Here is a 56,364-nt window from a genome sequence, read left to right as displayed (position 1 = left end):
GCGGGCCGTCATCGACAATGGTTTGGACCACGTCTTGCGTGGCTGGCTCCCGCACCCGAATGGGCTGCTCGGGCTGCTGGGAATCGCCGCGATCGCCGCAATCGCCGCGAACGTCGTCAACAATTTGCCCGCCGTCTTGATGCTCGTTCCCCTCGTCGCATCCGGTGGGCCCGCAGCGGTTCTGGCTGTCCTGCTCGGGGTCAACATCGGCCCCAACCTCACCTACACCGGATCGCTGGCCACCATGCTGTGGCGGCGCGTCTTGCAGCAACACAGGCACGCCAGCAGATTCACCGACTTCACCAAGCTAGGCCTATTGACCACCCCTGCCGCGCTGATCGCGGCTGTCGTCGCACTGTGGGCCTCACTCGCATTGACCGGAATGTAACCATGCCGTCGGGCAGCGGAAGGAACATCGAATGACGTCCACCAGCACACTCTGGCTGTTTCCGCTCATCGCACTCGGCGGCGTGCTCCAGGCCATGGGCGGACCGATGAACAATGCGTTGCGCGTCTCACTGGTCAATCCGTGGCTGGCCACCTTGGTTTCGTTCGGCCTCATCATTCCGGTCTTCCTGGTGATTGCCGCCGTGTTCGTCCGACCCCTTCCGACAGTGGCCGGGTTGAGCGCCATGCCGTGGTGGGCCCCACTGGGCGGGATCGTCGGCTCCCTCGCGGTGGTCGCTGGCTTGTTGTTCATCGGGACCGTGGGAGCGGCCACCTACGCGGCGCTCACGGTCACGGCCAACCTGCTCACCTCCGTTGTCATCGACCATTTCGGCTGGCTCGGAGTGACGCCCCACCCCATCACGCCAACCCGCGGAATCGGCGCTGTTTTGCTGGTTATCGGGGTATTTTTCATCTCCAACGGCTGACACAGGCCGCTCGTGACGCATAGGAGTCCTCGTGCCCGACTATAAGGTGATCGTCGTCGGAACCGACGGATCGGACACGTCGCTACGGGCGGTCGACAAAGCTGCCGAGATCGCCGCGCAGTCGCATGCGCGACTCATCGTGGCGTCGGCGCATTCGGCGTCGACCGGCCACGGACATGACGGTGTCGACCCCGATCAGGCGCATGACGAGAGCTATCGCCAGCAAGGCAACGCGCCGGTCTACGATCTGCTCCAAGATGCTGCGGCCCGCGCGAAGCAAAGGGGCGCAACCGAAGTGACACAGCGAGCCGTGCAAGGTGCTCCAGCCGATGCACTGATCGCGCTGGCTGACGAGGTCGGCGCCGATCTGCTCGTGGTCGGCAGCGTCGGGGTGAATTCGCTTGTCGGGCGGTTGCTGGGCTCGGTGCCGAAAATCATTCAGAAGCGGGCGAATACCGAGGTTCTCGTCGTCGAAACCGACGGCTGAGGAGAAGGTTCCGTCACTGCTCGCATCCCGCGGAGACGAACCTATCGTCCGGCACGGTCACTGGCGGCGGAGTTGGCCACACAGGCGCTCGTAGTGATCGATCATGGTGCTCAGGCTCCATCGAGAACGAGCGTGCTGGGCGACGTCTTGGCGATCAAACCTGGTCGCGACGCAAATAGCTTCCGCCAGAAGCGAATCCACACGCGGTCCCGGATCGACGAGAACACCGCCCGGCCGGGTGACCACCTCGGGCAGCCCACCGCGACGAATTCCGACCACCGGGGTTCCGCACATCTGTGATTCGACCGCGACCAAGCAGAACGGTTCCTCCCATCGCGGCGTTACCAGGGTGGCCGCGCTCGTACCGTAGGCATCGGCGAGTTCGGCACCGCGCAGCGGTCCCAGGTAGCACACGGACGAGCCTAGTTTCGGCCGAATCACGCCCGCGAACCAGTCGGGATCGCTGACCGGTCCCGCGAGCCGCAACTCGCGGTTCGCTTGTGCGGCAACGCTGACCGCTATATCCGCACCTTTGTCCGGCGTCAGCCGACCGACCCACAACAGACCCTCGCCCCCGGCCCCGACGGGAAACTGGTCGGCGTCGACTCCGTTGTAGATGACGTGACTGTCGGCAACCGCGCTCCATTGCGCCCGTAGTGCCTGGCTGACCGAGACGAAGCGGTTATCGCCGCCGGCAAGGCAGACGCCCATTCCGAGCCATGGAGATGGCGGCGTGTGCAACGTCGTCACCATCGGTGTCTTGATGAGCGGACTCAAAGCAAGTGGCAGCTGGTGCAGACTTTCGTTGAGGATGACGTCGATGTCGTTGCGTTGCAGAAGATCTCGCATGGCGGACACGTAAGCAAATTGGTCGTGCAGGGATTTGGTCTCGAGTGAACCCGGATCGGTCGCCGCGAAACCCGGCAGCTCCGGCAAGTCGGGCATCAGGTGTAGGTGATCAGCGAGCGCCGTATCGCTTCCGGGCAGCGCGTAAAGTTCGGTGCGGTGTCCGCGTTGTCGCAATCCGCGAACCAGATCAGCGGTAAAGCGTTCCTGCCCACCGGCAAACGGTTCGCTCACCGGGTGATGCGATGGACCCAGTACTGCCAGGCGCATCACGCATCCCCAGCGGGCAAGGCCGTGAAGCCCCACTCGGCGCAGGGATTTTGACTGCCGCGGCGTGCGACGACACTCATATCAGCTCCGGTGTTGTCGCGCGGTCGACCGCGGTTCTGGCATGACGCCTCGCGACGGGGTGTAGTTACCCGCTAGGTGTCGAATCCAACCCGGCAGCCCAGAGCGCGGGTCGCCAACCAGCCGCACGACGCTTCGCGCGGCTGGTTGGATCAGCGGCTACTACTCGGCGGCGTTTTGCCGTGCCTCCGCGGCCTTTTCGGCGGCTCGAGCCGCATCGGCCTCGGCCTCCTTCTTGGCCACGTCACGCGCGGCGTCGGCCTTGTCCTGCTGGGCACGTCCCTCTTCGCGCAGGTTGTCATCGTCGGTCACAATCCCAGCGACCTCTTTGGCCTTGCCCTTGACGTCCTCGACGATGCCCTTCACGGCCTCTTCGGGTCCACTGTCGCCCATCGCAAATCCTCCCACTCGTGTGCTGAATGAAGCACCGACATTTACCCGGGCTCCGCCGCCGGCAAACGAACTGTGACTCACTCGCGCGCGCATACTCTCGGGCGACGGCCGGCTCATCAGGGTTCGGGCAGCACTCCGGTCGCGGCGACGGTCTCGGCGACCTCGACCAGTTTCTGGTTGACGCGCTGAGACTGTTTCTTGAGTAGAAGAAATGCCTGATCTGCCGTGACGCGGTGGCGTTCCATCAGGATGCCTTTGGCCTGCCCGATGACATCCCGACTGGCCATGGCGCGTCGAAGCTGGTCGGTGCGTTGCGCGTCGGCCAGTGCCAGCGCCGCATGGGTGGCAAACAGCTCGGCCAATCGCCGATCGGTATCGCGGAAGGCGTGTGGCGTTGTTCCGTAGAGGCTCAGCGAGCCCAGGGTCTCCTCGCTCACCCACAGCGGAAGGCACAGCATCGAGTGCACCTCCTTGGCGACGGCCGCGGCGGCGAATCTGGGCCATCGCGAATCTGAATCCATCTCGTCGACGACGACGGTGACCTGGCTGCGCGACGACTCGATGCAGGGCCCTTCCCCGGTGCTTTGTTGGAGTTCGTCGAGTTCGGGGGGTGCGGTTCCAACAGTCGCCTGCGGGGTGAAGCGTCCGTTGCTGTAGAGGTTCAGCCCGGCGTGATCGGCGCTGCGGATCACCGACGTGGCCAATTCGAGGATGGCACGCAGGGTGTCGTCGAGGATCGCTTCGCGAAGGTGTAAAGCGCGGCTGAGCACGCCGAGCGCGTCGAACGCGGAATCGCCGAGCACTTCGAGTTCGTCCAATCCTTGCGACATGGGCTCGTGGTGGCCATCCAGATGGGGCGCCGAGTTGGCGGCAGAACCGGGCATGTCGCGATTCTCGCAGGAGCCATCCGGTGCTGTGGCGGCCCGCTGTCCGTTCAGCGGTTCGCTTGACGCCTGCGTGCGGCTGCGGAGCGTGGCGGCCGACTTCGCATGTGGTCCCGGGCTTTCCCCATCATCCCGGCGAGGTTGCGCACCTCCCGTTCGGACAGCGCGTCGAACAGAAGCTCCCGCACCACGTCGATGTGTCCGGGCATGACCGTCGCGACGAGGGCGCGACCCTTACCGGTGATCGTCACGACGGTCGCGCGCTGGTCGTCAGGCGACGCCGTCCGGGAGATGAGCCCGCGGGTTTCGAGCAGTCCAGCCTGATGGGTCAGACCCGAGCGGCTGTACACCACGCCGTCGGCCAGGTCGGTCATCGTCAGCCGCTCGTGGGTGTGAGCCAGTTTGGCCAGGATCTCGAACTGTACATAGCTCAGGCCGCCGTCGTCGTGCAGCTGTTGGCGCACCGCGTACTCCAGCAGGCTGGCCGCCTCGGTCAGCGCGAAGTAGGCCTGCAGCTGGAGCGGATCGAGAGGCTCGGGCATGGCGACAGCGTAATGCTTCGACATCGAAGGGTCAGGCGGCGTCACGACTGGCAGTCGTATCACCGATAGATTTTCTAGCGACGCTATTGCATTTCGTCTGCCGGCGGGTTAGCGTTGCTAGCATTCACTGGCTACCGCAGGCCGTTTCCGCCCCGCGGCGTCGCAAAAGGAGTGCCGTGTCGTGTTTCAGCTGAGGATTTACACCTTGCGAACGCCGGAAGCCCTCGCGGAATACGCCGCGGTGCACTGGGCTCGGCACGTGACGACCTTCCCGGCCTTCGGTGTCACGACCCACGGGGTCTGGACCCAACACGGCGACCAAGGAAACCGACTCGTGGCCCTGATCGCCTATCCGCCGGGCGCCGACGTCGGCGACGTCACCCGCCGAGTGATGTCGAGCCCGGAGTTCGCCGCCGATATGGCCGGTTTCGACGTCGCCGACATTCTCGACGTCCAGTCGACGCTGCTCGACCCGACTCAGTTCTCACCCATCCGCTGACGAATCCAAGGAGCGTCCACCATGACCACCACCGCGACCATCGGCTACGGCCTCGCCGGACTACTCGCCGCCGCCATCATTTTCATCGGGGCCCGGTTCCTCGTCGCGCCGCGGGTGGCCGCCGCCGGATACGGCGTCCTGCCCGATATCGACCAACCCGGAGTGCGCGCGTACTTGAACGTCAAAGGGATTCGTGACATCACCACGGGCATCGTGGTCATCGTGGTGATGACCGCCCGAACGCCGCAGCTGGTCGGCTGGGTGATGTTGGCGGCGACCATCATTCCGATCGTCGATGCCACCATCGTGCTGCGCAGCGGCGGACCGAAATCAACCGCTTACGGCGTGCACGGCGGAACGGCGGTGGTCATGCTCGTCACCACCGCGCTGCTGCTGGCGTCCTGACCACCAGCCCTGACGTTGTCAGGAGGTCTCCTCGCGGAACGCATTGATGACGGCGTCCACCCGAGGATCGGCGCGCAACTCCTCGAGTGATCGGGGCAGGGGAAGCCGCCAATTCGGATACTCGTCGACGGTGCCCGGCAGGTTCGGTTGGCGAGGCTCGGCGAGCACATCGTAGGGCGAGATGAGCTTCAGCCGGCTCGGGGTGATTGCAAGAAACCGGTGCATGGCGCTGACGATCGTCGCTTCGTCCGGCTCATCGTCGCCAGCCGGCAGCAGGTCGTGGGCCCTCAGGAGAGCGAGCAGCTCGGCGCGTTCCCGCTGCGCCGATTCCTGCTCGGCCGCGACGTCGTCAAGCAATCCGCGGTCGGCGCGGGCCCGCACGTGTTCGGCCCGCAGGAAGCCGGCCGCGGTAGGTAGGTCGTGGGTCGAAATGCTCGCCGCCGCTCGTTGCGGCCACCTGTCGGCCGGCAGCAGCGGCTGGTCGGCGGCAGACTCGTCGCGCACGAACCACGACACCGCGCAGCCGAGCATTTCGTTGTCGGCCAACGCCTGCGTGACCTCCGGCTCGACGGTGCCCAGGTCCTCGCCGATCACGATGGCACCCGCCTGATGAGCGGCCAGCGCCAAGACCGACAGCATCACCTCGGCGTCGTAGTACACATAGGTGCCGCGCTCCGGTCCGTCGCCGGGGGGAATCCACCACAGCCGCCACAGACCCGCCACGTGGTCGATGCGCAATCCGTCGGCATGAGCCAGAACGGCCTCCAACATCTCCCGTAATGCGCCATACCCGGTGGCCGCGAGGCGGTCGGGACGCCACGGCGGCAAACCCCAGTCTTGCCCGCGCGGAGTGAAGTTGTCCGGCGGCGCTCCAACCGTCACCCCGGTCGCGAGGACGTCCGCCAATGCCCACGCATCCGCCCCTTCGGCGTCGACCCCCACTGCGAGGTCATGGATGACGCCGAGCGCCATACCGGCGTCGTGCGCGGCGTCGCGCACCCCCACCAGCTGTTCGGCGCAACGGCGTTGAATCCAGGAGTGAAAAGCGATGCGGGGCCCTAGTTCCCGACGGGCTGCAACCACCGCCGGTCCGGTGGCGTCGCGCAACGATTCGGGCCATTGAGTCCAGCGACCGCCGTGACGCTCGGCCAGCGCGCAATACGTCGCCCAGTCCGAGAGGCCGTTCGACACAGTCGCCGACAGCGAGCCGTCGAGCCCGGACGGCCGTCCTTCGGAACGCCACAGCAACTCCAGGGCTGACCGCTTGGCCGCCCACACGAGGTCGTAGTCGATACGTTCGGTGGTCGGCGAGACGCGCAACGCGTCGACCTCGGCGCGCGTATTGGTATCCGCACGACGATAGGCGTCGAGCTCTTCGATGCGCAGCGCCAACGGATTGGCGAAACGGCGGCTCGACGGCGTGTAGGGCGACGGCTGCACCGGATGGGTGGGGCCCGGGGCGTGCAGCGGATTGAGCAACACGGCGCCGGCCCGGTGTTCGGAGGCGGTCCAGTCGACGAAGTCTCGGAGATCGCCGAGGTCACCCATCCCCCACGAGTGCTGCGAGCGCAGCGCGTAGAGCTGCAGCATCCAGCCCCACGTCGGTGGGGTCGCCGGCAGTTTGGGTGGCGCGGCCACGAGGGTCGCCTGCTGGCCGTCGCGGGTATGCACGCGATACCAGCCCGGCGTGACATCACCGGGAAGTTCGTCGCGCAGTTCTACCTCCCGCCCGTCCTCAGCAACCAGCAGAGCAGCGCCCGGCAGGCGATGAGGTCGTCCGTCTACGCGCACCGAGATGGTGGGTGGCAGTTTGCTAGAACGCGTTTCGGCGACTCGGGCCAGTTCTCGGGCACGATCGACGGCGGTGCCGGCCTCGACGTCCAGCAGCCCGAGCACCTTGATCACCACATCCGCGTCGACCTCGACCATGTCGCGTCGCTCGTTGCGGTACGCCGTCGCCACCCCGTGAGCCTTCGCCAACTCACGCAGGTCGTCGGGGACTGACGAGGCTGTCATGACGTCGATGCAGTCATACGGGGCGGTTGGGTAAGCATCATGCTCACGTACCCAGCGCAGGCCGCTTTCTACCGAAAGTCACGCTGCTGCTGGAAAACCCGCTCGCGGCGGCGCTCAGTGCGGTGCGCTTCCATTGCGCCATTGGTCCCACGGCACCGTCCAGTCACCGCCCTGCGACAACTTCAGCGGGGGGCCGCCGGTGTTGCGAACCTCGACCACGTCACCGGGGACGGAGAAGTCGTAGAACCATTTTGCGTTGTCGCCGTTGAGATTCAGACAGCCGTGAGAGGTGTCGGTGTTGCCTTGTGCCCACACCGTCGTGTCGAGTTGATGGAGATAGATACCGTCGGTGCTGATGCGGGTGCCGTAGTGAATGGTCTCGCGGTACCCGAGCCGAGAATTCTTGGGCAGGCCGAACGTCGACGAGTCCATGACCACCGGATCACCCTTGTCCAACACGGTGTAGACGCCGGGCGGAGTCCAAAAGGACAGTGTGCGTCCATCGACGTCCTGGGTGCCGCCCATTCCCATCGACGTGGGCATCGTGCGAACCAGGTGGTCGTTGTCGAAAACGCTCACGGTCTTGGTTTTGTCGTCCGCGACGGACCGGTGCGCGTCACCGATGGTGAAGGACACCTTGGTGTCCTCCTGCCCGAAAATGCCCCGGCCCAGATCGACGCCGTAGATCTTCGCCTCAGCCGTGACGGTGGTGTGCGGGCGGTAATAGTGCTCGGGTCGCCAGTGTGCGGTCTGGTCGTCGACCCACCGCCACGCGCCGGCAACCGGTGGCGACGTGGTCACCGAGAGGTGTTGTTCTGCGCGGCCGTGATCTTCGATCGGCTCATCGAAGTGTGCGACGACGATCGTGCCGATGCCGTAGGTACCGCCGTCGTGGAGCGTCGCCTCCGACGGGGTGGTGAACGAAACCTTGGTCTGATTGGGCGGCACCAGGGTGGCGAATTGCGAGACCTGGCTTGCCGCAACGCCACCCGAGCCGCGGCTCGCCACCGTCAGTGTGTACGTGCGGCCGTAACCGAGCGGCTCCACCGGATGCCAGACGAGGTGATCGGGAGTCATCACCCCGGCGAGCGGCTTGCCCGCGTCGTTGACCATACGGACATCGGTCAACGTCCCCGACTCCGCCGTCACCGACACCGGTGTCAGCGGATCGACGCCGTGTGCGTGCGCGGCGGGTTGGAAGCTCAATTGCGCCGGTTCGTGGGCGCGCGCGGCGTTGCGCTGCTGGCATTCGGTCGAACATCCTCGGCCCCAGTCGGCCGCAAAGGCTCCGAGTACAGCGGTCGCGATCAGCACGGCGGCCAATACGGGTCGAAACCAGTTGCGCTGCACGAATTCGGCTATTTTCACGCAGCGGGGGATTCCTCTCCGCAACGAGGTTGAAACGCGGTCGGCCCGGACCGGCGCGGCAGCCGCTACGGCAGATGGCGACCGGTCATGAGTCCGTGAGTGACGTCGCGGCGCAACTGCTCGAGCATGGATATGCAATCGGTTGTCAGACAACCACTCTGACGGTGCGGAGCGTCTTGTCGGCGGCATCGGGTACGTTCATTCCCGCGTCTATCCCGCTACGCAGGTAGTCGATCACCGCGTCGTTGAGCCGTTCACCCGGTACGACGGCCGGTATCCCCGGCGGGTATGGGGTGAGCTGTTCGGCGCTGATCCGCCCGGCGGCCGCCTTCAGCTCGATCGTCTCTGTCGGAGCGAAGAACGCGTCCCGGGGAAGTCGCTCAGACTCGAGTTCCAAATCCGCGGGGGCCGGCAAGTCAACCGGCGGCGCGGCGGATACGTCGTATGCGGTGCGTCGCCACGACCGCAATCCCGCGACAAGCCTTCCGACCGTGCTCGTGTCGTCGGCGATCGACAGCGTCGCCAAAATCCGGCGATGATCGCTCATGCCCACGTCGACGAGGCAATGACGACGTAGCCAATCCGCTGCCTGGTAGCCCGACCTGCCAGTGCCGGCGACGTCGATGAGAACCTGCAGGCGATCGAGGTCGTGCGATGCCTCGACGCCCAACAACTCGTCGTCGAGAACTTCGACGTCCGGGATCCGCTCGATCTGCTCGCGCACGGTGTACGCGAGTTCGAGTGCGGCACCCAGTAGTTCGTGCCCCTCCTGCACCATCTGACGCCGCCAGCCGTCCATCGCCGCATACACCATGACGTTCGGACTAGTGGTCATCAGCAGGTCAGCGCATGCCGACAAGTGATCTTGGTCGACGAGGTCACCCTGCTGGTGCAGCACCGAGCCCTGCTCGAAACCCGCGCCCATCTTGTGAACGCTGACGACGCAAAGGTCGGCGCCGGCATTCATGGCCCACGTCGGTAGGTCCGGGTGGAATGGAAGGTGGGCTCCCCACGCCTCGTCGACGATCAGCGGCTTGCCCCGTTCGTGGCAGACCTGCGCGATACCGGACAAATCGGCGCACGTGCCGTAGGGGCTCGGGCTGACGATCAGCGCTCCGGCCGCATCGGGATGGCGTTCCCACTCTTCAGCGACCTGCTGTGGTGAGGGTGGATGGGAGAAGTGTTGTTGGGCATCCCAGCGTGGGGTGATCCATCGCGGCTGCACGCCCGCGAAGATCAATCCGGCGACGATCGATTTGTGGCTGTCGCGACCGACGAGCAGGCTGCCGTCACCGCCGGCAACGGCCATCATCGCGGCTTTGACGGACAACGACGAGCCGCAGGTGGAGAAGAAGCTGTAATCCGCCCCCACGGCGTCGGCCATCAACTCCTCGGCGCGGCTCAAGTAGCCGTGCGTCGACCGGCGATCGTCGAGACCTCCACTGGCCAGTACGTCGTCGCGAAATGGCTGCCGGCCCAGCACATCTAGAAGTCGGGGGTCGGTACCGCGTCCCTGCCGATGACCCGGCGGTGCGAAGCCGTACCGTCCGAGCTCGTGATACTCGGCCAACGCCGTCGGAATCGGCGCTTCGCTATGGTCCATTCGCGTTTGCGACGGCTTCACAGGCGCCGTGCCGTCGTGCTTCACCTGCCGCGGTCCTCCCACTGAAATGGAATTCACCGGACGGCTGGATCTGAGCGCCCCTGACTAGCCGACGAGATACCCCGGGGAAAGTCATCACAAACGACGTCGCCGCGCTCTGCGGCACACACCAGCCAGGAGCTAGCGCGGCAGGTACCGCCGCAAGCGTTTCACCTGGCTCCTGATCGAGGTCGCGATCTCGAAGTGCTCAACCGGGGCGATGCGCGCGACAACGTCGAGGACGACCGCCTCGGGCGCGATCACGACGCGGCCCTTCCGGTTGGCGACCCCGTTGACGATCTCCGCGGCCGCGCGATCCGCCGGATACGTCAGCATTTTGGCGAACGCCGCCTTGCCTGCTTGAACTTCGTCGTCGCTGGCCCCGGCCGCGACGCGGGCGGTTTCGGCGATCCGGGTGCGGATCCCGCCCGGATGGATGGTGGTCACGCCGATCCCGGCGGGCCGCAGCTCGCGCCGCAGCGCCTCGCTGAAGCCCCGCAGCGCGAATTTGCTTGCCGAGTAAGCCGTCTGACCCGGGGGCGCGACCAATCCGAACAGGCTGGAGACGTTGACGATGTGAGCGCCTTCTGGCATCGCCGGTAACAGGCCGCGGGTCAGCGCAACCGGCGCCCGGAAGTTGATCTGCATAACCCAGTCGAATTCCTCTTCGCTCACGTCGGCGAACCGACCGCCCAGCGCGACTCCGGCATTGTTGACCAACAGGTCAACGCGGTCTCGTCGCAAAGCCGCGGTGAGGTCGGAAATCTGAGCGGGATCCGACAGATCGACCACCTCGGTGGTTTGGGAGATGCCGGGGTGGCGGGCGTGGATCTCCTGAGCGACGCCGGCCAACCGGTCACCGTCCCGGTCGACAAGTGCGAGGCGGGCTCCGCGCTCGGCGAGCAGGTAGGCGATCTGCTCTCCCATCCCGCTCGCGGCCCCGGTCACCACCGCCCGCGCGCCGGGGAAATGGAATTTCGGCAGCGATGACATTCGGGCTCCTTGTACGTGAGGTCGTTGAGGCGGCGATCCGAGGCGACCGGATGACGCGGTGACGGCGTTTCTCCCACCACCGCCCAGGGTATGAGACAGCAAGTCTGTCACCACGCCGGATTGTCCGCCTCGAAGTGTCGCCGGTCGCAGAGGGGTCAGCACGTGTACACCGGCCCCGGCAAGAAAGCGGTATGTGGCGCACTACCTGGTAGCGGCCAGCACGATTCCTGGCCACCTGAGCCCGCTCCTCGAACTCGGCAGCGACCTCGCGCGGCGTGGCCACGACGTCTCCTTTCTCGCCGACTCCGAATACCGCGCGCAGATCCGCCGGCGAGGCATGCGTCACGTTCCGCTGCCCCCGGCGGGGTCACCACGCACCGATCGACCGCTGCCGGTCGCGACCGGACTGGTGCAGCGATTCCTCACCGGCCGCCACGACATGTCGGCGGTATTCGTCGCACCGCTGGCGACACAGTGGATCGCCCTGCAGCGGCTGCTCGACAAGCGCCGCGTCGACGCCGTGCTCTGCGATGTCGCATTCACCGGTGTGATGCCGCTGTTGTTGTCGGCGCTGCCACGGCCTGCGGTCGTGGTGTGCGGAGTCAGTCCGCTGATGCTGTCCAGTCCTGACACGCCACCATTTGGAATGGGTTGGCAGCCCGAGCCTTTCATGGACTACCGAATGATGCATCGGGTGGTGGGCGATGTCCTGTTCCGCGGCATCCGGTCGCAGCTGGACGACGCGTTGCGTTCGGTCGGCGCACCGCGGTCGCCGGTCTTCCTCACCGACTGGCCGCTGCTGGCCGACCACGTCGTGCAGCTGTCGATTCCCGGTCTGGAGTATCCACGCCACGACCTGCCGGACACAGTGAGCTTCGCCGGTCCCGTACTCCCGCGAGGCGTGCCGTCTCGCCTGGCGCAGCGGCCGAAGCGGTGCGAGAAGACGGTCGTCCATGTCACCCAAGGCACGTGGGACAACTGTGATCTCGGCGAACTCGTCATTCCCACCGTGCGGGCATTGCACTCCCGGCCCGACGTCGCGATCATCGCCACAACGGGTCAGCCCGGACGGTGCACCTTGCCGATTGCCCTGCCGGGCAACACCTTTGTCTCTGACTATGTGCCGTACGGGAAGTTGCTCCCGGCCGTCGACGTGATGGTCACCAACGGTGGCTTCGGCGGGGTCCACTACGCGCTGGCCCACGGAATACCGCTGGTGATCGCCGGAGCCGCATCCGACAAGCCCGAGGTTGCCGCGCGGGTGGCTTACGCTGGCGCAGGCATCGACCTGCGCACGTCACGACCGAAGGCCCGCGATGTCGCCGATGCGGTCGATCGCGTACTGACCCAACCTCGGTATCGGATCGCGGCCCGCCGCCTACGCGGAGAGATATTGCGCTACAACGCTTTCGAACACGTCGCCCAGACGCTGGCGCAGTGCGGCGTCGGCATCGGCGAATACGTCAGCTGACCGCATCACCGGATCGCGGATCGGCCAGCCACGGCAACGCTTTCTCGAACGCGGCGGCGGCGAAGGGCCAGGTATGACGTCCGGGGAGTGTCGTGACGGCGCATTTGATGCTCCGAACGGCACCGAGGCCGCAAAGGCGCTGCGCCGCTTGGCTGTCCGAGCGCGACGATTCGGGCACGATGAAAAGTCCCGCGCTGTCCCGGTATGAGCCGTGCGCGGCGATGACCGTCGCGGGATCAAAGGTCGCCCACGCCCGCCGGTCGCCCCCGAAGAGACGTTGAACCGTCTGGCCGTCGCTGCCCGTGTTAGGGCGTTCGTCACCGGCAATGTCGACGAACCGGCCGAACAGCTCGGGATGCATGACGGCCAGGTCGACGGCGCAGGTGCCGCCGGATGAGAACCCGGCGACCGCCCAGCGCCGCGGATCCGTGCCGACACCGAAACGGCCGGCGACTTCGGGTACCACATCTCGAGTCAGATGGTCGGCGGCGCGGCCACGAACGCCGTTGACACACTCGGTGTCATTGGTGAACGAGCCGCTGGCGTCGACGAACACCAGCACGGGGGCGTTTCCGCCGTGCGCCGCCGCATAGCTGTCGACCGTCGTCACCGCCTGGCCGGCGCGCACCCAGTCGATCGCGGTGGTGAATTCCCCGCCGATCATCATGACGACCGGTTCGGCGGCGCCGGGGTCGTGGAACCAGGACGGCGGCAGGTACACCCATTCGGCGCGGTGCCGAAAGCCCGACGCTCGATCGCCGGTCTCGGCGGCGACCAGCCGCCCCTCGCGGGGTCGCTCACGGCGGGCACGCATGGCGGCGGCGGCACTCCAGTCGATCTGGTGTGGAAGGGGCTGCCTCAGTAGCTGATCCCGCGCGACAGCCACGGTGGGTAGATAGCCGATCCAACCGTTGACCACCAAGCCGGTGCCGAGCAGACACAACGACGATGCGAGCACCGCGTTGTGGCGCCACCAGCCGCTGCCTCCGCGCCATCCGGTAACTGCAACGGTCACCGCGAATGTGGTCGTGGCAGTCCAGATCCACAACGACCACGGAGCCTCCTCACCGGTGAGGCCCGAGTTCTGCAGTGCCCAGCGGGCGCCCAGCGCCGCCGCCGCGCCGAAAGCCACCGCCATCGCAATTTGCCTTAGTCGACAGCGTTGCCCGAGGACACAGCACAGTGCCGCCACGGCGAACATTTCAAGGCAGACCGGCAGCCAGCCGTTCATCAATGAGGGGGTTGCCGGTGCGGCGGTCACTGCGCACCAGCACTCATAGCGGCGTCTTGCCCATGCCGGCCAACATGCCCCGCCCGGGCACCGGGCAAACGGGTCCCCACCGGTTCTCCGGCACCGCGAGGTTTGAATTCACGCGAGCGCGGTATACGGTCCGTCACTCGCACAAAGGAGACCTGTCGTGGTTATTCACATCATTTGGTTGATCATTCTCGGTCTCATCGTCGGTTTGATCGCACGCGCGATCGTGCCCGGGCGGCAGCCCATGGGCTGGATCGCCACCGCCGCACTGGGCATTGTCGGCTCCTACGTGGGCGGCACCCTGAGCAGCGTTCTGTTTCCGCCGCACCACTTCGACATCCATCCACCGATCAAGCACGCGTTCCTCGGCGCCTTGGTGGGTGCCGTCGTGCTGTTGTGGATCTTCAAACTGGCCACCTCGAGGACGCGCACCCTATAGACCCCCGATGGGAAGCGGGGCTGCGGCTCCACCGCGTTTGAACCCGCTGCCAGCGGGTTATGAGCGTGCGCGGTATTGACGACTCACGGATAGCAAGGGAGTTACACAATGACGAGTAATCGGCGGCTGCTGCTCTTGGGTGGCGCGATCCTTCTCATCGCTGGCGTGATCGGATTGTTCGTTCCCGTCTCGGGGCCCGGTGGGATTGGTTGCGGCAATGCCGTGCATTCCGACCTGTCGGCCGCCCGCGCGCAGGACGACCGTAACATCGGGAATTCGCCCGTCGTGCAGCAAATTCCGATCGCCAACCAGCTCGCCCCGAAGAGTGAGTTCGTCGCGTCGTGCAACTCGGCTCTGGGCACCCGTCGGGCGTGGACCATTCCGCTGACCGTTCTCGGCCTCATCGGCGTCGGTGTCGCCCTCGCGCAGCGACGGAGCGAAGGCCGAGTCGTCTAAGCCGCATCGGCGCGGGTCGACACCGTATCTGCCGCAGCACTATTGCCGCGCGGTCACCGGATCGACGACGGTCCGACTTCCGTCACTGCGGCGGCACGTGACCCGCATCGCGTCCAATTTTTCCAGCAGGGGCACCGCCACCCGGCGGGTGGTGTCGAGCGCCACGCGCGCCTGGCTGACCGAAAACGGTTGCGGCAGGGCAGCGACCACGGCGGAGGCGCGGTCCAGGGCGTCGGGTCCCAGCACGATGCCGTCCGCGATCCTGGTGAGTCGTCCCGCACGAACGGCTGCGGCGAGTTCGCGCGGGCCCAAGTCGAGGTCGGTCAGCTCGTCGGCCTCAGGGGCGCGGAACTGTTCGGCGGCCAACCACCCCTCCACCGTCTGTAGGGCCCGATCGACCCGCGCGGGGAGCCCGGTCCCCGGGGACCTGACCAACCCGTCCGCGATGTCGAGTCCTGTCCCGTCGAGAAGTGGGCCCACCAACTCGACGGCCGGTAATCCGAGTCGTTGGCGCAGTGTTTCCAGCGGCATCCCCGCGGCGATGTCGTGGTCGGCGACCCAGCGGCGGACTGCGTCGACGGCGCACGCTCGGCGGCCGCTCCACCACTCCGGATCGACCACCCAGTCGCCAATGTGGTGGCCGCTGACCGGCAGGCCCATCGCACGCAGATCGTTGGGCCGGGCACAGGTCGGCGGATGAGCCCGGCCGGTGGCCAATTCCGCGGCCCGCGTGCGGGCAGCGCCGCGGCGACGCAGACCCGGCGGCCGGACGTCGAGCACCCGAATCCCCGCCACGATTGCGTGCGCCCCCGGGTCACGGAGCACTCCTGCGTCATCGACCCGCAGCGGCAACGGACGGGACAGTCGCAGTCGCGCCGCGGCTGAACCCAGCGGACGGACCATTACCGGCACCGCCGCAGATCCGATGTGCAAGACCAGCTGTCGGTGGAGCCCATCGACGGATCGCAGTGCGACGTCGATCTCGGTGGTGTCGAACCAGGCACCCGGGGTCCGAAGCGTGTCGCCGCGGCGGATCTGGTGGCGGTCTGCGCCGCGCAGATTGAGCGCCACCCGTGCCACCGCGCTGACCTCGTTTCTCTCCCGACCCAGCGACTGGACGCCCCGCACGGTCAGACGCCGATCGCCGTGTTGCAGCTCGTCACCGACCCGAACGGTGCCGGCGGGCAAGGTACCGGTGATCACCGTGCCCGCGCCCGAAATCGAGAAGCACCGGTCCACCCACAACCGCACGTCGGCGTCGCGGTCGGGAGTCGGCAACCGATCGACCAGCGCCGCCAACTCGGTGCGGACGCGACTCAGGTCGCCCGCCGTCACGACGGCCGGATCGGCCAGCGACGTGGCGGCGAATCGCTGACGGGCCTGCTCGATCGCCGGACCGGGATCGGCGAGGTCGTCCTTGGTGATCACGAGCAGCGCATGACGTACGCCCAGCGCGTCCAGCGCGGCCAAATGCTCGTCGGACTGCGGCATCCAGCCTTCGGTGGCGGCGACGACGAAGACGACGGCGGGCACCGGGCCGACGCCCGCGAGCATGGTGGCGACGAAGCGTTCGTGGCCCGGCACGTCGACGAACGCCAGTTCCCGGCCGTCGATATTGGTCCACGCGAAGCCGAGGTCGATGGTCAGGCCACGACGCTGTTCCTCGGCCAACCGGTCCGGCCACGTCCCCGTGAGCCGTTGCACCAGTGTGGATTTCCCGTGGTCGACATGTCCCGCGGTGGCTACGACGAACATGCCAATACCGCGGTCGCGAGCCGATCATCGTCTTCCGGTGCCACCGTGCGCAGGTCGAGCAGGCAGCGCCCGTCCTCCAACCGCCCGATCACCGGCGGGTTTCCGGCACGCAGCGCGGCGGCGTAAGCCTCGGGGAGACTCAGCCCGGCACTGGGCAGCCGCACCCCTGGCGCGCCGCCACCGCCCACTGCCGCAACGCAGTCCACTGCTTCGGCGATCGGCAGTGTGGCGGCGAGCCGCTCGGCGCGGTCACGCAGCTGCGCTACGTCGACCGTCAGCGCTTGGTGCACCGGTGGCGGCGGTCCGGTCAGGGTGGCCTCCAGAGCGGCCAGCGTGAGTTTGTCCACCCGCAGCGCCCGTGCTGCCGGATTGCGTCGCAGTCGTTCGATCAGCTGAACGTCGCCGAGCAACAGGCCGGCCTGCGGACCACCGAGCAACTTGTCGCCGCTGGCGGTCACCAGATCGGCCCCATCGGTCAGCGTCGTGGCAGCGTCCGGCTCGTCGGGCAGAACCGGATGCGGGCTCAGCAATCCCGAGCCGATATCCACCACAAGGGGGACGTTCCGTGGCCGCAGCACCTCGGCCAACTCCGAAACCGCTACCGCGGAGGTGAAACCGGCGACGTGGAAATTCGACGGGTGCACCTTGAGCACGAAGCCGGTGTCGGGACCGATCGCGTCGGCGTAGTCACGAAGGTGGGTGCGGTTGGTCGTGCCGACCTCCCGAAGCCGCGCACCGGCGGACTGCAACAGCTCCGGGATCCTGAAACCGTCCCCGATCTCGACCAGTTCCCCACGGCTGAGCACGATTTCCTTACCGGCCGCCATCGTCAATGCGGCCAGCAGCAGCGCGGCCGCGTTGTTGTTCACCACGTGCACGCCACCGGCTGCCGGCACCGCCCGGGCCAAGGCCGTCAACGCGCCGCGTCCCCGGCGCCCGCGTCGTCCGGTGTCCAAGTCGAATTCGACGTCGGTCGCTCCGCCGGCGGTCAGCACCGCGTCCAGGGCGGCCTGCGACAACGGGGCCCGGCCGAGGTTGGTGTGCACGACGACACCGGTGGCGTTGAGGACGGGTCGCAGACTGGCCGCGGTCGCCGGAAGCGCGGCGACCGCCTGCTCGGCGACCTGCTCGGGCTCGATCTCACCGGCGCGGGCGCGCTGCTGAGCCGTCGCGATCACCGATTTGACCAGCTCACGCCCCAGGAGCCGCTCAGCGGCGGCCAGGCGCGGCTCGGCGAGCAGCGCGTCGGTGCGTGGGACCCGGCGCCGGTGATCGCTTCCGCCGGGCATGTCAGGCGCCAGGGTGGCGGAGGCGGACGGGAATCGAACCCGCCAACGACAGCGTCTGCCGCTCGACGGTTTTGAAGACCGCGCCGGTCACCAGACCGGACACACCTCCCTGGCCCATGGCAATCATTATGGACGCATGACGACCTACCGGTTGACCCAGTATGCGCACGGCGGCGGCTGCGCTTGCAAAATCCCGCCCGGCGAATTGGAGGAAATGGTGGGCGGACTCCGCGTCGAATCCCCGTCCGGTGCAACGGCGCAATTGCTGGTCGGGCTGGACAGCGGCGACGACGCCGCTGCCGTCCGGCTAGACGGCGACACCGCGTTGCTTGCGACCACGGACTTCTTCACCCCGGTGGTCGACGACGCCTACGACTGGGGCCGGATCGCGGCGGCCAACGCGCTATCCGACATCTACGCGATGGGTGGACGGCCGGTGATGGCGCTGAACCTGCTGGGCTGGCCGCGCGATGTGCTGCCCTTCGAACTCGCGACCGAAACGCTGCGCGGCGGCCTTGACGTGTGCGCCGAAGCCGGTTGCCATCTGGCCGGTGGGCACAGCGTCGACGATCCGGAACCGAAATACGGTCTGGCGGTGACCGGCGTCGCCGACCCGAACCGCTTGTTACGCAACGATTCCGGCCGGGCGGGTGTGCCGTTGTCGCTCACCAAGCCGCTGGGCGTCGGGGTGCTCAACAGTCGGCACAAGGCCACCGGCGAGCGCTTCGACAACGCCATCGAGGCGATGACGACACTGAACGCCGAAGCGTCCGCGTCGGCACTGGCCGCGGGCGTGCAGTGCGCCACCGATGTCACCGGGTTCGGGTTGCTCGGCCACCTGTACAAACTCGCGCGGGCCAGCGGCGTCACCGCGGTGATCGACTCCACGGCGGTGCCCTATCTCGACGGCGCCCGAGAAGCCCTGGCCGCCGGTTACGTCAGCGGCGGCACCCGGCGAAACCTGGACTGGGTGGCCCCCCACGTCGACCTCTCCGGGATCAGCGAAGACGAGGCGTTGTTGCTGGCCGATGCCCAGACTTCCGGGGGGCTGTTGATCGCCGGCGAGATCCCGGGCGCACCGGTGATCGGCGAACTGGTCTCCGCCGGGCCGCACGCAATCGTCGTGCGTTGAGGGCTCCCGCGGCACGCCGCACGACGTAGCCACCGGCATCGGTCTGCACTAACCTCGCGAATATGCCTGCGAAAAAGGGATTGCCCAAGGTTTTCCTCGAATGGCCCGTCATCCGTCAGCTCCGCTCGGACGACAAGTTGGGCCGCGGCTGGGCCGTCACGTCCAAACAGACCCGCGCCGTCGCGCCGCGCACCAGCACGGCCGACCGGGTGGTGCAGAGCATCTGCCCGTACTGCGCTGTCGGCTGCGGGCAGAAGGTATATGTCAAGGACGAGAAGGTCGTCCAGATCGAGGGTGACCCCGACTCGCCCATCTCGCGAGGCCGCCTGTGCCCCAAGGGTTCCGCGAGCGAGCAACTGGTCAACTCACCGGGCCGGCAGGTGACGGTGCTCTACCGCGCGCCGCGGGCCACCGACTGGCAGCCGCTGGAGCTCGACACCGCGATCGACATGATCGCCGACCGATTCCTCGACGCGCGCCGAAACTCCTGGCAGGACATCGACAAGAAGGGCAACCTGCTGCGGCGCACGATGGGTATCGCCGCACTTGGCGGCGCCACCCTGGACAACGAAGAGAACTACCTCATCAAGAAGCTCTTCACCGCCGCGGGCGCAATCCAGATCGAGAACCAAGCGCGTATTTGACACAGCGCAACAGTTCCCGGTCTGGGAGCTTCCTTCGGGCGCGGCGGCGCCACCCAATCACTGCAAGACATGGCGAATGCCGACTGCATCGTCATCCAGGGCTCCAACATGGCCGAATGCCATCCGGTGGGCTTCCAGTGGGTGGAGGAAGCCAGAGCCCGCGGCGCGCGCATCATCCACGTCGACCCGCGGTTCACCCGCACCTCGGCGGTGTCCGACCGCCACATCCCGATCCGGGCCGGCTCCGACGTCGTGCTGCTCGGTGCGCTGATCAACCACATCCTGACCAACGACCTGTGGTTCAACGACTACGTCGTCGCCTACACCAACGCCGCCACGCTGATCAACGAAGACTTCAAGGACACCGAGGATCTCGGCGGCCTGTTCTCCGGGTTCGACCCCGAAACCGGCCAGTACGACACGTCGAGCTGGGCCTACGACGAGCAAGGCAACGGCCACATCGAGTCACCCGGCGGCGGCCACACGCACGGCGCAGACGCCACGGCCAGCGCGGCCGGCCACGAGCAGGGCAGCGGCGGCCCGCCACTCGCGCACGCCCGGGTCAAACGCGACGAGACGCTGCAGCACCCGCGTACGGTGTTCCAGATCCTCAAACGCCATTACTCCCGCTACACCCCGGAGATGGTCAACGATGTCTGCGGCATCAGCCGCGCGGACTTCGACTACCTGGCCCGTTCCATCGTGGAGAACTCCGGGCGTGAGCGCACCACCTGCTTCGCCTACGCCGTGGGCTGGACCCAGCACACCCTGGGCGCCCAATTCATCCGTACCGCAACGATTCTGCAGTTGCTGCTAGGCAACGTCGGCCGCCCGGGTAGCGGAATCATGGCGCTGCGCGGCCACGCCACCATCCAGGGCTCGACGGACATTCCGACGCTGTTCAACCTGCTGCCCGGCTACCTGCCGATGCCGAAGGCGGGCATGCACGACACCTTCGCCGACTACCTCGAGGCGGTCGGATCCAAGAAGCAGAAAGGCTTCTGGGCCAACGCCGACGCCTACGCGGTCAGCCTGCTCAAGGCGTGGTGGGGGGACGCCGCCACGACGGACAACGACTGGGCCTATGACTACCTGCCGCGGTTGACCGGCCCGCACGGTACCTACCAGACCGTGATGTCGATGCTCGACGACGAGGTCGAGGGCTACTTCCTGCTCGGGCAGAACCCCGCGGTCGGCTCAGCGCACGGACGCATGCAGCGACTCGGGATGGCCCACCTCAAGTGGCTGGTGGTGCGCGACCTCAACCTCATCGAGTCGGCCACCTGGTGGAAGGACGGCCCGGAGATCGCCTCGGGCGAGCTGAAGACCGAGGAGATCGACACCGAGGTGTTCTTCCTGCCCGCGGCAACACATGTCGAAAAGGCCGGATCGTTCACGCAGACACAGCGATTGGTGCAGTGGCGACATAAAGCCGTCGAACCGCCGGGACAGTGCCAGAGCGAACTGCAGTTCTTCTTCGAACTGGGCAAACGAATCCGGCAGCGTCTGGCCGGGTCCACCGACGAGCGTGACCGCCCGCTCCTGGACTTGACGTGGGACTACCCCACCGATGAGCACGGCGAGCCCGACGGCGAAGCCGTGCTGGCCGAGATCAACGGCTACCACGTCGGCGGCCCGGACACGCGCCGGCCGCTGACGTCCTACGACGAGATGCGCGCCGACGGGTCGACCGCCGGCGGCTGCTGGATCTACACCGGCGTGTACGCCGACGCCACCAACCAGGCCGCCCGCCGCGTTCCGCACGGCGGTGACTCCCCGAGTCAGCACGAGTGGGGCTGGGCATGGCCGGCCGACCGGCGGATCCTCTACAACCGCGCGTCCGCCGACCCAGACGGCAACCCCTGGAGCGAACGCAAGCGGTTGGTCTGGTGGGACGCCGAGCAGGGCCGCTGGACGGGCGACGACGTGCCCGACTTCGTCGCCGACCGCGCGCCGGGCAGCAGACCCGATCCCGACGTCGGCGGCCCGGACGCCCTGGCCGGCGATGACCCGTTCATCATGCAGGCCGACGGCAAGGGCTGGCTGTTCGCGCCCAAGGGCGTGATCGACGGGCCGCTGCCCACCCACTACGAACCGCAAGAGTCGCCGGTCGCCAACGCCCTGTACCCACAGCAGCGCAATCCGGGTCGAATCACGTTCCCGCGCAAAGACAATCTCAGTGCACCCAGCGCCGGGGAGCCCGGTGTCGAGGTATACCCCTACGTGTTCACCACGTACCGTCTGACGGAGCACCACACCGCCGGCGGCATGAGCCGCTGGTTGCCCTACCTTTCGGAGCTGCAGCCGGAGATGTTCTGCGAAGTCTCACCGGAACTGGCCGCCGAACGCGGGCTCGAGCCCTACGGCTGGGCCACAATCATCTCGCCACGCGCGGCGATCGAGACGCGCGTGCTGGTCACCGAGCGGATGACCCCACTGCGAATCGGCGGCCATACCGTCCATCAAATCGGCCTGCCCTATCACTGGGGTGTGGGCGGCGATGCGGTGGTCAGCGGTGACGCGGCCAACGACCTGCTGGGCGTCACCCTGGACCCCAACGTCCAGATCCAGGAATCCAAGGCGGGGTCGTGCGACATCCGCGCGGGCCGCCGGCCGCAGGGCGAGGAACTGCTGCGGCTGGTGGCCGAGTACCAGTCCCGCGCCGGCGCTACCGCCGAGACCGGGAATGCACGGGTGAGTGACGCCGCCTGGGAAGGAGGACCCGATGGGCCAACTCAGCGGACCGACTGACCCGAGCACCGACGCCGGCTGGACCGAGGCCAAACCCCGCAAGGGCTTCTTCACCGACACCTCGATCTGCATCGGGTGCAAGGCCTGCGAGGTGGCCTGCAAGGAGTGGAACCACAATCCGCGGGACGGCGACCTGCAGCTACTCGGGTCGTCCTACGACAACACCGGCGCGTTGGGCGCCAGCACCTGGCGACACGTCGCATTTATCGAGCAGGGTCGCGACCGCATCGACGAGGCGCGCGAATCCGGCCGCGCGCTCATAGGTTTGGGCATGCCGACGGTCCCCGGCCACGTCGACTCTGACACCACCGTGCCGGACACCCCCGAGTTTCGGTGGCTGATGTCCTCGGACGTGTGCAAGCACTGCACCCACGCCGGCTGCCTGGACGTCTGCCCGACGGGCGCGCTGTTCCGCACCGAGTTCGGCACCGTTGTCGTCCAAGCCGACGTCTGCAACGGTTGCGGCACGTGCGTGGCCGGCTGTCCGTTCGGCGTGGTCGAACGCCGCAGTGACGGCACCTACGCAACCCCGGCGGAGCGCCCCGGGCACCCCGACCGGCCGGACCACAAGTTCGTCACCGGCGTCGCGCAAAAATGCACGCTCTGCTACGACCGCCTGGTCGAAGACCAGACGCCGGCGTGCGCGCAGACCTGCCCAACCACGTCGATCAAGTTCGGCAACCACGACGACCTGGTGGACCAGGCACGGCACCGGGTTGCGGAGTTGCACAGCCAGGGTCGCACCGAGGCAAGGCTTTACGGCGCGAACGAGAACGACGGGGTGGGCGGCACCGGTTCGGTGTTCCTCTTGCTCGACGAGCCAGAGGTTTACGGGCTGCCACCCGATCCGCGGGTCTGCACCGCTGACCTGCCGACCATGTTCAAGCGGGCGGGCATGGCTGCGGCCGGCATGGTCGGAGCGGCCGCGTTGGCGTTCTGGAGGAACCGATGAGCACCTCCGAATTCGACAGCTTCCGACCGCCGGAAGGTAAGCGCCGCCGGCGCGGGGACGGCAAGCGTCGACGTCGCGACGAGTCGCTGATGGTCCCCGACGCCGAATTCACTTCGTACTACGGGCGTCCGGTCGTCAAACCCGCGCCCTGGGGACACGAGGTGGGCGCCTACCTGTTCCTGGGCGGCGTCGCCGGCGGGTCCGCGCTGCTGGCCGTCGGCGCGCAGCTGACCGGCCGAAAGAGGTTGCGGCGCAATACCCGGCTCACCTCGCTGGGTGCGGTATCGCTGGGCGCTGTGGCGTTGGTGATGGACCTCGGCCGTCCGGAGCGCTTCGTCAACATGCTCCGCACGATCAAGCTGACTTCGCCGATGAGCATCGGCTCGTGGATCCTGAGTTTGTTCAGCGTCGGCATCGGTGTCGCCGCGGTCTCCGAAATCGACCGGCTCACCGGTGAGCGAATTCCGTTGGGCCCGTTGCGGACCGTGCTGCGCACGGTCGAGGGTCCGGCCGGCGTGGAGGCAGGCGTCTTCGCGGCGCCGCTGGCCGTCTACACCGCCGTACTGCTCACCGACACCGCGACACCGACGTGGAACGCCGCATACCGGGACCTCCCGTTCGTCTTCGTCAGTTCAGCGAGCCTGGCGGCGTCGGGATTGGCGATGATCACGACACCAGTCGTCGAGGCGGGGCCCGCGCGCACCCTGGCGGTGATGGGGGCCGTCGGCGACGTGATTGCGACACGGGCCATGGAACGGCGGATGGATCCGGTAGCCGCCGAGCCGCTGCACCACGGCGAACCCGGCCGAATGCTGCGCTGGAGCGAAAGGCTGGTCATCGCGGGAGGATTGGGTGCACTACTCGGCGGCCGCAGCCGCGCGCTTGCCGTCGTATCCGGCCTGGCGCTCGCGGCCGCGTCGGCGCTCACCCGGTTCGGCATCTTCGAGGCGGGCAAGGCATCCGCGCGCGACCCTCGCTACACGATGGAGCCGCAGCGACGCCGCCTGGCGGCCCGCCAGGCGGCCGGTATCACCGACGACTCAATCACCACCGCGGGCTGACGGCGGCTTCTCCGACTGGGAGAACCACAACAAGTAGCCCAGCGGCGGGATCACCAACAATCCGGCGAGCACCACAACGATGAGTAGAGCGTCGAGTGTGGCCGGCGCTCCGGCGGCGTCACCGATGCGTTGGTGGTCGACGAGCATCCACGGGTACTGGGCCACACCCCAACCGGCGACGACGGCCACCACCGCGGTCACCGCGGATACCCGCGCGGCACCCAAAGCCTTTCTGCGATAGAGCAACACCATCGTCGTCGCGCCGGCAACCGCGGCGATCAGCAGTAACGGCAGGGCCCGACCGCGCAGGCCTGCGGCCAACGTCGGGGCGTCACGTGAGACGGGATACAAACCGGCGGCGACGATGACGCCCGTCACCGCCCCGACCGACAGGGCGCGCACGCGCAATCGTGCGGCAAGTTCGGGCGTTGACGTTCGCGCGGCCGCAACGGTGAGAAACACCCCGGCTAGGAAGACGGACGTTGCCGCGGCCAGACAACCGCCGACCAACGAAGTTGGATTCAGCCACGATCTCACGGGATCCCCGTAGCCGGCTGCCGGCACCCGGCCCGAGGCGATGGCGCCCGCGACCGTTCCCAGGAAGAACGGGGTGATCAACGACGATCCGGCGAACACCGCTCCGAAGAGCCGGGCCTGGGCGAAGGTCTCGGCGTACTTGCGGAACGCAAAAGTCGAGCCGCGCAACACGATTCCGGCGAGCGCGAGAACCAACGGGGTGAATAAGGTGGTCATCGCCGCCGCGAAGGCCTTCGGGAATCCTGTCCACCACACCACCAACACGTAGATCAGCCAGACATGGTTGGCTTCCCACACCGGGCCGATGCTGTGATCGATCAGGGTCCGAACCCGGGATCCCCCGGGGCCGCCGCCGGCGGTCAAATCGTAGAAACCTGAACCGAAATCGGCCCCACCGAAGACGGCGTAGGCCACTACACCGGTGAACAACGCGGCCGCCACCAGTTCTGCAGCGGTCATCGGGTGCCCTCACCGCGGTCGGCCGACGCTGAATCGACCAGCGCGGCCGGCCCGTAGGGGCTGGGCAACTCCTCGTCGCCAGCCCGCCACCGTCTGGCCATCGATCGCAATACGACGTATGCCGCCACACTCATGCCGAGGTAGATGACCAACACTCCGGCGTAGGTCCACCAGATCGCGCTGTTCCTGGTCACCGCATCGGTGGTGCGTTCCACTTGCCACACCGTCCATGGTTGTCGACCCACTTCGGTTGCTATCCAACCCAACTCGAGTGCGAGGATTGCCAGTGGCCCCGCGATTACCGTGGACCACAGAAACCGGCGATCGCTCAATGGGTCGTGGCCGCGCCGATGTGCGACCCAGAACACGATCGCAATCAACGCCAGCAACAGTCCGATGCCCACCATCGACTGGAAGGACCAGTGCGTCAGATTCACCGGGGGCCAGTCGGCTCTCGGTATCGAGTCGAGACCCGGCACCGCCCCGGTCAAGGTGCCGCGAGCAATCACCGAGCCGACTTTAGGAATAGGGACAGCCCCGCGGACCTGGTCGCCGACGAGGAAACCTCCCAGCCGAAGGGTCGCCGGACCGGGTTCGCTGTGCAGCGCGAGTTCGAAAGCGGCGAGCTTCGAGGTCTGCTTGGCGCCGACCTGTAATCCCAGGACGTGGCCGACCAAGGGTTGAAGCACCGCCGCGACCGAGGCGAACGCGAACGGGACGATGAACCCGAGGCGGTGTTGGGCATCGTCGCGGCCACGCAAGAGCCCCGCGGCGTAGACGCCGGACACCACAAACCCAACGAGCAAGAACGCGCCCAGCCACATGTGCAGGAACTGCAGGTAGGCCAGCGGATTGAACATCGCGGCCCACGGTTGAACATCGACGACCTTCCCGTCGCGTACGACGAACCCGGTCGGGAAATTCATCCATGCATTCGCCGCGACGACGCAGAATGAGCCCACGACACCGGACACCGCCATGGGAATCAGCGTGGCGAGGTGCCAACGAGGGGGCAGTCGATCCCATCCGTACAGGTACAGACCCAAGAAGATCGCCTCGGTGAAAAACGAGAGTCCTTCCAACGCGAACGGCAACCCCAGCACATCACCGAAACGTCCCATCAGGCCGGGCCACAACAGGCCCATTTCGAAGCTGAGCACCGTCCCCGATACGGCACCGATCGCAAACAGGACCGCGGACACCTTCGACCATCGCTTGGCTAGCCGCAGCGCGTTCGGGTCGTCGCGAACGATGCTGCGGCGGTGCATGACGAAGATGATGGTCGGGAAGGCCACCCCGAAACAGGCCAGCACGATATGAAAGCCGAGCGACACCGCCATCTGCTGTCGTGCCGGGAACAGTTCGGCCGGTCCACTCGATGCCAGCACCGCAACCACATCACTGAACGGCATCGTTTCACTATCCCGCACGCGACTTCGATATGCACCGTCCCGGACGGCCGTGCCGGGCCGCTGGTGGTGAATTAGCCTGACGTCCGTGACGGCGCCGCTGAGTGTCAAGACGGTTCGCGAGGGGCGACATGCGGGCACCGTGGCGAGCGCCGCCGTAACGCTCGCCGTGATCGTCCCGGGGTTGCTCTGGGCGAAGTGGGTACCGTATGCGCACAAGGCGGCAACGCTTTTCCGGACTCGGCGCTGGCCCGGGTCAGACATCCTCGCCGTGGGCGGCGTGCACGTAGGCGACCGGCCCAGTTGGCATGCAGCCACGACGTTCTTTCAGGCCTACCTGGCATCGGTCTGGCAGGCGCTGCTGGTCGCCCTGCTCATCAGCGCGTCCGTTCAAGCTTTGACGCCGCGAGCCTGGATGCAGCGGGCGTTGAATCGGAGCGGCCCGCGACGAAGCGCTTTGGCCGGTGGAACGGCCGGGATGCCGTCGATGATGTGCGCGTGTTGTGCTGCACCGGTTGCTGTCACGTTGCGCCGTAGCGGAGTCAATGCGGCTGGTGCGACGGCGTTTTGGCTGGCTAATCCACTGCTCAATCCTGCGGTTCTGATCTTCTTGGTCTGCGTGGCGCCCTGGCAGTGGGCACTGACGAGGTCCGTCGTCGGCGTCGCCGCGGTCATCGGCGTGGCGGCGTTGGTCGAAGTCGCGAGCCGATCCCGGCAAGTGGCCGGCCCGGCACCCGCCGGCGACGGCCGGCCCGACAAGGATTCCCCGGGCGCCGTCCGGAACTGGGTTCGAGCGATGCTGTGGATGGGAACGTTCCTGCTGCCTGAGTATGCGGTATTGGTGTTGCTGCTCGGCGCGTGCCGCGGCTGGCTGCTCAGCATGATGCGACTCGCGCACCACGGATTTCTCGTCGTCGTAATCGCTGCAGTCGTAGGCACTTTGGTTGTCATTCCGACGGCTGGGGAGATCGCCATCCTCCAAACGATGGCCTTGCTAGGCGTTTCTTCGGCCACTCTGGGCGCATTGCTCGTGACTCTTCCAGCGATCAGTATCCCCGGCGCCGCGATGGTCGGCCGAAGCTTTGGTTGGCGGGCGGTCGTCGCCGCAGTCGTCGGGATGATCGGGATGGGTTTGCTCGGTGCCGCCGCCATGGCGTTGCTGCCGTCTCGCTAGCCCGTGTGGATTCCTCACGCCCAGCGAAACGCGCTAAACCTGAATGGGATCCGGACGCGCGCCGACCGGATACACAGGGTGTGTCAGGTGATTCCGCATCGCACTGCGGATGGCGACGATGACGCAACACAGTGCCGGAGCGATCAATGCATAACCGCCCCAGCGAGAGCCTGCCAGCAGTCCGGCTGCCCCGCCCGTCAGGAACAGCAGGAGCGTAAGCGCCAACGTCGCGGCCTTCCACCGGTCGATCCCGATCTTGCGGCTGCGTCCGATCAACAAGCCCAGGTCGGTGATGGTTCCGGTGAAGTGGGTTGTGCGTACTGCCATTTCGCGGAAGCTAGACGTGAGCCCGTTCTGTAATCCCAGCGCAGCCGCCGCGAAAAACGCTTGCAATGCTTGTGTCTCGATTGGGGTGCCGTCGAGGATGTCCCTGACGAAGGTGTCCTCGACCGCGGCGGCGGCCAGGAGCAGCAGACCGGCCTCCCCGAGCAAGACAGCCGCCGGCCGCGCGCCGCTCATGATGATCTCGGCGGGCAGGATTGCACCGGCGGTCAGCGCTCCGAGGAAGAAGCCAGTCAGCACGGCCAGCAGCACGTGACCTTCGTACAGCCACGGGTTTGCTGTTTTCATCCCCAGCTGTGTCGTGACAGCGGTCAGATTGCCGACCGGCAGCGCGAAGATCAGCAGCGCGACGGCGTTGACGAAGCCCGCGTTCAGCGCCAACAGAGTGCTGATCCGGAGTACGAGTCTGCGAGCGAACGGCCGGGAATCGGTGTGGTCGCTGGTCGTGGGCATACGGCGAATTTATCGACTACCGCGCTCGGCGGCATGTTCAGCGATGCGTCGCGCAACCACTCAGCGGCCCATCCGTCGTCGTCACAATCGGCATCACCCCTGCTCAACCGGCTGAGTCACCCCGTCGCACGGCGTGATATTAGCGTTTTCAATGAGTGTTCGACGGGCTTGGTCGCGAGCGATCCATCCAAGGGTGTTGGTCGTGGAATCGGCGGCGCTACAGAAGAACTCGCGGGTCGGACTCAGTTCGACCAGGGATAGGCGAAAAGCGGACCGGTGACACCGTAGGCGAGGAGCCACGCCAGCGCGCACACGACCAGCAGCTGAAGTAGCCAGCTGACAATTCGGATCCGATTCGCCGCCACGAGTTCCACCCGGATGGCGGCGCTGAGGCGGGCAAGGTCACCGGCAGTCAACAACACCTTTCCCGCGCCCACCCGCAACAGGTAGTTGCTCTTCTCATCGGGCCGGTCCACCCGCAGGAGAATCAGCCGATCTCCGTCGGTGTCTTGCAAACCCACGAGGCTGGTGAGCTCGGGCTGTCGCACGGCATTCCCCTAGGCTGGTCGAATTTCCTGCGCTTGGTCGCTCAGGTTACTCGCTCCCGCTCCTGGAGAAAGTCGATTTTCCCGACGTCTTCCGTCCTTTGATATACGCCGCGCGTGGATCAGGCAGTGTGCGGGTTCATCAAGGAGCGTGTCACCCACTCGACTTTCGCCTGCGCTTCCTCGAACGTCATCATCCCGGCGAGCACGGCGCCGAGCGCGCTCGTCAACGCGGCGTTCAGGCCGAAGCTGATGTATGGAATGTCCTCTGCCGGAAGCCCTTCGAGCAAGCGGGCGAACATCTCGGTGTTGGTGCGGTTCATGTGGTCGATCGCCGCTTTGGCTTCGGGTTCGTTTGACGTCATGGTCTGCAGCATCAAGCTGGTCATCTTCGGATTGCGGTGGAACGCGCGCTGCGCGCGTTCGAGGTAGGCGAGGATGTCTGTCAGCGGGGCATTCGCCGTCGAACGGCGGGCCGCCAGCGTGCGTCGGGTCAGCCTCTTCTGCCAGTCTTCGAGCGCTGCGGCCAGCAGGTGCTCCTTCGACCTGAAGTAGCGGTAGACGGTTGCCAACGCGACGCCCGATCGCTGCGCGACGTCGCGCATCTGAACTGCCTCAGCGCCCAGGTCGGCAATCAGTCCGATCACAGCCTCGACGATTTTGGCCCGCCTGGCGAGTTGCCCACTGGTCATATCCGACAGGGACAGGATCTCCGGCTGACTGCTGTCGGCGAGCCGCACGGTGACACCACCTCCCATTCGTCCACCAGAACAACGTTCTCTCTGAGCCCGCATGATACCGGCTTGAAAGTAGCTTTTCCTACCGACCGCCTTGACATAGGTAGAACGGTGTTTCAATAATTGCCGGAGCGGCAGCACCGCTGCGCCCGTCTGATCGGAGGAAGCCATGGCCGGACCCGTCGGCGTGCCGGTGATCGACACGATGATCGGGTTTCCGCACGAGGGCTCGGCGCAGTACGACTTCATCCGTCGGCAAACGAAGGACCGGGAGTCGAAAGAAAGCTTCGACTTCCCGGTCGAGTACATGTTCAAGGACGTGCCCAAGGGGTTACCGACCGACGATCCTGTGTCGCTGGTTTTGCAGCAAATGGACAGATTCGGCATCGAGCGGGCGATGATCGGGGTTACCGAGGACTCGGCGGCGCTGGCACTCAAGACGTTTCCCGACCGCTTCATCCCCTCCGGCGCCATCGCGGACCCGAACGACGTGATGGGGTCGGTGAACGCAATCCGCCGCGACTACGAGCAGTTCGGCATCCGGGCGACGTCGGTGTTTCCGGCGGGAACCTTTCCCCAGGTGGCAATCGACGACCCGAAGATGTATCCGATCTACGCGACCTGCGTAGAACTGGGCATCCCGATATTCGTCTGCGCCGGCATTCCCGGACCACGCGTTCCGTTTGCACCGCAAGAGGTTTCACGGATCGACGTCGTCATGTTCGACTTTCCCGACCTGGTGTTCGTCACGCGGCATGGCTGCGAACCTTGGCAGGACCTCGCCGTCAAGCTCATGTTGAAGTGGCCCAACCTGTATTACTCGACCTCGGCGTTCGCCCCGAAGTACTACCCCAAGGCCATCATTGACTACGCCAACTCGCGTGGCGCGGACAAAATCCTCTATGCCGGTTACTTCCCGATGGGTCTGTCGCTCGAACGGATCTTCAGCGAGCTGCCCCACGTCCCACTCAAAGACGAAGTCTGGCCGAAGTTCTTGCACGGCAATGCTGCACGCATCCTCGGGCTGGAGGATTGACGACCGATGGGCTTGGCGGTAACCGAGGAACAAGAGCAGTTGGTCGATACGGTCGCCCGGTTCGCTGCACGCCATGCGCCGATCGACAAGACGAGAGCGGCATTCGACTCCCTGGCCGCCGGCGAGTTGCCGCCCTGGTGGGAGGAGTTCACTTCACACGGCTTCCTGGCCGTGCATCTCCCCGAGTCGGTCGGCGGCCACGGGGGCACACTCGGCGATCTCGGCTGTGTTGTCGAAGCCGCCGCCGCGACCCTGCTTCCGGGCCCGGTACTCAGCACCGCTATCGCCGCGGCCATTGTGCCGTTGGCCGGCGAGTCGGGGCTGCGCTGGCTCAGCGACGTCGTCTCGGGCGCGCCCGCAGCGGCGTTACTACCCGAGGATTCCGACATCCGGGCCAACCGCGTCAGCGGTGGGTGGCAGCTGACAGGCTCCTCGTCGCCGATATTGGGACTGGTTGCAGCGCAACGAGTCCTGCTTGCGGCGCGCACCAGTGACGGTGAGCGCTGGTTTACCGTGGAACCCGGCGACGGCAGCGACACCACCTTGTCGATCGACCAGCTGCAGGGCACCGACCTCTGCACGGACGTCGGTGTGCTGAACCTCAATCAGCACACCGTCGACGATGATGCGGAACTGTCCGGCATCGCGGTGGAACGTGCTTGCTGCGTCGCGGCGGCGCTCACCGCATGCGCGTCGGCCGGGACGGCACGCCAATGTGTGTCAGCGGCAATCGATTACATCCGGACGCGCGAACAATTCGGCAAGCCGATCGGATCCTTCCAAGCTCTGCAGCACAAGGCGGCCGTGTTACGGGTCAACGTCGAGCTGGCCGCGGCCGCGGCGTGGGATGCGGTGCGCGCCGCCGACGAGTCACTGGAACAGCATCGCCTTGCCGCCGCGTCGGCGGCATTGATGGCGGTGGTTCCGGCACCCGACTTGGCGCTCGACGCGCTCACCATGTTCGGCGCGATCGGGTACACCTGGGAACACGACACTCACCTGTATTGGCGTCGCGCAGTCAGCCTGGCGGCATCGCTGGGTCCGACGACGCGCTGGAGTCGTGATGCGGGTCGCCTGGCGCTAGAGGTGAGGCGCTCTACCGCAGCGAATCTCGGTGATGTCGACTCTGCGTTCCGGGCATGGGTGGCACGGACGCTCGACCATGCCCGGACGCTGACCAACGACCATCCGTCGGACGACGATCGGGCGCCCGGGCTCGCCTTCGGTGCGCAACGCGACGCGCTGGTCGAGGCGGGACTCGCCGCTCCGCAACTGCCCCGTCCGTGGGGTGTCGACGCCACCCCGGTGCAGCAGGTGATCATCAACGAGGAGTTCGACAAGCGACCGGAATTGGTCAAACCGTCGCTCGGCATCGCGGAATGGATTCTGCCGACGATATTGAACAGCGGAACCGACTCGCAGCGGCAGAGATTCGCGGACCCGATCCTGCGCGGCATGCAACGATGGTGTCAACTGTTCAGTGAGCCTGGGGCCGGGTCTGATCTTGCCTCGTTGCGAACCCGGGCCGCCAAAGTGGACGGCGGATGGCTCGTCAACGGCCACAAGATCTGGACGTCGATGGCCGACCGGGCGGACTACGGGGCGATGCTGGCGCGCACCGATCCAGCAGCACCGAAGCACCGCGGGATCAGCTACTTCCTCGTCGACATGGCGTCACCGGGTATCACCGTCGAGCCGATCAAGCAGGTCAGCGGCCACCACGACTTCAACGAGGTGTTCTTTACCGATGTCTTCGTGCCGGACGAGATGCTGGTCGGAAGTCCAGGCAGCGGTTGGGATCTCGCGGTCGCGACAATGGCCGTCGAACGCACCGCGATCGGCAACTACGTCAACATCGACCGGTCGGGTGCGCTGCGCCATGTCGCGAGAATCATCGGTCCCGATCAGGACACCGCGATTCAAGCGCTCGGTGACATCGAGGCTTACACCACTGCGATCAAGGCTATGGTCCTGCGGGAAACGCTGAGGTTGGTGCAGGGGCAATCGCCGGGGCCCACGTCGAGCATCGCCAAGTACGCGATGGTGATGCTGTTGCGCCGTGCCGCACGCGCCACGCTGAACCTGACCGGCCGCATCGCGATGCTGGAGGAGTCAGACCCGGCCGTCGTCCGGCCGTATTTCGACATGCCCTCCGAATTGATCGGCGGCGGGACCGCGGAGATCCAGTTGACCGTCATCGCGTCGATGATCCTCGGCCTGCCACGCGGCTGACCTCTACCTGCCCCGCCATCGAAAGGACAGCACCGCAATGACTACCGAGTTGGGCTTTACCTTCTTCGACTGTGACAACCACTACTACGAGGCAGTCGATGCCTTTACCCGCCACATCGATCCGCAATTCAAAAAGCGTGCAATTCAGTGGGCTCAGGTGGACGGCAAGCAGCGTCTACTCGTCGGCGGCCGGGTCAACAGGTTCATCCCGAACCCGACATTTGATCCCGTCGGTAAGCCCGGGGCGCTCGACGAGTACTTTCGGGGGCGCAATCCCTATGGTGCCGACCTGAATTCGCTCTTCGGCGAGCTGGAACCCATCAGCCCCGCGTATCGCGACCGGGACGCACGCTTGGCGATGATGGACGAACAAGGGATGCAGGGCTGCATACTCTTGCCGACACTGGGGGTTGGGATGGAGCAGGCGCTGCTGCCCGACCTGGATGCCACGGTCGCGGCCTTCCGCGCCTTCAACCGCTGGATGGACGAAGACTGGGGATTTGCCTACCAGGCGCGGATTTTCAGCGCTCCCTACATCACGCTGTGCCGGCCCGACGCCGCGGTGCGGGAACTCGAATGGGCATTGGACCGCGACGCTCGTTTCATCGTCATGATCCCGGGTCCAATCTCTACCGACGTGGGAATGCGCGCACCCGGGGACCCGATGTTCGACGAATTCTGGCGATTGGCAAACGATTCGGGCATCACCGTGTGCTACCACTCCGGTGAGACCTACTACTCGAAGTTCATGCCGGCCTGGGGCGAGGCGGACTACATGATGTCGTTTCAGGCATTACTGGGCTTCCGGTCGCTGTTCTCCGGGGACGCGTTACAGGACACCTTCGCCAATCACCTGCACAGTGGTCTGTTTCTGCGTTTCCCCAACCTGCGCATGGCCTCGATCGAGAGCGGTTCGGCGTGGGTATTCCATCTGTTCGAAAAGCTCACCAAGTCCTACGGACAAATCCCGTTCATCTACCAGGAAGATCCCCGCGAGACATTCAAGCGCCACGTCTGGGTGTCCCCCTTCTACGAGGACGAGCTCGCCAGCCTGCTCAAGCTGCTCGGTGCGGAACGGATCATCATGGGCTCTGACTTTCCGCACGTCGAGGGACTCGCGGAACCGGCGTCCTATATCAAGGACTTGGAGAATTTCGACTACACGCCTGACCAATGCCGAACCGTCATGCGCGACAACGGGATCGAGCTGTCGATTCGCCGGCCGGTGTAAACCCGCTTCATGAAGGTCGAGAAGTCGAGTCTGGTCGCCATGCTTCTCGAGGTGGGTGAGGAGAACGTGGCTGTCCTGCTTGCCCACTCACCGCTGCCGGACGACCTCGACACCGACACCGACCTCGACACGTTGGTCACCTTCGGGCTCGAGCCTCAGCAGGTTGCGGAGTTGGCGCGATTAGCGGTCGGTGCACGTGAACCCGGTGACGTGATGAGCCGGCGCACTCGCGACGAGCTCGAGAAGACCATCTCCCGGCGATGGTCCGACCTGGTGGACAACTGGACCACCTGAGCCGCAGCGACTTTGATGCGCGGGTCGGCCGGCGCTAGCTCTCATTAGGTGGCTCTGCGGCGTTCGGGTTGACCGCTTGGGGGCCGATGAACTCCATTCCGGCGTTGATCGCCGGGCGGTGACGAAGGATCCGGTAATGCGCGAGTCGGCCAAGCCCTCGCGTGGTCATCAATCGCGCACCCTGCCACGCCGCGGCCAGTCGTTCGCTGGCAGCGTAGGGGCTGTCGGGATCGTCGGGGTCGTGGATGAGGAGCAGCGGCGGATAGTTCGCCCGTCGACCGATCCGCGTCATGTTCGTCTCTTCCAGTGGCATCGCGATGCGTTTTTCCAGGCGACGATGCAGCCCGGCACGGATTCGGCGGCCGAAGCCGTGACGCGCGGCGAACAGGTCGAGATAGAGCGGAAAATCGCCCATGGGCGCCAGAAAGACCAATCGGCCCACCTGGGTGCCCTGCGCCGCCGCCAAGGCGGTCGCATTCGCGCCGAGCGAGTGCGCTATCACCGCCCTGGCGGGTCCGTGGGCTTCGATCATCGCCGCTATCGCGTCGGCGCACTCGATGGCGGTGGTGCGGCCGGGCGCGAGCGCACCCGGATCGGATTCGTTATGGCTGGGCAGGTCGAACGCCACGGCCCGATAACCCGCCTCGACCAGCGGTTTGACGAAGACAGCCAGATGCGCGCGCTGGCCTCCCCAACCGTGAACGAGATACACGGGCGGCCCTTCGCCCCATTCCTCGCCGGCAACGCGATGGCCGTCCCAATACGCTTCTACCGGCCGCCCCGGCGACACACCGGGCGGCATGCGCAAACTCGACTCGAGAATCGGTGGGGTACACCATAATTCGACTGCCCACCGCGATCCCAGAAACGGCGCCAGCCGCTCGAGCACCCAAAAAGCGCGGCGCACTCGGACCTCGACCGGGGGAAGGATTCCAGAACCGACGACATCGAGCGGTGCGATCTCGCCGGCCGATGCGGCCGAGGCCGGCCTTCCCGGTGCTCGTTCGGTCATGAACCACGATCGTAGTGTCGGCTGGACAGCGCCGGCCTTCTGGTGTGGTTGCGGTTCACCAGTGGCGGATCAGGAAGGGACCGAGCGGGGTAACCACCCACAGCACCGGGGACTCGTATTCTGAACCCTGAGACGTTTAGCAGTTTGGGTCGAAGACGCGCCCGGTCCCTCGCCGTTCATGGTTTCATGCGTGCCGGCGAATTTCGGCATCGCGCCGAATACCCTTCGCTATCTGGATACCGGTCCCGTTGCCGTCATTGCCATCTCGGCTCGCTCGGTTGCAGAGTGCTAGCCGCGGCGGCATGCCCCGCCGCGGCGCGCTGTGTCATCGCGGCTTGGAGGACGGACCCGGCGGTCCTGAATGCGGGCTTTTCGCGATCGCTCGGGACGATGGGAAGTCCGGCGGCACGTCGCAACACCATGAGCGCGAGCCCGCTATGGGTGTGGTATGCGATGACCAACAGGTTGACGCGGGCATCTTCACCGTTGAGCGTAATGACGTGTTGGGCTTTGTGCTCCCAGCCCGGCCAGTTCAGATTGGGTGGCCGCTGCAGGTGTGACCAATTGACGTTGATGGAATCGATCCGGCCGAGCAGTGGAGTCAGCGCAGTGACCAGACGAGGCAACTCGATGGTCATGCGGTCAACCCGCGGCCACCACGCTCCGTCGATGTCTCCACCGCGTGCTTCGGCAATCGAAAACCGGACGAGACTGGCCGCCCGCCACTCGCTCATCGGACACCGAACCGATGTGACAAGCAGAAATTACTCATCGAAGGGATTCCTCACGGGCAGGGCGTCGCTTCCCGCTGCCACTGGAAACGGAGGAATCCCATTGGGCAACAATGTGATCGGCTGCTGTTGCGGCAGATCCTTGTTGACAACGAAACGGCTCACCTTGACAGTACGCTGCCGGCGGCCGTTTGTAACCTTTCCAGCGGCACCGTCGGCACGCGGAGGCTCTGACCGAAGTGTCGGGTAATGGCGCGAAGACGCCCACGATTTATGTCCCGACGACATCCGTTCCGGACGTCCTCCGAACGTATGCCTGCCTCGAACATCTATGTTCAGGAACACGTTGTCGGTGTAGGTTGAAGCGACGGCAAGCGGACGCGATGGCATTCACCTTGCCGTGAGCCCTACCCGTGAGCGGCGGTGCGATTGAACGGCCCCCATGCCTTGCACGTGCGCCTCGCCGCACTGGTGCGGGAGATTCAGGAAGACGACACCATAGGCTTGTCAACGGCCTTGGGCAAGCTGACGTCGAGCGCTGCTCACGACGTGCCGGGCGCACAATATGCCGGAATTACTGCCGTCGACGAGAATGGCGGCATCCATGCTGCCACCGCGACGCATCGGTATTCAGCGCTGCTGGACTACCTGCAGCAGCGCTACGACCAAGGCCCCTGTCTGGAGGCGGCGCGTCAGCGACACAGCGTCAGCGTCACCGACCTGGTCGGCGATTCGCGCTGGCCGAATTTTCGCGCAGCTGCGCTGGATGCCACCCCAGTCCGTTCGATGATCTGTTTCGACCTGTCGGCGGGTTCGCAGAGCTTCGGAGCGTTGAATCTGCACGCCGAGCCACCCCACAGCTTCGGCGCCGAAGCGTTCGACATCGCACACACCTACAGCATTCACATTGCGGCAGTATGGAATTCGCTGCTACGCATGGGCCGAATACAGAGTGCCCTAAGGTCGCGCGACATCATCGGACAAGCCGAAGGCATGCTCATGCACCGATTCGGCATCAGCGCTGACGAGGCGTTCGTGTTGCTCGAACGACTGGCGACGAGTGCCAAGCTCCCGCTCGACGACATCTGTACCCGACTCGCCTTACGACGAGAGGTGGACCCCGGCGATCTTTGAGCGCGCTGTTCATCAGACCGGACGCCCATCCGACTCCCCGGAATGTTCAATAAGTGAACCAACGCGCTAGCATAGGCGAGATGGCCGAACCACCGTCCGCCTCCGACGACGACGCGCTCGACGCTGCTTATCACCACGTGTGGCACGTCATCTTCGGCGCTCGGATCATCGATCGGGGACCTGTTCCCTTGCGGAAGGTATTCAAGGAGATGCCTGGACTCGACTCTCGGCTTACTGCCAGTCGTGAGAACGGGACGGCGTGAAGGCTCGGTAGCGCAAGTGTCAGGTCCGTGGGGCTCAACCGGGAACCGCGGCACCGAGTGCGAAGTCGAAACTGCCCATTCCGTGACGGGCAAGGCCCATCACAAGCAGACCCGCGCCCTCGAGCCAATGCGCCATGCTCAAGCCGCCGACGTCGAGCGGACGAAGCCCGAGGGTGGCGATGAATTCGGACAACTTCTCTTTGGCGGACTGGTCGTCACCGGCAAGGAAAACGTCGAGCGGCCGACCTTTCTCCAGCACAACACCGAAGATGGTGTTGAACGCCTTCACCACGCTGGCGCTGGCCGGAGCCACCTTGGCGACTTCCTGCGCGACCGAGGTGCCCTCGGGGATCGCCAACCCGTCGACGGCGGCATTGAAGGGGTTGCTGATGTCGACGATGACTTTGCCCGCCAGACGATCTCCGTAGTCGGTGACGACTGGAACGACGTCCGCGTGCAAAAGCGCCAGAATGACGATGTCCCCGGCCGGAACGGCCCCCAGCCCGCCTGCGGTGGCGTTGCCGCCGAGCGTCTTGGCTAGGTCGGCAGCCTTGGTCTGATCGCGGCCGATGATCTGCACGGTGTTCCCGCCTGCCACTGCGAGTCCGCCGATGGCGCGGGCCATGTTCCCGGTTCCGATGATGCTGATCCTGCTCACGTGAAGTCCCCTGCCCGTTGACCCGAATGGTTGACTTGTCAACCTTATTGCAAACTAGATGACGCGTCAACCAATCCGGATAGCATGGCTGCTTGTGGAACCGAACTGGCTCGACGCCCGAGAAGATCGCGCGTGGCGCGCCTTCCTGCACGCGCATCATCAACTCGAACTGCACCTGCACCGCGGGCTGCAGGAATTCGGCCTGTCCGGCGCCGACTACCGGATACTGGCGGCGCTCTCCGAACAGGCTGGTGACTGTATGCCGGCCCGCGATCTGTGCAACGCGCTGAGCTGGGAGAAAAGCCGGGTCTCACATCAGGTACGGCGAATGGAGAAGGACGGGCTGATCAGGCGCGCGCCCAACCCCGACGACGCTCGTAGCACCATGGTGTGCCTAGAGCCGAAAGGCCGCGCCGCCATCGAGAAGGCGGCACGCGGTCACGTCGACGACGTCCGCCGGAATTTCATCGACCTGCTCACGCCGGCCGAGCTCGACACCCTCGCCACTGTCAACGAGCGAATCCTGAACCATCTGGCGGCAATTCATGAAGACCACCGACCGTAGCCTCTAGCAAGCTGCACGGCGGGGACCATTGCCCATCGCCGTTAGCCGATCGGGGCGTATCGCTGGTTTCGCGACGGCACTGGATAGGATGGCTGAGCCCCTCACCGGGTGTTGTGACAGTTCAAGTACACGGGTGGCGCATGCTTGGTCCAGAAGGACTCGTTTCGGCGGGCCTTGCCAGGACGGACGTCACGGCAGCGCTCTCGCCTCAATCGTTGACCGTATTGCTGGTTGAGGATGACCGCGGTGACGCGCTGCTGGTAGAAGAACTGATCGCTGACATCAACGCCACCGTGCGATTGGTATGGGCACAGTCGTTGGCAGAGGCCGAGCGTGAACTCGCGAAGGGCCGGCCGGACTGCGTGTTGCTCGATCTGCACCTGGCTGACGCCGACGGCGTGGGGGCCCTCGGACGTATCAACAGATGCGATGCGACTGTGCCCATCGTCGTGCTCACCGGGATGAACGACGAACACGTGGGCGTGTCCGCGGTAGCTGCCGGCGCCCAGGACTATCTAGTCAAGGACCGCGTGGAGCCCGAGACGTTGCGCCGTGCGCTGCTGTACGCGGTGGAACGGAAGCGTGCCGAGCTCACCGCGGCGGATCTGCGAGTGAGTTTGCTCCAGGCCCAGGAGAACGCCCGGCTGGAGCGCGGGCTGCTCCCGGCGCCGCTGCTGCTCGACGATCCCGGCGTCGAAGTCGTCACCCAGTACCGGCCGAGCCGCAAGAGCGGTCTGCTGGGCGGAGATTTCTATGACGTGGTGCAGACCGCCGATCGCGTCGTTCACGTGATGATCGGCGACGTGTTCGGGCATGGGCCAGAAGAGGCGGCGCTGGGAGTAGGCCTGCGCATCGCGTGGCGCGCCTTGGTACTGGCCGGTGTGGACGGGGTCGAGCGGATGCGCCAGCTCAACCGGATTCTGCGTGTGGAGTGCACCGACCGGGCCTTCGCAACGGTGCTCAACTTAGCTGTCTATCCGGATGACCGCGTTCGCGCTGTGCGGGCCGGGCACCCGCCGTTGCTGTTGCACGGCGGCGGTGTCGTCGAGTGGGTGGAGCCGGCCGGCGGCCCGCCGCTGGGCGTATTGTCCGCCGACTGGCCTGAGTGCGACGTGGACGTGCCGCGCGGAAGCGGTCTGGTGTTGCTCACCGACGGCTTGTTCGAGGGTTATTCGGGTCCAGGCAGGGAGCGCCTCGGGGAAGACGGGCTGCTGGCGCTCGGCCAATCGTTAGCAGACTTGCCCGGCCCGCAGTTCGTCACCGCTCTTGTCGACGCGGCCGAACAACGCGCGATGGTTCACGGCGGATTCAGTGACGACGTTGCGGTGCTACGCATAGAGCGGACAACCAGATGAGCCGTGCGACGGCTAGTGAGATGCGGCGGGAGGCGCGCGTACAGCTCACGGTGCAGGGTTGGCTCAACGTCGTTTTGGGCGTGATGGGTGTGATGGTCGTCGCCGGCGCGGTGGCCGGATCGATCTTGGTCAATCGCAGCGACGGTGTGTCGCGTCAGCTGATCGAGTCCATCCAGCCGGCCCGCGCGGCCGCCTATCAATTGCAGGCTGCGCTCAGCGATCAAGAGACCGCGGTGCGCGGATACGTGATCTCGGCCGACAAACAATTCTTGGACCCCTACTTCACCGGTCAGCGCGCGGAACTCGTTGCGGTACAGAACATCCGACAGAAGTTGGCTCAGCGCCCCGGACTGATCGCCGACCTTGATGCGATCGAACGCGCCAGCACCGCCTGGCGAACCTCGTACGCCGAGCCGCTGATCGCCGGTGTCACGGTGGGCGTTCCCACTGCAGTGAGCAGTGCCACCGCGCAACGGGGCAAAGCCCAGTTCGACGGTATTCGTGCGCTGTTGGACAACCAGACTCAGCATTTGACGGCGGCCGTCGTCGACGGCAAGGCCGAATTCATTTCGGTGCGCAGCTGGCGCGACAAAGTGTTGCTCGCCCTGGTCGGCGTGTTCCTGTTGACCGCCGTGGCGTTGGGGCTGCTGAGCCAGTGGGCGGTTACCCGTCCCCTCGCCGCGTTGGCTGCCGCGTGCCGGCGGGTCACCGAAGGAAACTTCGCTGAACGGATCGTTGCGCGCGGGCCGCGCGACGTTCAAGGGATTGCGACCGATGTCGACGACATGCGCAAGCGCATCGTCGACGAGCTCGGCTCCTCACAGTCCGCCCAGGCGCGGCTGATCGAACAGGCCGAAGTGATGGACGCCCAGGCGATCGAGCTGCGGCGATCCAACGCCGAACTCGAGCAGTTTGCCTACGTCGCGTCGCACGACCTGCAGGAGCCATTGCGAAAGGTCGCGTCGTTTTGTCAATTACTGCAAAAGCGCTACGGCGACAAACTCGACGACCGCGGTGTCGAATACATCGACTTTGCCGTCGACGGCGCCAAGCGCATGCAAGTACTGATCAACGACCTGCTCACCTTCTCCAGGGTGGGCCGGCTCAACGACCGGCATGTCGAGGTCGACCTCGACGGGGCGCTCGACACCGCGCTGGGGAATCTCAGCACCGCAATCGAAGACTCCGGTGCTGAGATTTCCCGCACCGGAGTACGTCACCCGCTGGTGACCGGTGACCCCACTTTGCTGACGATGTTGTGGCAGAACCTGGTTGGTAACGCGATGAAGTTCGCCAGGGACGGTGTCGCGCCACACATCGAGATCACTTGCGAGTCCGTCGCCGCCGACTCTGGTGATCAATGGCTAATCACCGTGTCGGACAACGGCATCGGTATTCCGGCGGAATTTGCCGACAAAGTTTTCGTGATTTTCCAACGCCTCCACGCTCGGACCGCCTACAGCGGTACTGGGATCGGGCTGGCGATCTGCAAGAAGATCGTCGAGCATCATGCAGGGAGGATTTGGATCGACACCGATTACACCGCGGGAACCCGTTTTTGCATGTCGCTGCCAATCGGCAACTCGGGCAGCACCGACATGCAGTTTGCAACTAATGAGGAAGCGACACATCTGTGACACCTGAAGACCGCCCTATCGTCGTCCTGCTCATCGAAGACGATCCTGGGGACGAGCTCATTACCCGAGAAGCATTCGAGCACAATAAGATTCGCAATACCCTCAGTGTTGCCCACGATGGCCAGGAAGGTCTCGACTACCTCTACCGACGAGGCGCCCACCAGGACGCGGCCCGACCTGACTTGATACTGCTCGACCTGAACCTGCCCAAATACGACGGCCGGCAAGTTCTGGAGACCATCAAGTCAGACCCGGACCTGTGTCATATCCCCGTCGTCGTGCTCACCACCTCACAAGCCGAAGAAGACATCCTGCGCAGCTACAAGCTGCATGCCAACGCCTACGTCACCAAACCTGTCGACCTCGACCAGTTCATGAACGCGGTGCGTCAGATCGACGAGTTCTTCGTGCAGGTGGTACGCCTACCCCAGACCTACCCGTCCACCTGACCCGGATCCGGCTACAGATAGGCGCGGAGGATCTCCGCTTCGCGGACGAGGCGGTCTGCCGCGTCGTGCTGCTGCAGCGATCGGTAATGCGTGGCCTGTGTCTCCCAGTCGCCGACGAGACCTCGAATGATCGCGTGAACATCTGTCATGGACAGCTCGCGTCTCGGCGCCTCCGTCGAGAAGAGTCCCGGCGTCGAGTGGGCGATAACACCCCCGTCAGGTCGCGTTGCCCCATTTGCGGGGTGTGCTGCTCCGGCGTTGTCGACCGCCGCAATCATTGCTCGCAGCGCTGAGACGCGTTCTGCCTGGTGTAGTTTGAGCGCGCAGCGCAGGTCGCGGCGTAGCCTTTCGAGGAAGACCCGCAAATCCTGCGGCCCTGTCACCGGTGTGCGCCATGTTCGAGAAGTGCGTGCAGCTTTTTACCGTCGTCGAATAGACCGTGGCCCACGCCCGGCAGCACAGTGATCGATGCCGCGGGTTGTAAGCGCGCCAGGCGTTCCGCCGTTTCACGCGAGTCGAGCATGCGGTCGCGTGCACCCACCACGACGAAAAGTGGTGCGGCGATGGCCGCGAGGTCTGCGTCGGAGAAAATGGGCAGTGCGTCGCGACGCGGACGGTAGTGGCGCTGGATCGTCAGCATGTAGTCGATCACGGGTTCAGAAATGTCTCCTGGCCCTAGCGCGATGCGAAGCGCCTCGCGAATGCCGCGGTCCCCGAACGGCATGAGGATAAGCGCTGCCAGAACGGCGCCGTTGCGTTGCCGCCCGATACCGGCGGGGGCGCGCAGCGCTAGTCGTCGTACTCGGTCGGGGCGGCGAATCGCGTAGTCGGTGGCGAGCCAGCCGCCCAGCGACACCCCCACGAGAACAGCTGCCTCGACGCTCAATTCGTCGAGTACGTCGTCCAGCCACGACGCATAGGCGTCGGAGCCACGCGGGGGCCGTGACGGCGCACTCAGTCCGGGCTCGCCAATGATGTCGACCAGGTAGAGCCTGTGCGTGAGTGACCACAGCGAGGCATCGGCCCGCCAGATCGCGCTGTTACTCCCTGCACCATGCAGCAGGACGACCGGCGGTGCATCCAGGGGTCCGCAGTCGAGGACGAAAGTGTCTCCCTCGCGGGTGCTTACGGTGCGCTGTCGCAAAGGCATCGTCCATCGCCGAAGCTGCGCGCGGTAGCTGCGCTCGACCGCCTGCTTGCCAGTCGAGGAGCGATAGATGCCGTCGCTCATTGCTCGTCCTGACGTGACAGGGCGCCAATCAACCCGATCACGGCCGCGCTGGGTTCGGCATCGCCGTCAACGAACACCGTCAGACGGCCGACCAATTCGTCATACCTGCAGTGGACATCTAGTTGCCCCGGGTGACGCGCAGTCCCGGTCGTCACGGCGGTCAAGTGCCCGGTGATGCGATCCATCGCGACGCGGTCGACATTTTCGATGTGCACGACGGTCGATACGTGCGCACGCGGGATGCCGGCCGGCTCGTCGGCTGGCATCCCGGCGAAGGCCCGTAGATCCCGTTCGGCGATCCGGTACTGCTTGCCCACCCTGACGGCCGGTAGCCGGCCATCGCGGACATAGCCGCGCACAGTGCGCACGTGCAGTCCGAGAATGTCGGCCACCTGTTCGGCGGAATACATAGCGACGGTCACTACCTCAAACTACCCTATCCATCCCACTGGACCTCTATATAAGGATGTATGCGGTTATTTACGGAGAAGTCGGATGGGACTTAGCGCTGTGCGTCAGTGGCACGGGCCGGCGCCCGCCTGTACTCGAGAATCCCGGCGATCTCAGCGCTCTCTCAGCGGACCCTTCCTAGGCTCGAGCCCAGCGGCGAGTGCGCCGGTCCAGGAGACGGGAATGAAAGTTCGTTGCATACGCAGATGCCCAGCGGCAGAACAGGTTTGGCGGCACACCGTTGTTCTGAAGTGCACGGCTGACGGACATGGATGGTTTTCACCTCGAGCAGGTCACGGTGACCCGCGGTCCGTCCACGCTGTTGGCGCAGGTCAGCGCCACTATCTCGGCCGGCCGCTGCACCGCGGTGACCGGTGCGAGCGGAGCGGGTAAATCGACGCTGCTGCGATTACTGAACCGGCTCACCGAACCCACCACCGGACGCATCACGCTCGACGGTGTGCCCCTCACTGAGCTGGATGTCTTGGCGCTCCGGCGCCGGGTCGCGATGGTGGCGCAGACCCCGGTGTTGCTGACCAACCGCGTACTTGACGAGGTGCGCGTCGGGCGTCAGGACTTGCCTGAGGCTGCCGCGGTCGACTTGATCGCCCGGGTCGGCCTGGCGCCTTCGTTCCTCGAGCGCGCCACCGCGGAACTCTCCGGCGGCGAGGTGCAGCGCCTGGCTCTGGCGAGGGCGTTGGCCGTCGAACCGAGCATGCTGCTGCTCGACGAGCCGACCTCGGCGCTCGACGAGGCATCAGCCGAAGTCGTCGGGGCGCTCGTCGGCGACTTCGTGAGCGCGGGCGGAACCGTGGTCCTCGTCAGCCACGACCAAGGTCTGATCGGCAGCGTCGCCGGGCAGGTCCTGGTCCTCGACCACGGTCATGTCGTCGCAAGCCACGCAAAAGCTATGAGCTGGAACTGATTCAACAAGGTGAAGGGACTGTACTAATGGTGTGGCAAGGGGTCTTGGCGAAGGCGGCGCCCACGGTGGTCACCGGCGTGGTGGGAATGGTTGCTTACGAGGGGTTGCGGAAGGTGGCGGCGAAAAAGCCGCTGCGCGCAGCCAGCGTTTCGGTGACAGCGTGGGGTCTCCGCGTTGCCCGCGAGGCCGAGGAAGGCGCCGCCCGGGCTCGACTAGCCGTCGCCGACGTGGTCGCCGAGGCTGCGGAGCGCATCGACAGCGAAGCTCCGTCGCCGCAGCCGGCTCACCCGGCAGACGACCCCGCGGGACCTGTCGATGCCGTGCACTGACGCCGGCGCCAGGCCCGTGGTTGTCTCGTCGACTGCGGGACGAATGCGGTTGCGCGCGAAGGCGTTTCGTCATGACCCGGGCTGGGCCAGCGCGATCGAGCAAATCGTCGCGACGGTGGACGGTGTCCGCGCAGTGCAGGCTTATCCGCGTACCGCGTCGGTTGTGGTGTGGTACGAGCCCGGCAGCTGCGACACCGCGGCCGTCGTGTCGGCGATTGCCGAGGCGCAGGACGTCGCCGTCGCGTCGACCGGCACACCGACGTCCCCGTACCTGGGTGCCGGCCACCGCGGGGGCCTGCTGAGCAAGATCGTGGGTGGCCTCGCGCAATCGCTGCTGATTCCGGAGCGTGACGACTCGGACCCGCCGCCGGAGATCGAACGGTTACGTGCGGCGCTCGACCGGATCGGCTACTACCCCGCGCCGGCCGCTGCTGCGGCCCGGCCGCCACTGGTTGGGCAGCTCAAGCGAATCCCCATCCGTCCGCGGTGGACGTGGCTCGCCCTGCCGCTCGGTCTGGCAGCGGTCAGCTTCACCGGCTTGGGGCTCCGCTCCCTGCGACGGTGGGCGGCAGTCAGTGGTGTGCGGGCAGCACGATCTCAGCCGGTAGGCCGGCGCTCCCCGTTGCGTCTCGCCGCGATGGCCACCACGGCGTTGGCCGTGCCGAGCTGGGGCGGCGTAGTCGTAGCGCTGCTGTTGGTCGGCGTGGCCGGGGCGATCGCCTACCGGCAGCGGCTCGGTCTCACGCGGGAAATCGCCGTCGCCGGTGCGCGGGCTGCGGTGCAATTGCTGACCGCTGGCGCCCTTCTCCGCATCGTCTTCCAGCGACCCAGCCTGCTCGGTCCCTTCGGCTGGTTGATCGGGATGATCGTCATCGCCGGGCAGGTCGCGGGCCGCCGCAGCAGCGGACTCCCCGGCGCTCGGGTTGCCGCGACCAGCGGAGTTGCCGCCAGCACTGTCGTCACGCTCGGCACGTTGTTGGCCGGTCGGGTGATCGCCGCCCAGGGCCGTGTCATCGTTCCGGTCGGCGGCATGATCGTCTCGTCTGCGATGCTGGCCGCCGGAAGTTCGCTGCGGCGGCTCGATGCCGAACTTCGTCAATCGCGGCCGGCCGTTGAGGCCCGGTTATCTCTGGGCCAGTCTGGACGCGAGGCGATCTTGCCGTACCAGCGTTCCGCGCTGCGCACCGCGTTGATCCCGGCGATCGACTCTACGAAAGTCGTGGGGTTGATCAGCCTGCCCGGTGCCATGACCGGCCTGATTCTGGCCGGTGTGAGTCCCCTGACTGCCATCCGCTACCAGATCGTGGTGATGTACATGCAGCTGGCGGCCACCGCCGTGTCGGCGTTGGTCACCGTCCGCGTCGCCGAAGGATCGATCCTCGACGACGCGCACCGTCTGATTCAGCCGGACCCGCTAGACGAGCCGAGCTGATTCTTCCCGCCGCGCTCGCAGTCCGACTCCACCGCTCCGGAGGCTCGGGCGCGCCAGAATCCGGTTGCGACGCGCCAATTGTGGCGGCTCTGGTCTCACCGCTGCAAGGCTGGCTCTAGCGGCTCGCACATGTAGCGAAACGCACTGCGCCACAGCATTCATGGAGGTGTTGGTGAAGATCGGCTTCAAGGACGACTCGTTTGCGTTCGAGCTCGTCCGCAATCTCGGCTTCATCTACTACGGTGGCAGCGACCTGGGTGAGATGATGGCGACCGCCGAGCAGATCGTAGAAGGTGATTTCGAGAGCTGGTACACCAACTGGCACGCCCGTGCCGAACGAACCTTGGGCCGCGCGCAGGCTTCCGACAAGGCCGGACACAAAGTCAGCGCGCGAGAGAGCTTTCTGCGGGCCTCGACGTATTTCCGCATGGCCGAGTTCTATCTGCACGGCGACCCCGATGATCCACGCATCCTGCACGACTCCCGGGCCTCCCGCGACGCGTATGCCAGAGCCGCCGAACTCACCGGACCCACCTGGGAGAAAATCGAAATCCCTTACGAGGGAACGACTTTGCCCGGTTACTTCTACAAGGTGGATGACTCCGGCGAACCTCGGCCGACGCTGATCTTTCACGGCGGTTACGACTCCAGCATCGAGGAGCTTTACTTCTACGGCGGTGCGCCGGCCACTCGACGGGGCTACAACTGCTTGACCTTCGACGGCCCGGGGCAGGGTGCCCCGGTGCGCGAGCAGAAACTGTTCTTCCGTCACGACTGGGAGAAGGTCGTCAGCCCGGCCGTCGACTACGCGCTGACTCGGTCCGATGTCGACGGTGATCGCCTCGCGCTGAAGGGAATGAGTTTGGGTGGCTACCTCGGCGCCCGCGCGGCGGCATTCGAACCGCGGTTCAAGGCCGCGATTTTCTTCGACGGCGTGTACAGCTTCGAGGACTGCGTGCGTGGCGTGTTGTCACCGGCGGCGACAACGGCATTCGACGACGGCGACGCTTCTCGCTTCGACGAGATCATCGCCGACGAGATACGCGCCAACACCTTGCTACGCTGGAATTTCACCCAGGGCACGTTCTCGTTCGGCACCGAGTCCTATTACGAATTTGCGGTCGCATGCCAAAAGATGACCCTGGACGGCGGCGTCGTCGAACGCATTGCCTGCCCATGCCTGGTCATGGAGGCGGACGGTGACCAGTTCTTCCGCGGGCAGCCTGAACACGTCTACAACGCCCTGCGCTCCCCGAAACAGTTCGCCCGATTCACAGCCGAGGACGGTGCCGAAAACCATTGTCAGTCAGGGGCATTGGCGTACAAAGACGAGGTCGTCTTCAACTGGCTCGACGACATCCTGCTCGCAGACCAGGCGTGAAGGCTACCGATGAACGATTCGGCACTTGGCGGACGACTGCCGTTGATCGACCCGCGGACGTTGTCCGGGGATCAGCGAACGCTGTACGAAACCTTACGGTCGTCGTTAGTCACATGGGCAGACGCCAACGGATTCCGGGGCATGACCGACGACGGGCAGTTGATCGGACCGTTCAATCCGTACCTGTACAGCACCGGCATCACACCAGGCTTCCTTGCCTGGATGCAGGCCGACTCGGCACACACCACGCTGGACAAGCAGACTCATGAGGTGGTGATCCTCACCGTCGGAGCGGTGTGGCAGTCCCCTTACGAGCTTTATGCCCATTCGGCGGTCGCGCGGACGGTCGGTCTTTCCGAGCCGGTTATCGCGGGTCTGTGCGCTGGTGAAACGCCTGCCGGACTAACACCCGGCCAGCTCGTGGCCCACAGATTCGCCCGACAGCTCACCCGGGAACGCCACGTCGATGACGATCTCTATCGCGAAGCCGAAAAGCAGTTCGGTCGCGCCACCGTGGTCGACATGGTTTACCTCGTCGGGTTGTACCTGTTGACGTGCGCACTGCTGAACGCTTTCGAGATTCCGAAACCCGAAGAGGCGTAACGGGATCAGGTCCAGACGGCAAGGAGTATTCGTGTCCCCCAAGATCGTCATCGAGCACACCACCTTCGGGTTGATGGGTCCACTGGTGCACACGTCAACCACCTCGATGTCCATTCACTGCGTGGTCTTCCACGTCGGCGACCGGATCATCCTGCTCGACACCGGGTTCGGCACCCAAGAGATGGACGATCCGCAACGCTTACTGGGGGCCGACGCGTTGTTCAAACTCGGGATTTTGGTCGACCCGCGACTTACCGCCGCACACCGTCTGCAGGCGCGCGGAATAGAGCTCAGCCAAGTCACCGACATCGTTCTCACTCACCTCGACAACGATCATGTGGGCGGTCTGCATGACTTCCCCAACGCTGTCGTACATGTTGCCGAAGAAGAACTGAACGCCTACGACGGCACTCAGCAGCGTGGGCCCTACCGGCCTTACCAGGTGTCACATCGCACGCGCTTCAAGACCTACGGCCCCACCGACGAGCGTTGGTTCGGTCTGCCGGCTCGCACCGTCGACCTCCCAGAAGCGTTGGATGTCAAGCTCGTTCCGCTGCCAGGCCACACCATCGGCCATTGCGGTGTCGCCTATCGCGAGAACAACGCGTGGTCCCTGCATGCCGGTGACGCCTACTTCGACCACACGATGAACTTTCTCGCTCACCCGCCGGGGCTGCCGCTCGAAATCGCGTTCCAGACCGACTTCGCCAATCGCATCGCCAGCCTGGGCAGGCTGAGAGAGCTACGGATCGACCACGCCCACGACATCCACATGTTCTGCACTCATGACCACAGTGAGTATCTCAGCTGGACCAGCGAGCGCGGTCAGCCTGACACGTTGATCGAATACCGAATTTGAGGTGGGCTGCGCTGTCAATTGCCGTGCCAGCGCCGCAGCGCCGCACGTAGTGCGCGGCTGTCGTTGAAGCCCACCCGAGCCGCGACCGCCGATCTGCTCAAGCCGTCCGCCAACAACGCCTCGACACGTTCTCGGCGCAGCGCATCGACCACATCGCGCCAACTGGTGCCCTCTTCGCTCAACCGACGCTGCAGGCTCCGCGGGCTCATCGCCATCTTGTGAGCTGCGGCCGCCAATGACGGCTCCCCCGTGCCGAATTGAGCGGCGATGACGGGTCGCAGCCGGTCCCTCAGTGTCGCCCCGGCACCACCTGCCTTGATGACATCGGCGGCGTGCGTCTCCAGGACCGCCGCCAGCGTCGCGTCGGCGTCTGGCAGCGGTAGGAAAAGGTCGTCGGGCGGGAGCGTCATGAAGGAAAGCTCTGTGCCGTAATCGATTTCGCGGGCTCCTGTGATCGCGGCAATGCGCGACGCGTGAGTAGGTGCGTCAGCCGCGAATCCGAGATGCAGAGGCCGAATCTCGCGGCCAGCGGCATGTCGAGCAAGTCGGAGAATGGTGCCCAATGCGAATTGGCTTGCGACCGCGTCAACCTGAGGGTCACCACTGCGAACCTGGTAGACGATGGTGAGACCGTCCCGCTTGCCGCGCACCAGTCCGACGTCGTTCGCCGCGGTGTTGAGTACGTCGACGAACCGCACAAAACCAGCGACCGCGTCGGCGAGGGTCGGCGCACTGCGAAACATGTAGTCCGTCAGGCGAAGATGGCCGAAGCGCCACCGGCTGGCCACTGTGAATCCCAGCATCGATTCGTCGGCTCGGTTGATAGCGCGTTGCCACTGGTTGGTCACCCACGCCACCGGCACGCGCCCGGCCTGCCCGCCGGTGGGCAGGCGCGCTTGGCCGCCGGCGTCCTTCAGACCCGCGGCGATCAGGCGCCCCAAACCAACGTCGATCGTTGGCTCCGCCTGCAGATCGTGCACCGGCTTACCTTTCGTTCGCGCCCCGTCAGAGCAGCCCACCATGGACATTGCGTCTTGACAACTTCAGGACGAAACGGTCGAGGCCTGGTGCGTTTGCCTCACTTTGCAGAGGACGACGCAAGGCCGCCTAGGTGCACAGCGTGGGGGCGTCGCACACGTTTCCTGGACAGTAGATCCGATGCGCTGCGTTGACCATGGTTGCGGCTTCGGCCCCGGTTACCCCTTGTGCGCCGAGGCGCGCCTCGAGGTCGTTGGCAATGCGCTGGGGGGTCCAGCCCCAGGTGAGGTTGTAGCAGACGTCGTTCGCCTCTTGGATGAGTCCGGCCTGCGTGCCCGGCGTCCAGTGCAGGCCGACGGCGCGCAGCGCGGCCAGGTAGGCGTCGTCTTGCGGGCTGGCATTCGCGACCCCTGCGCTAACCAGCCATCCGGCACCGGCCGTGGCGAGCATGGCGAGCACGGTTAGTGAGCGGTGCGTAGTCACCGTTGTATCTCCTTCGGTATCGAGTTCGGCCAGCTGCCGACGGTGGCCCCTTTGCCGGGCGAGCAGACGCTGCCCTCACTTTGTCGCCGGCGAGGCCACGTTCGTTACCCGCTATACACCCGTGATTCACTTCACAGGCCACGAGCGGGCTCCGACGGCCGCTCGCAAGCGGTCAAGCGACGCCGACGTCAGGTTCGGCTGCCCCGCAGGCCCTCGGTCGCATCCGACGCCGCGGGATCCGTAAGGGCGGAGATCGCGGTCGAGACGTCGAGACCGGGGTCGAGGCGGACGGCGCAGCGTAGCGAGGCGATGAGCAGATCCACCACCATCTCGACCATCTCCTCGAGAGCGAAGGGGTGATCGTTCGTCAACCAGAAGGCGGTGGCCTCGTCCAGGCTGCCCTGACATGAGCGCAGCATGAGTCGGATCGCGGGGCGGGCGCTGTCGAGGCCGAGGACCGCACAGGTCCATTCGATTGTGTGCCAGCGCGCCTGATCAAAGATCTCCCGTGCCTGCGGGTCGCCTCCGCCGCCACCGAGGATCAGCCGCAGCGCGAAGTCGCGGTGATCGCTGAGGTATGTCAGATGGGCGCGGATCATCTGCCGGAAGCGGTGACCGGCTGGCTCGGTGTCGGTTTCTGACGTCGTGGCAGCGCCGACGCGCAGCGCCGCCTCGCGCAACACCTCCACATAAATGCCCCGCTTGTTGCCGAAGTAGTGGAAGACCAGACCCTGTGCCAACCCGGCGGCCTCGGCAATGTCGCTGGTCGTGACGTCGTCGAAATGGCGTGCCGAGAATTCGGCCAGAGCTGCATCGAGCAGCCGTCGCCGCGCCCGTTCGGCTTGCGCTCGACGCTGCGTCACCCGCGTTCCGGTCGTGAAGCGCAAGTCTCTTGAACGGGAGTCACTGCCTGATCGTCCGCGAGTCGAACTGGCGTCGGCAACCGAAATTCAGGAATCGCTCCAAAATTTCGTTGAGTCTCACTCAACAAGCGCTATCGTAGCCATAGGCGTTCTGCTTCATCGGCGTCCTGCCGGGCGAGGCGGACGGGCGAACCGGCCGAACGCTCAGGTGACCGGCGTGACCAACGGAGGCAAAAGATGACCGCTTACGCGCTGTGCGAACTCGAGGTCAGCGATCTGCAGGCGATGCAGCCCTATTTGGACGGGGTAGCGAAGACCATCGCCACTCACGGCGGCAAATATCTCGTGGCTGGGCAGAGTCCCGAGGTCGTCGAGGGAGGTCCGGGCCAATTCCCGGTAAAGGTCGTCCTCGAATTCCCGTCTTTGGACGCCTTCAAGACGTGGTACGGCTCCGCGGAATACCAAGCCATCCTGCCGTACCGGCAAGCGAACTCGCGGTCGAATTTCTATGTGATGGATGGCGTTCCGATGCACTAACCGGTTGGTGTCAATGGCGACGTCACTTCTCGTGAAGTGATAGAGCCCACGGCTTCATGCCCAATAATCGGCACGTCGACGCTGCATTTCGACACCGGCCGGCAGAGGTGGCCACCAGATGGTCGGATCGGGTAGGTCGACCCTTCGGTCGACATTTCGACTACCGTCGCGGTCAGGGGTGCGCGCCGGCCAGCATTGACCGGCGCCAGCCGGGGCATGTGATCGCCGGGGAGGGTGCGCATGAAGCACCGCGCGCAGCGGACTACCGGACGGCGATTACGCCACCGTACCGGTGTTGCTGTCGCCATGGCAGCGCTCTGTCTTGTCCCGACGACTGCCGGGTGCTCCTCGCCTACGGTGTTGACGGGGCGACCGGCATCGATGCTCTACGACCCCAACCGCGTGGGTGGTTTGCCTGCCGCAGGAGGCTTCACCGGCCGGCGCCCCGAGGCCGGGCCGCCCAATGGCACCGTCGAGGGCACCGACGGAAGCGACGACGATCGACTTGCCCTGTTGGCCGTCAACGATATTCAGGACTTCTGGACGGCCACCTATCCGCACTACTTCTCCGGTGAATACCGGCCGATTACGGCGATCCGATCGTATGACTCGCGGAGCCCATCCAGCCTCGGCGCATGCGGGGTTAACAACGGCTACAAGTCGGTCAACGCGTCATACTGCCGCCGCGATGACTCGATCGCCTGGGATCGCGGCGTCCTGATTCCTTTGACCCGTCGGTACTTTGGTGACATCGCCGTTGCCGGCACGCTGGCACACGAGTTGGGCCACGCGGTGCAAACCCGAGCGCACAGCGTCCATTTCTTCAACCACACGCTGACTAAAGAGCAACAAGCGGACTGCTTTGCCGGGGTGTATCTGCACTGGGTCGCCGAAGGCCACTCAAGCCGGTTCGCGATGAACACCACCGATGGACTCGACCATGTGCTCGCTGGTGGAATCACTCTGCGCGATCCGACCGACGAGCCCGAATTCGGCCATGGCGCACACGGTTCCGCGCTTGACCGGATAGGTGCTTTTCAAGAGGGCTTCAACGGAGATCCTGCTGTGTGCGCCGCCATCGACCACAATGAGATCGAGCGTCGCCACGTAGGTCTGCCTCCCGCACTTCAGAACTACTCCGCGGATGACTCCGCCGCCGGCGAAATGCCCATCGACGAACATTCTTTGGGGCTGTTGATGGAAACGTTGACGGCCATCTTCCACCCCGATAAACCGCCCACCTTGACGGTCGGTGGGACCGCGGGATGCTCTGATGCACGGCCGAGCCCGCCTGCGTCATATTGCCCCTCGACCAACACCATTGACATCGACCTACCTGGGCTGCGTGAGATCGGCTCCTACACAGACCGCGAGAGTCACCAACTTCTGCAGGGCGACGACACAGCATTTTCCGTCGCCACCTCGCGTTACGTGCTTGCGGTGCAACACCTGCACGGCGTCACGTTGAACGGGGAGCGGGCCGCGCTACGTACCGCGTGTCTCACCGGAGTCGCCCAACGCAGTATGGCTACACCCGTCGCGGTCCCGTCGGGCAACAATCTCACGCTGAACGCCGGCGATCTCGACGAGGCGATATCCGGTTTGCTGACAAATCATCTCGTGGCCAGCGACGTCAACGGCGATAGCGTGCCAGCCGGCTTCACTCGGATTACCGCGTTTCGTTCGGGTCTGGTCGGTAATGCCGCGCAGTGTTACGGGAACTTTCCGTGAACCGACCACCGCCACCTTTCGGAACGGGCGAACCGCCGCCGGGCAGCCCCGGATATTGGCGTCCCCACTTCGACGACTCAGCCAGCGTCACGCGACCGTTGCGACGCCCAGCCAATCGCGGGCCGTTGCCGCCCGGCAACCCGCCGCCACGACCGTCGGAGATCCCGTGGTACTCACAGCGTCCAGACCGCGCTGTACCTGAGGCATCGCATGCCGAGCGGCAGCCGTCCGCTAACACCGTACATAGCGGTGCCGCAAGAAGTTTCAACACACGTGTGCTGTGGCCGCTCTGTGGGGCGGGTGGCTTGGCCCTGCTGGTCGCCGCTGTGGTGGTGATCGGCGATGTGGCATACCCCGGCAGCACGGGTGGCGCCGAGCTCGATGTGGCTAAAGTGCAAGACGGTGTGCTGCAGACCCTTTCCGATCCGGCGAGCGGCTACGGCGCCAACACCGTCACCGATGTCAGCTGCAACGGCGGGCGCAACCCCAGTGCGCGCCAGGGAACGACATTCGCCTGCGATGCCACCGTCAACGGCTCCGCCCGCCACGTCATGGTTCTCGTCTCGGACGATCGTGGTACCTACGAAATCGACGGCCCGCGTTAGTTTTGTTTGTCCAGCAACGTCTTAGGTGGTGCCGGCTTCGGAAGCCGGACGCGGCCGGTACCTCATACAGTGCTCGAGAGCCATATTCAGGGCAAGCTCGACCGGTCTGAGGCTCCCCCCGGAGGGCGGACATCGAGATAGCGGGATTAACGGTCCCGCTGGAAGGATGTCATCATGTCCCGAACCCGTCGGTCTTTCTCGACCGAGTACAAGGTTGAAGCCGCTCATCGGGTGATCGATTCCGGGCGTACCATCGCCGAGGTTGCTCGCGAGCTTGGCCTGAACGAGGGCCTGCTCGGACGGTGGGTCGCCGACGAACGTCGCCGTGTCGAGGCGGCTGCCGCCCGTAACGAGGCGCCGTTGACCGTGGCCGAGCGCACCGAACTCGCGCGTTTGCGCAAGCAGGTCGCCGAGCAGGAGAAAGACATCGCGTTCCTGAAAAAAGCTTCCGCGTACTTTGCCGCCAGTCAACCGAGGTAGACCGGTTTGAGCTGATGGCCGCAGAGTGCGCGACCACCGCGATCACCCGAATGGCACGGCTTCTGGAGGTCTCTACCTCCGGCTTCTACAAGCATGTGAAGCGTTCGGCAACAACGGAATTAAGCGATCGAGAGCAACGGAAGGCCGACCTGACTGTGAAGATCATCGACCATCATCGTGAATCCGCCGGGGTCTACGGCTCGCCTCGGATCACCGCTGATTTGCGCGCTGCCGGTGAGGTGGTGTCGGAGAAGACGGTCGCCAAGATCATGGCGGAGATCGGTCTTGTGGGCATCAGTCCGCGCACGTTCAAGGTGCGCACCACGATCGTCGATCCCACCGCGTCGTTCCCGGCTGATCTGGTCAATCGCCACTTCGATCAGGGTCGATGTGATGCCGTGTGGAGTTCTGACATCACTTATCTGACGTGCGGTGAAGGCGACATGTTCTTGTGTGCGCTGCGTGACGAGCATTCCAAACGGGTGCTGGGCTGGTCGGTGGCCGATCACATGCGCACCGAGCTGGTCACCGATGCGCTGGCCCAGGCGGTCGCGGTGCGCGAGGGCAATGTCCGCGGCACCGTCATGCATTCAGACCGCGGGGTTCAATTCACCGCACAGGCAATGGCGCAGGCGTGTGCTGAGGCCGGCCTGCGCAGATCGATGGGCGCGACCGGGATCTGTTGGGACAACAGCGGCGCGGAGTCTTTGTGGTCAAC

General features: G+C 65.6%; 58 protein-coding genes, 1 tRNA gene and 1 pseudogene (2 of these 60 only partly in view). 34 read left to right on the top strand and 26 right to left on the bottom strand.

Annotation, left to right across the window (positions count from 1 at the left end; all coding sequences use genetic code 11):
- The 3 genes in view from MKK62_RS10105 to MKK62_RS10095 are tightly spaced (at most 31 nt apart) and all read left to right on the top strand, a layout consistent with a single transcriptional unit that may run on beyond the window.
- Window positions 1-388 carry the 3' portion of an SLC13 family permease gene (locus tag MKK62_RS10105; RefSeq protein ID WP_240261201.1) on the top strand. Its footprint begins 830 nt before the window's first position, so only the last 388 of its 1,218 coding nucleotides appear in the window; its start codon lies beyond the left edge, outside the window; it ends in the stop codon at window positions 386-388.
- A 31-nt stretch (window positions 389-419) separates the two neighbouring features.
- Complete coding sequence (locus MKK62_RS10100) at window positions 420-875, top strand: DMT family transporter (protein ID WP_240261202.1); 456 nt, start codon at window positions 420-422, stop codon at window positions 873-875.
- A 31-nt stretch (window positions 876-906) separates the two neighbouring features.
- The gene (locus tag MKK62_RS10095; RefSeq protein WP_240261203.1) at window positions 907-1,362 is read left to right on the top strand and encodes a universal stress protein; all 456 of its coding nucleotides are present in this window, start codon (window positions 907-909) and stop codon (window positions 1,360-1,362) included.
- 57 nt (window positions 1,363-1,419) lie between these two features.
- On the opposite strand, the gene MKK62_RS10090 is transcribed toward MKK62_RS10095, so the two are convergent.
- The 4 genes from MKK62_RS10090 to MKK62_RS10075 form a co-directional block, all read right to left on the bottom strand.
- A complete protein-coding gene (locus MKK62_RS10090) occupies window positions 1,420-2,442 on the bottom strand; it encodes a glycosyltransferase (RefSeq protein ID WP_240261204.1) in 1,023 nt (340 codons plus the stop codon).
- A gap of 276 nt (window positions 2,443-2,718) precedes the next feature.
- Window positions 2,719-2,949: a microaggregate-binding protein 1 gene (gene mbp1, locus MKK62_RS10085; RefSeq protein WP_240261205.1), complete on the bottom strand. Its 231-nt coding sequence runs from the start codon at window positions 2,947-2,949 to the stop codon at window positions 2,719-2,721.
- 116 nt (window positions 2,950-3,065) lie between these two features.
- On the bottom strand, window positions 3,066-3,833 hold the full coding sequence (locus MKK62_RS10080) for a GAF and ANTAR domain-containing protein (protein ID WP_240261206.1): 768 nt from the start codon (window positions 3,831-3,833) through the stop codon (window positions 3,066-3,068).
- A gap of 50 nt (window positions 3,834-3,883) precedes the next feature.
- Window positions 3,884-4,375, bottom strand: coding sequence for a MarR family winged helix-turn-helix transcriptional regulator (locus MKK62_RS10075; protein ID WP_240261207.1), 492 nt, complete (start codon window positions 4,373-4,375; stop codon window positions 3,884-3,886).
- Window positions 4,376-4,556: 181 nt separating this feature from the next.
- Between MKK62_RS10075 and MKK62_RS10070 the strand changes: the two genes are divergently transcribed.
- Both MKK62_RS10070 and MKK62_RS10065 read left to right on the top strand, forming a co-directional pair.
- Window positions 4,557-4,874, top strand: a complete 318-nt coding sequence (locus MKK62_RS10070) for an NIPSNAP family protein (RefSeq protein WP_240261208.1) — start codon at window positions 4,557-4,559, stop codon at window positions 4,872-4,874.
- A 21-nt stretch (window positions 4,875-4,895) separates the two neighbouring features.
- Window positions 4,896-5,279 carry a DUF4267 domain-containing protein gene (locus MKK62_RS10065; protein ID WP_240261209.1) on the top strand — a complete coding sequence of 128 codons (384 nt, stop codon included), beginning with the start codon at window positions 4,896-4,898 and terminating at the stop codon, window positions 5,277-5,279.
- 18 nt (window positions 5,280-5,297) lie between these two features.
- On the opposite strand, the gene malQ is transcribed toward MKK62_RS10065, so the two are convergent.
- The 4 genes from malQ to MKK62_RS10045 form a co-directional block, all read right to left on the bottom strand.
- On the bottom strand, window positions 5,298-7,295 hold the full coding sequence (malQ, locus tag MKK62_RS10060) for a 4-alpha-glucanotransferase (protein ID WP_240261210.1): 1,998 nt from the start codon (window positions 7,293-7,295) through the stop codon (window positions 5,298-5,300).
- Window positions 7,296-7,409: 114 nt separating this feature from the next.
- Window positions 7,410-8,663, bottom strand: coding sequence for a L,D-transpeptidase (locus tag MKK62_RS10055; protein WP_240261211.1), 1,254 nt, complete (start codon window positions 8,661-8,663; stop codon window positions 7,410-7,412).
- A gap of 145 nt (window positions 8,664-8,808) precedes the next feature.
- Window positions 8,809-10,266, bottom strand: a complete 1,458-nt coding sequence (locus MKK62_RS10050; RefSeq protein WP_240261212.1) for an aminotransferase class I/II-fold pyridoxal phosphate-dependent enzyme — start codon at window positions 10,264-10,266, stop codon at window positions 8,809-8,811.
- A gap of 180 nt (window positions 10,267-10,446) precedes the next feature.
- Window positions 10,447-11,298 (bottom strand): SDR family NAD(P)-dependent oxidoreductase, encoded by an 852-nt coding sequence (locus tag MKK62_RS10045; RefSeq protein WP_240261213.1) that lies wholly within the window; start codon window positions 11,296-11,298, stop codon window positions 10,447-10,449.
- Window positions 11,299-11,491: 193 nt separating this feature from the next.
- Between MKK62_RS10045 and MKK62_RS10040 the strand changes: the two genes are divergently transcribed.
- Window positions 11,492-12,769: a nucleotide disphospho-sugar-binding domain-containing protein gene (locus tag MKK62_RS10040; protein WP_240261214.1), complete on the top strand. Its 1,278-nt coding sequence runs from the start codon at window positions 11,492-11,494 to the stop codon at window positions 12,767-12,769.
- On the opposite strand, the gene MKK62_RS10035 is transcribed toward MKK62_RS10040, so the two are convergent.
- On the bottom strand, window positions 12,762-13,907 hold the full coding sequence (locus MKK62_RS10035; protein ID WP_240261215.1) for an alpha/beta hydrolase: 1,146 nt from the start codon (window positions 13,905-13,907) through the stop codon (window positions 12,762-12,764). The two genes, MKK62_RS10040 and MKK62_RS10035, sit on opposite strands and share 8 nt — an antisense overlap.
- A 280-nt stretch (window positions 13,908-14,187) precedes the next feature.
- Between MKK62_RS10035 and MKK62_RS10030 the strand changes: the two genes are divergently transcribed.
- Both MKK62_RS10030 and MKK62_RS10025 read left to right on the top strand, forming a co-directional pair.
- A complete protein-coding gene (locus MKK62_RS10030; RefSeq protein ID WP_240261216.1) occupies window positions 14,188-14,466 on the top strand; it encodes a GlsB/YeaQ/YmgE family stress response membrane protein in 279 nt (92 codons plus the stop codon).
- A 108-nt stretch (window positions 14,467-14,574) separates the two neighbouring features.
- Complete coding sequence (locus MKK62_RS10025; RefSeq protein WP_240261217.1) at window positions 14,575-14,922, top strand: aminopeptidase; 348 nt, start codon at window positions 14,575-14,577, stop codon at window positions 14,920-14,922.
- A 39-nt stretch (window positions 14,923-14,961) separates the two neighbouring features.
- On the opposite strand, the gene MKK62_RS10020 is transcribed toward MKK62_RS10025, so the two are convergent.
- The 3 genes from MKK62_RS10020 to MKK62_RS10010 all read right to left on the bottom strand — a co-directional run bounded on the left by MKK62_RS10020 (window position 14,962) and on the right by MKK62_RS10010 (window position 18,075).
- Window positions 14,962-16,677, bottom strand: coding sequence for a selenocysteine-specific translation elongation factor (locus tag MKK62_RS10020; protein ID WP_240261218.1), 1,716 nt, complete (start codon window positions 16,675-16,677; stop codon window positions 14,962-14,964).
- A complete protein-coding gene (selA, locus tag MKK62_RS10015) occupies window positions 16,665-17,966 on the bottom strand; it encodes an L-seryl-tRNA(Sec) selenium transferase (RefSeq protein ID WP_240261219.1) in 1,302 nt (433 codons plus the stop codon). The genes MKK62_RS10020 and selA overlap by 13 nt, the downstream gene beginning before the upstream one ends.
- Window positions 17,967-17,980: 14 nt before the next feature.
- A tRNA-Sec gene (locus tag MKK62_RS10010) sits at window positions 17,981-18,075 on the bottom strand.
- A gap of 27 nt (window positions 18,076-18,102) precedes the next feature.
- Between MKK62_RS10010 and selD the strand changes: the two genes are divergently transcribed.
- From selD to nrfD, 4 genes are all read left to right on the top strand, one after another.
- Window positions 18,103-19,098: a selenide, water dikinase SelD gene (selD, locus tag MKK62_RS10005; RefSeq protein WP_240261220.1), complete on the top strand. Its 996-nt coding sequence runs from the start codon at window positions 18,103-18,105 to the stop codon at window positions 19,096-19,098.
- A 62-nt stretch (window positions 19,099-19,160) separates the two neighbouring features.
- Window positions 19,161-22,493, top strand: coding sequence for a formate dehydrogenase (gene fdh, locus MKK62_RS10000; RefSeq protein WP_240261221.1), 3,333 nt, complete (start codon window positions 19,161-19,163; stop codon window positions 22,491-22,493).
- The gene (locus MKK62_RS09995) at window positions 22,468-23,445 is read left to right on the top strand and encodes a 4Fe-4S dicluster domain-containing protein (RefSeq protein ID WP_240261222.1); all 978 of its coding nucleotides are present in this window, start codon (window positions 22,468-22,470) and stop codon (window positions 23,443-23,445) included. The genes fdh and MKK62_RS09995 overlap by 26 nt, the downstream gene beginning before the upstream one ends.
- A complete protein-coding gene (gene nrfD / locus MKK62_RS09990; RefSeq protein ID WP_240261223.1) occupies window positions 23,442-24,506 on the top strand; it encodes an NrfD/PsrC family molybdoenzyme membrane anchor subunit in 1,065 nt (354 codons plus the stop codon). Before MKK62_RS09995 ends, nrfD begins: the two co-directional genes overlap by 4 nt.
- Here nrfD and MKK62_RS09985 read toward each other — a convergent pair.
- Entirely contained in the window at window positions 24,486-25,502 is a 1,017-nt protein-coding gene (locus MKK62_RS09985; RefSeq protein ID WP_240261224.1) for a cytochrome d ubiquinol oxidase subunit II, read from the bottom strand. The genes nrfD and MKK62_RS09985 overlap by 21 nt on opposite strands.
- Window positions 25,499-26,914, bottom strand: coding sequence for a cytochrome ubiquinol oxidase subunit I (locus MKK62_RS09980; protein WP_240261225.1), 1,416 nt, complete (start codon window positions 26,912-26,914; stop codon window positions 25,499-25,501). The genes MKK62_RS09985 and MKK62_RS09980 overlap by 4 nt, the downstream gene beginning before the upstream one ends.
- A gap of 85 nt (window positions 26,915-26,999) precedes the next feature.
- On the opposite strand from MKK62_RS09980, the gene MKK62_RS09975 reads away from it, so the two are divergent.
- On the top strand, window positions 27,000-28,085 hold the full coding sequence (locus MKK62_RS09975) for a permease (protein ID WP_240261226.1): 1,086 nt from the start codon (window positions 27,000-27,002) through the stop codon (window positions 28,083-28,085).
- 33 nt (window positions 28,086-28,118) lie between these two features.
- Here the strand turns inward: MKK62_RS09975 and MKK62_RS09970 are convergent, their stop codons facing one another.
- The 3 genes from MKK62_RS09970 to MKK62_RS09960 form a co-directional block, all read right to left on the bottom strand.
- Window positions 28,119-28,880: a YoaK family protein gene (locus MKK62_RS09970; RefSeq protein ID WP_240261227.1), complete on the bottom strand. Its 762-nt coding sequence runs from the start codon at window positions 28,878-28,880 to the stop codon at window positions 28,119-28,121.
- 242 nt (window positions 28,881-29,122) lie between these two features.
- Entirely contained in the window at window positions 29,123-29,428 is a 306-nt protein-coding gene (locus MKK62_RS09965) for a hypothetical protein (RefSeq protein ID WP_240261228.1), read from the bottom strand.
- A 119-nt stretch (window positions 29,429-29,547) separates the two neighbouring features.
- Window positions 29,548-30,366 carry a TetR family transcriptional regulator gene (locus MKK62_RS09960; protein ID WP_240261229.1) on the bottom strand — a complete coding sequence of 273 codons (819 nt, stop codon included), beginning with the start codon at window positions 30,364-30,366 and terminating at the stop codon, window positions 29,548-29,550.
- Between MKK62_RS09960 and MKK62_RS09955 the strand changes: the two genes are divergently transcribed.
- Genes MKK62_RS09955 through MKK62_RS09940 form a run of 4 tightly spaced genes read left to right on the top strand, consistent with a single transcriptional unit; the run spans window position 30,332 to window position 34,955 of the window.
- The gene (locus MKK62_RS09955; protein ID WP_240261230.1) at window positions 30,332-31,198 is read left to right on the top strand and encodes an amidohydrolase family protein; all 867 of its coding nucleotides are present in this window, start codon (window positions 30,332-30,334) and stop codon (window positions 31,196-31,198) included. The genes MKK62_RS09960 and MKK62_RS09955 overlap by 35 nt on opposite strands.
- Before the next feature lie 6 nt (window positions 31,199-31,204).
- A complete protein-coding gene (locus MKK62_RS09950; RefSeq protein WP_240261231.1) occupies window positions 31,205-33,430 on the top strand; it encodes an acyl-CoA dehydrogenase family protein in 2,226 nt (741 codons plus the stop codon).
- Window positions 33,431-33,467: 37 nt separating this feature from the next.
- On the top strand, window positions 33,468-34,661 hold the full coding sequence (locus MKK62_RS09945) for an amidohydrolase family protein (RefSeq protein WP_240261232.1): 1,194 nt from the start codon (window positions 33,468-33,470) through the stop codon (window positions 34,659-34,661).
- A gap of 9 nt (window positions 34,662-34,670) precedes the next feature.
- Window positions 34,671-34,955, top strand: coding sequence for a hypothetical protein (locus MKK62_RS09940; RefSeq protein ID WP_240261233.1), 285 nt, complete (start codon window positions 34,671-34,673; stop codon window positions 34,953-34,955).
- 34 nt (window positions 34,956-34,989) lie between these two features.
- On the opposite strand, the gene MKK62_RS09935 is transcribed toward MKK62_RS09940, so the two are convergent.
- On the bottom strand, window positions 34,990-35,967 hold the full coding sequence (locus tag MKK62_RS09935) for an alpha/beta fold hydrolase (protein WP_240261234.1): 978 nt from the start codon (window positions 35,965-35,967) through the stop codon (window positions 34,990-34,992).
- A 254-nt stretch (window positions 35,968-36,221) separates the two neighbouring features.
- Window positions 36,222-36,701 (bottom strand): DUF5994 family protein, encoded by a 480-nt coding sequence (locus MKK62_RS09930; protein ID WP_434085048.1) that lies wholly within the window; start codon window positions 36,699-36,701, stop codon window positions 36,222-36,224.
- Between the two features lie 450 nt (window positions 36,702-37,151).
- Between MKK62_RS09930 and MKK62_RS09925 the strand changes: the two genes are divergently transcribed.
- Both MKK62_RS09925 and MKK62_RS09920 read left to right on the top strand, forming a co-directional pair.
- Window positions 37,152-37,832, top strand: a complete 681-nt coding sequence (locus tag MKK62_RS09925) for a GAF and ANTAR domain-containing protein (protein WP_260060479.1) — start codon at window positions 37,152-37,154, stop codon at window positions 37,830-37,832.
- A gap of 80 nt (window positions 37,833-37,912) precedes the next feature.
- Entirely contained in the window at window positions 37,913-38,095 is a 183-nt protein-coding gene (locus tag MKK62_RS09920; protein WP_240261236.1) for a hypothetical protein, read from the top strand.
- A 34-nt stretch (window positions 38,096-38,129) separates the two neighbouring features.
- Here MKK62_RS09920 and MKK62_RS09915 read toward each other — a convergent pair whose 3' ends face one another.
- On the bottom strand, window positions 38,130-38,753 hold the full coding sequence (locus MKK62_RS09915) for an NADPH-dependent F420 reductase (RefSeq protein ID WP_240261237.1): 624 nt from the start codon (window positions 38,751-38,753) through the stop codon (window positions 38,130-38,132).
- A 94-nt stretch (window positions 38,754-38,847) separates the two neighbouring features.
- Between MKK62_RS09915 and MKK62_RS09910 the strand changes: the two genes are divergently transcribed.
- The 4 genes from MKK62_RS09910 (at window position 38,848) to MKK62_RS09895 (ending at window position 42,759) form a co-directional block, all read left to right on the top strand.
- Window positions 38,848-39,318 (top strand): MarR family winged helix-turn-helix transcriptional regulator, encoded by a 471-nt coding sequence (locus MKK62_RS09910; protein ID WP_240261238.1) that lies wholly within the window; start codon window positions 38,848-38,850, stop codon window positions 39,316-39,318.
- Window positions 39,319-39,533: 215 nt separating this feature from the next.
- Window positions 39,534-40,673, top strand: coding sequence for a PP2C family protein-serine/threonine phosphatase (locus MKK62_RS09905; protein WP_240261239.1), 1,140 nt, complete (start codon window positions 39,534-39,536; stop codon window positions 40,671-40,673).
- Window positions 40,670-42,310, top strand: a complete 1,641-nt coding sequence (locus MKK62_RS09900) for a sensor histidine kinase (RefSeq protein ID WP_240261240.1) — start codon at window positions 40,670-40,672, stop codon at window positions 42,308-42,310. The genes MKK62_RS09905 and MKK62_RS09900 overlap by 4 nt, the downstream gene beginning before the upstream one ends.
- Window positions 42,307-42,759 carry a response regulator gene (locus MKK62_RS09895; RefSeq protein WP_240261241.1) on the top strand — a complete coding sequence of 151 codons (453 nt, stop codon included), beginning with the start codon at window positions 42,307-42,309 and terminating at the stop codon, window positions 42,757-42,759. The genes MKK62_RS09900 and MKK62_RS09895 overlap by 4 nt, the downstream gene beginning before the upstream one ends.
- Window positions 42,760-42,770: 11 nt before the next feature.
- Here the strand turns inward: MKK62_RS09895 and MKK62_RS09890 are convergent, their stop codons facing one another.
- The 3 genes from MKK62_RS09890 to MKK62_RS09880 all read right to left on the bottom strand — a co-directional run bounded on the left by MKK62_RS09890 (window position 42,771) and on the right by MKK62_RS09880 (window position 44,412).
- Window positions 42,771-42,908 carry a hypothetical protein gene (locus tag MKK62_RS09890; RefSeq protein ID WP_240261242.1) on the bottom strand — a complete coding sequence of 46 codons (138 nt, stop codon included), beginning with the start codon at window positions 42,906-42,908 and terminating at the stop codon, window positions 42,771-42,773.
- 230 nt (window positions 42,909-43,138) lie between these two features.
- Complete coding sequence (locus tag MKK62_RS09885; protein ID WP_240261243.1) at window positions 43,139-43,990, bottom strand: alpha/beta fold hydrolase; 852 nt, start codon at window positions 43,988-43,990, stop codon at window positions 43,139-43,141.
- The gene (locus MKK62_RS09880) at window positions 43,987-44,412 is read right to left on the bottom strand and encodes a helix-turn-helix domain-containing protein (protein ID WP_240261244.1); all 426 of its coding nucleotides are present in this window, start codon (window positions 44,410-44,412) and stop codon (window positions 43,987-43,989) included. Before MKK62_RS09880 ends, MKK62_RS09885 begins: the two co-directional genes overlap by 4 nt.
- A 296-nt stretch (window positions 44,413-44,708) precedes the next feature.
- Between MKK62_RS09880 and MKK62_RS09875 the strand changes: the two genes are divergently transcribed.
- From MKK62_RS09875 to MKK62_RS09850, 6 genes are all read left to right on the top strand, one after another.
- Window positions 44,709-45,365, top strand: a complete 657-nt coding sequence (locus MKK62_RS09875; protein WP_240261245.1) for an ABC transporter ATP-binding protein — start codon at window positions 44,709-44,711, stop codon at window positions 45,363-45,365.
- 26 nt (window positions 45,366-45,391) lie between these two features.
- Window positions 45,392-45,694: a DUF1490 family protein gene (locus MKK62_RS09870; RefSeq protein ID WP_240261246.1), complete on the top strand. Its 303-nt coding sequence runs from the start codon at window positions 45,392-45,394 to the stop codon at window positions 45,692-45,694.
- A 43-nt stretch (window positions 45,695-45,737) separates the two neighbouring features.
- Window positions 45,738-47,126, top strand: a complete 1,389-nt coding sequence (locus tag MKK62_RS09865; protein WP_240261247.1) for an ABC transporter permease — start codon at window positions 45,738-45,740, stop codon at window positions 47,124-47,126.
- Window positions 47,127-47,292: 166 nt separating this feature from the next.
- Entirely contained in the window at window positions 47,293-48,507 is a 1,215-nt protein-coding gene (locus MKK62_RS09860) for an alpha/beta hydrolase family protein (protein WP_240261248.1), read from the top strand.
- Between the two features lie 9 nt (window positions 48,508-48,516).
- Complete coding sequence (locus MKK62_RS09855) at window positions 48,517-49,110, top strand: carboxymuconolactone decarboxylase family protein (RefSeq protein WP_240261249.1); 594 nt, start codon at window positions 48,517-48,519, stop codon at window positions 49,108-49,110.
- 31 nt (window positions 49,111-49,141) lie between these two features.
- A complete protein-coding gene (locus tag MKK62_RS09850; RefSeq protein WP_240261250.1) occupies window positions 49,142-49,969 on the top strand; it encodes an MBL fold metallo-hydrolase in 828 nt (275 codons plus the stop codon).
- Window positions 49,970-49,983: 14 nt separating this feature from the next.
- Here the strand turns inward: MKK62_RS09850 and MKK62_RS09845 are convergent, their stop codons facing one another.
- The 3 genes from MKK62_RS09845 to MKK62_RS09835 form a co-directional block, all read right to left on the bottom strand.
- Window positions 49,984-50,949 (bottom strand): AraC family transcriptional regulator, encoded by a 966-nt coding sequence (locus MKK62_RS09845; protein ID WP_240261251.1) that lies wholly within the window; start codon window positions 50,947-50,949, stop codon window positions 49,984-49,986.
- A 127-nt stretch (window positions 50,950-51,076) separates the two neighbouring features.
- A complete protein-coding gene (locus MKK62_RS09840; protein ID WP_240261252.1) occupies window positions 51,077-51,430 on the bottom strand; it encodes a DUF732 domain-containing protein in 354 nt (117 codons plus the stop codon).
- A gap of 188 nt (window positions 51,431-51,618) precedes the next feature.
- Window positions 51,619-52,293 carry a TetR/AcrR family transcriptional regulator gene (locus MKK62_RS09835; RefSeq protein WP_240261253.1) on the bottom strand — a complete coding sequence of 225 codons (675 nt, stop codon included), beginning with the start codon at window positions 52,291-52,293 and terminating at the stop codon, window positions 51,619-51,621.
- Window positions 52,294-52,530: 237 nt separating this feature from the next.
- Between MKK62_RS09835 and MKK62_RS09830 the strand changes: the two genes are divergently transcribed.
- The 5 genes and pseudogenes from MKK62_RS09830 to MKK62_RS09810 all read left to right on the top strand — a co-directional run.
- Window positions 52,531-52,830, top strand: a complete 300-nt coding sequence (locus MKK62_RS09830) for a DUF1330 domain-containing protein (RefSeq protein ID WP_240261254.1) — start codon at window positions 52,531-52,533, stop codon at window positions 52,828-52,830.
- A gap of 240 nt (window positions 52,831-53,070) precedes the next feature.
- Window positions 53,071-54,561, top strand: a complete 1,491-nt coding sequence (locus tag MKK62_RS09825) for a neutral zinc metallopeptidase (RefSeq protein ID WP_434085047.1) — start codon at window positions 53,071-53,073, stop codon at window positions 54,559-54,561.
- 275 nt (window positions 54,562-54,836) lie between these two features.
- Window positions 54,837-55,166, top strand: coding sequence for a DUF4333 domain-containing protein (locus MKK62_RS09820; protein WP_240261256.1), 330 nt, complete (start codon window positions 54,837-54,839; stop codon window positions 55,164-55,166).
- A 174-nt stretch (window positions 55,167-55,340) separates the two neighbouring features.
- Window positions 55,341-55,646, top strand: coding sequence for a transposase (locus MKK62_RS09815; RefSeq protein WP_240261257.1), 306 nt, complete (start codon window positions 55,341-55,343; stop codon window positions 55,644-55,646).
- Window positions 55,646-56,364 (top strand): annotated as a pseudogene (locus MKK62_RS09810) (IS3 family transposase) (its annotated part continues 172 nt past the right edge of the window); the annotation flags it as partial. The gene MKK62_RS09815 and the pseudogene MKK62_RS09810, both read left to right, overlap by 1 nt.

Origin of the sequence: Mycobacterium paraterrae (assembly GCF_022430545.2) — a bacterium.
GTDB lineage: Bacteria > Actinomycetota > Actinomycetes > Mycobacteriales > Mycobacteriaceae > Mycobacterium > Mycobacterium paraterrae.
This window is presented reverse-complemented; position numbering and strand designations above follow the sequence as displayed.

Bases quoted from the DNA above. Each gene is read 5' to 3' on its own strand.
- MKK62_RS10100 (WP_240261202.1), top strand. From the start codon at position 420: ATGACGTCCACCAGCACACTCTGGCTGTTTCCGCTCATCGCACTCGGC.
- mbp1 (WP_240261205.1), bottom strand. From the start codon at position 2,949: ATGGGCGACAGTGGACCCGAAGAGGCCGTGAAGGGCATCGTCGAGGAC.
- MKK62_RS10080 (WP_240261206.1), bottom strand. From the start codon at position 3,833: ATGCCCGGTTCTGCCGCCAACTCGGCGCCCCATCTGGATGGCCACCAC.
- MKK62_RS10075 (WP_240261207.1), bottom strand. From the start codon at position 4,375: ATGCCCGAGCCTCTCGATCCGCTCCAGCTGCAGGCCTACTTCGCGCTG.
- MKK62_RS10065 (WP_240261209.1), top strand. From the start codon at position 4,896: ATGACCACCACCGCGACCATCGGCTACGGCCTCGCCGGACTACTCGCC.
- malQ (WP_240261210.1), bottom strand. From the start codon at position 7,295: ATGACAGCCTCGTCAGTCCCCGACGACCTGCGTGAGTTGGCGAAGGCT.
- MKK62_RS10050 (WP_240261212.1), bottom strand. From the start codon at position 10,266: ATGGACCATAGCGAAGCGCCGATTCCGACGGCGTTGGCCGAGTATCAC.
- MKK62_RS10045 (WP_240261213.1), bottom strand. From the start codon at position 11,298: ATGTCATCGCTGCCGAAATTCCATTTCCCCGGCGCGCGGGCGGTGGTG.
- MKK62_RS10035 (WP_240261215.1), bottom strand. From the start codon at position 13,907: ATGGCGGTGGCTTTCGGCGCGGCGGCGGCGCTGGGCGCCCGCTGGGCA.
- MKK62_RS10025 (WP_240261217.1), top strand. From the start codon at position 14,575: ATGACGAGTAATCGGCGGCTGCTGCTCTTGGGTGGCGCGATCCTTCTC.
- MKK62_RS10020 (WP_240261218.1), bottom strand. From the start codon at position 16,677: ATGTTCGTCGTAGCCACCGCGGGACATGTCGACCACGGGAAATCCACA.
- selA (WP_240261219.1), bottom strand. From the start codon at position 17,966: ATGCCCGGCGGAAGCGATCACCGGCGCCGGGTCCCACGCACCGACGCG.
- selD (WP_240261220.1), top strand. From the start codon at position 18,103: ATGACGACCTACCGGTTGACCCAGTATGCGCACGGCGGCGGCTGCGCT.
- MKK62_RS09995 (WP_240261222.1), top strand. From the start codon at position 22,468: ATGGGCCAACTCAGCGGACCGACTGACCCGAGCACCGACGCCGGCTGG.
- nrfD (WP_240261223.1), top strand. From the start codon at position 23,442: ATGAGCACCTCCGAATTCGACAGCTTCCGACCGCCGGAAGGTAAGCGC.
- MKK62_RS09985 (WP_240261224.1), bottom strand. From the start codon at position 25,502: ATGACCGCTGCAGAACTGGTGGCGGCCGCGTTGTTCACCGGTGTAGTG.
- MKK62_RS09980 (WP_240261225.1), bottom strand. From the start codon at position 26,914: ATGCCGTTCAGTGATGTGGTTGCGGTGCTGGCATCGAGTGGACCGGCC.
- MKK62_RS09970 (WP_240261227.1), bottom strand. From the start codon at position 28,880: ATGCCCACGACCAGCGACCACACCGATTCCCGGCCGTTCGCTCGCAGA.
- MKK62_RS09955 (WP_240261230.1), top strand. From the start codon at position 30,332: ATGGCCGGACCCGTCGGCGTGCCGGTGATCGACACGATGATCGGGTTT.
- MKK62_RS09950 (WP_240261231.1), top strand. From the start codon at position 31,205: ATGGGCTTGGCGGTAACCGAGGAACAAGAGCAGTTGGTCGATACGGTC.
- MKK62_RS09945 (WP_240261232.1), top strand. From the start codon at position 33,468: ATGACTACCGAGTTGGGCTTTACCTTCTTCGACTGTGACAACCACTAC.
- MKK62_RS09940 (WP_240261233.1), top strand. From the start codon at position 34,671: ATGAAGGTCGAGAAGTCGAGTCTGGTCGCCATGCTTCTCGAGGTGGGT.
- MKK62_RS09935 (WP_240261234.1), bottom strand. From the start codon at position 35,967: ATGACCGAACGAGCACCGGGAAGGCCGGCCTCGGCCGCATCGGCCGGC.
- MKK62_RS09930 (WP_434085048.1), bottom strand. From the start codon at position 36,701: ATGAGCGAGTGGCGGGCGGCCAGTCTCGTCCGGTTTTCGATTGCCGAA.
- MKK62_RS09920 (WP_240261236.1), top strand. From the start codon at position 37,913: ATGGCCGAACCACCGTCCGCCTCCGACGACGACGCGCTCGACGCTGCT.
- MKK62_RS09900 (WP_240261240.1), top strand. From the start codon at position 40,670: ATGAGCCGTGCGACGGCTAGTGAGATGCGGCGGGAGGCGCGCGTACAG.
- MKK62_RS09890 (WP_240261242.1), bottom strand. From the start codon at position 42,908: ATGACAGATGTTCACGCGATCATTCGAGGTCTCGTCGGCGACTGGGAG.
- MKK62_RS09885 (WP_240261243.1), bottom strand. From the start codon at position 43,990: ATGAGCGACGGCATCTATCGCTCCTCGACTGGCAAGCAGGCGGTCGAG.
- MKK62_RS09875 (WP_240261245.1), top strand. From the start codon at position 44,709: ATGGATGGTTTTCACCTCGAGCAGGTCACGGTGACCCGCGGTCCGTCC.
- MKK62_RS09870 (WP_240261246.1), top strand. From the start codon at position 45,392: ATGGTGTGGCAAGGGGTCTTGGCGAAGGCGGCGCCCACGGTGGTCACC.
- MKK62_RS09865 (WP_240261247.1), top strand. From the start codon at position 45,738: ATGCGGTTGCGCGCGAAGGCGTTTCGTCATGACCCGGGCTGGGCCAGC.
- MKK62_RS09855 (WP_240261249.1), top strand. From the start codon at position 48,517: ATGAACGATTCGGCACTTGGCGGACGACTGCCGTTGATCGACCCGCGG.
- MKK62_RS09830 (WP_240261254.1), top strand. From the start codon at position 52,531: ATGACCGCTTACGCGCTGTGCGAACTCGAGGTCAGCGATCTGCAGGCG.
- MKK62_RS09825 (WP_434085047.1), top strand. From the start codon at position 53,071: ATGAAGCACCGCGCGCAGCGGACTACCGGACGGCGATTACGCCACCGT.
- MKK62_RS09815 (WP_240261257.1), top strand. From the start codon at position 55,341: ATGTCCCGAACCCGTCGGTCTTTCTCGACCGAGTACAAGGTTGAAGCC.